This is a genomic window from Burkholderia sp. IO2 (assembly GCF_029522185.1).
In the GTDB taxonomy this organism is placed as follows: domain Bacteria; phylum Pseudomonadota; class Gammaproteobacteria; order Burkholderiales; family Burkholderiaceae; genus Burkholderia; species Burkholderia cenocepacia.
The window spans coordinates 54,888-110,328 of record NZ_JAKWFH010000002.1 but is presented as its reverse complement, the minus strand read 5'-3'; the positions used below and the strand labels follow the sequence as shown (position 1 = coordinate 110,328).

At 68.4% G+C, this 55,441-nt stretch carries 52 protein-coding genes (1 of these 52 running past the window's edge); 28 read left to right on the top strand and 24 right to left on the bottom strand.

Going from position 1 to position 55,441, the window contains the following annotated elements; all coding sequences use genetic code 11:
• Positions 1-705: the 5' portion of an ABC transporter ATP-binding protein gene (locus MMB92_RS01760; protein ID WP_006485925.1), read on the bottom strand. It extends 378 nt beyond the left edge of the window; 705 of the gene's 1,083 nt are visible here — the first part of the coding sequence; the start codon lies at positions 703-705; its stop codon lies beyond the left edge, outside the window.
• A 293-nt stretch (positions 706-998) separates the two neighbouring features.
• Here MMB92_RS01760 and MMB92_RS01755 point away from each other — a divergent pair, with 293 nt between their 5' ends.
• From MMB92_RS01755 to MMB92_RS01740, 4 genes are all read left to right on the top strand, one after another.
• Positions 999-1,904 carry an IclR family transcriptional regulator gene (locus MMB92_RS01755; protein WP_277562475.1) on the top strand — a complete coding sequence of 302 codons (906 nt, stop codon included), beginning with the start codon at positions 999-1,001 and terminating at the stop codon, positions 1,902-1,904.
• Positions 1,905-2,202: 298 nt separating this feature from the next.
• The gene (locus tag MMB92_RS01750; RefSeq protein WP_006485909.1) at positions 2,203-2,949 is read left to right on the top strand and encodes an SDR family oxidoreductase; all 747 of its coding nucleotides are present in this window, start codon (positions 2,203-2,205) and stop codon (positions 2,947-2,949) included.
• 152 nt (positions 2,950-3,101) lie between these two features.
• Positions 3,102-3,956 carry a DJ-1/PfpI family protein gene (locus tag MMB92_RS01745; protein WP_006485911.1) on the top strand — a complete coding sequence of 285 codons (855 nt, stop codon included), beginning with the start codon at positions 3,102-3,104 and terminating at the stop codon, positions 3,954-3,956.
• A 68-nt stretch (positions 3,957-4,024) separates the two neighbouring features.
• Entirely contained in the window at positions 4,025-4,498 is a 474-nt protein-coding gene (locus MMB92_RS01740; RefSeq protein ID WP_006495616.1) for a nuclear transport factor 2 family protein, read from the top strand.
• 100 nt (positions 4,499-4,598) lie between these two features.
• On the opposite strand, the gene MMB92_RS01735 is transcribed toward MMB92_RS01740, so the two are convergent.
• Positions 4,599-5,546, bottom strand: coding sequence for a helix-turn-helix domain-containing protein (locus tag MMB92_RS01735; RefSeq protein WP_277562490.1), 948 nt, complete (start codon positions 5,544-5,546; stop codon positions 4,599-4,601).
• Between the two features lie 160 nt (positions 5,547-5,706).
• Positions 5,707-6,570, bottom strand: coding sequence for a GNAT family N-acetyltransferase (locus MMB92_RS01730; protein ID WP_277562474.1), 864 nt, complete (start codon positions 6,568-6,570; stop codon positions 5,707-5,709).
• Positions 6,571-6,588: 18 nt separating this feature from the next.
• Here MMB92_RS01730 and MMB92_RS01725 point away from each other — a divergent pair, with 18 nt between their 5' ends.
• On the top strand, positions 6,589-6,972 hold the full coding sequence (locus MMB92_RS01725) for a hypothetical protein (protein WP_006493487.1): 384 nt from the start codon (positions 6,589-6,591) through the stop codon (positions 6,970-6,972).
• A gap of 167 nt (positions 6,973-7,139) precedes the next feature.
• Here MMB92_RS01725 and MMB92_RS01720 read toward each other — a convergent pair whose 3' ends face one another.
• The gene (locus MMB92_RS01720) at positions 7,140-7,997 is read right to left on the bottom strand and encodes a helix-turn-helix transcriptional regulator (protein ID WP_048988324.1); all 858 of its coding nucleotides are present in this window, start codon (positions 7,995-7,997) and stop codon (positions 7,140-7,142) included.
• 95 nt (positions 7,998-8,092) lie between these two features.
• Between MMB92_RS01720 and MMB92_RS01715 the strand changes: the two genes are divergently transcribed.
• On the top strand, positions 8,093-8,986 hold the full coding sequence (locus MMB92_RS01715; protein ID WP_226245092.1) for an SDR family oxidoreductase: 894 nt from the start codon (positions 8,093-8,095) through the stop codon (positions 8,984-8,986).
• A gap of 45 nt (positions 8,987-9,031) precedes the next feature.
• Here the strand turns inward: MMB92_RS01715 and MMB92_RS01710 are convergent, their stop codons facing one another.
• From MMB92_RS01710 to MMB92_RS01690, 5 genes are all read right to left on the bottom strand, one after another.
• Positions 9,032-10,021, bottom strand: a complete 990-nt coding sequence (locus MMB92_RS01710) for a zinc-dependent alcohol dehydrogenase family protein (protein ID WP_226245093.1) — start codon at positions 10,019-10,021, stop codon at positions 9,032-9,034.
• 123 nt (positions 10,022-10,144) lie between these two features.
• Positions 10,145-11,047: a LysR family transcriptional regulator gene (locus MMB92_RS01705; RefSeq protein WP_226245094.1), complete on the bottom strand. Its 903-nt coding sequence runs from the start codon at positions 11,045-11,047 to the stop codon at positions 10,145-10,147.
• Positions 11,048-11,126: 79 nt separating this feature from the next.
• Positions 11,127-12,506: an FAD-containing oxidoreductase gene (locus tag MMB92_RS01700; protein WP_006485924.1), complete on the bottom strand. Its 1,380-nt coding sequence runs from the start codon at positions 12,504-12,506 to the stop codon at positions 11,127-11,129.
• 170 nt (positions 12,507-12,676) lie between these two features.
• Positions 12,677-13,255, bottom strand: a complete 579-nt coding sequence (locus MMB92_RS01695) for a hypothetical protein (protein ID WP_006485913.1) — start codon at positions 13,253-13,255, stop codon at positions 12,677-12,679.
• Between the two features lie 47 nt (positions 13,256-13,302).
• Positions 13,303-13,767, bottom strand: coding sequence for a GNAT family N-acetyltransferase (locus tag MMB92_RS01690; RefSeq protein ID WP_006495610.1), 465 nt, complete (start codon positions 13,765-13,767; stop codon positions 13,303-13,305).
• 149 nt (positions 13,768-13,916) lie between these two features.
• On the opposite strand from MMB92_RS01690, the gene MMB92_RS01685 reads away from it, so the two are divergent.
• Positions 13,917-14,555 carry a LysE family transporter gene (locus tag MMB92_RS01685; protein ID WP_012493146.1) on the top strand — a complete coding sequence of 213 codons (639 nt, stop codon included), beginning with the start codon at positions 13,917-13,919 and terminating at the stop codon, positions 14,553-14,555.
• A gap of 6 nt (positions 14,556-14,561) precedes the next feature.
• On the opposite strand, the gene MMB92_RS01680 is transcribed toward MMB92_RS01685, so the two are convergent.
• Positions 14,562-14,876, bottom strand: coding sequence for a hypothetical protein (locus tag MMB92_RS01680; RefSeq protein ID WP_124550816.1), 315 nt, complete (start codon positions 14,874-14,876; stop codon positions 14,562-14,564).
• On the opposite strand from MMB92_RS01680, the gene MMB92_RS01675 reads away from it, so the two are divergent.
• From MMB92_RS01675 to MMB92_RS01660, 4 genes are read left to right on the top strand one after another with little or no spacing between them, the layout of a single operon-like run.
• Positions 14,875-15,672 (top strand): DUF3348 domain-containing protein, encoded by a 798-nt coding sequence (locus MMB92_RS01675; RefSeq protein ID WP_006494007.1) that lies wholly within the window; start codon positions 14,875-14,877, stop codon positions 15,670-15,672. The two genes, MMB92_RS01680 and MMB92_RS01675, sit on opposite strands and share 2 nt — an antisense overlap.
• A 10-nt stretch (positions 15,673-15,682) precedes the next feature.
• Positions 15,683-18,730 carry a DUF802 domain-containing protein gene (locus MMB92_RS01670; protein WP_226245095.1) on the top strand — a complete coding sequence of 1,016 codons (3,048 nt, stop codon included), beginning with the start codon at positions 15,683-15,685 and terminating at the stop codon, positions 18,728-18,730.
• Between the two features lie 3 nt (positions 18,731-18,733).
• Positions 18,734-19,378 (top strand): OmpA family protein, encoded by a 645-nt coding sequence (locus MMB92_RS01665; RefSeq protein ID WP_006495606.1) that lies wholly within the window; start codon positions 18,734-18,736, stop codon positions 19,376-19,378.
• Positions 19,375-20,004, top strand: coding sequence for a DUF2894 domain-containing protein (locus MMB92_RS01660; protein ID WP_006495605.1), 630 nt, complete (start codon positions 19,375-19,377; stop codon positions 20,002-20,004). Before MMB92_RS01665 ends, MMB92_RS01660 begins: the two co-directional genes overlap by 4 nt.
• 33 nt (positions 20,005-20,037) lie before the next feature.
• Here MMB92_RS01660 and MMB92_RS01655 read toward each other — a convergent pair whose 3' ends face one another.
• The 4 genes from MMB92_RS01655 to MMB92_RS01640 form a co-directional block, all read right to left on the bottom strand.
• Positions 20,038-20,610: an NADPH-dependent FMN reductase gene (locus tag MMB92_RS01655; protein WP_034202711.1), complete on the bottom strand. Its 573-nt coding sequence runs from the start codon at positions 20,608-20,610 to the stop codon at positions 20,038-20,040.
• A 54-nt stretch (positions 20,611-20,664) separates the two neighbouring features.
• A complete protein-coding gene (locus MMB92_RS01650; RefSeq protein WP_006485515.1) occupies positions 20,665-21,255 on the bottom strand; it encodes a hypothetical protein in 591 nt (196 codons plus the stop codon).
• Between the two features lie 575 nt (positions 21,256-21,830).
• Entirely contained in the window at positions 21,831-23,114 is a 1,284-nt protein-coding gene (locus tag MMB92_RS01645) for an isoprenylcysteine carboxylmethyltransferase family protein (RefSeq protein WP_006495601.1), read from the bottom strand.
• A gap of 127 nt (positions 23,115-23,241) precedes the next feature.
• On the bottom strand, positions 23,242-25,437 hold the full coding sequence (locus MMB92_RS01640; protein ID WP_277562473.1) for a collagen-like triple helix repeat-containing protein: 2,196 nt from the start codon (positions 25,435-25,437) through the stop codon (positions 23,242-23,244).
• Between the two features lie 362 nt (positions 25,438-25,799).
• Between MMB92_RS01640 and MMB92_RS01635 the strand changes: the two genes are divergently transcribed.
• Entirely contained in the window at positions 25,800-26,198 is a 399-nt protein-coding gene (locus MMB92_RS01635) for a carboxymuconolactone decarboxylase family protein (RefSeq protein ID WP_006486153.1), read from the top strand.
• Positions 26,199-26,270: 72 nt separating this feature from the next.
• Here MMB92_RS01635 and MMB92_RS01630 read toward each other — a convergent pair whose 3' ends face one another.
• Genes MMB92_RS01630 through MMB92_RS01620 form a run of 3 tightly spaced genes read right to left on the bottom strand, consistent with a single transcriptional unit; the run spans position 26,271 to position 29,744 of the window.
• Positions 26,271-27,254 carry an alpha/beta hydrolase gene (locus MMB92_RS01630; protein WP_006486152.1) on the bottom strand — a complete coding sequence of 328 codons (984 nt, stop codon included), beginning with the start codon at positions 27,252-27,254 and terminating at the stop codon, positions 26,271-26,273.
• 7 nt (positions 27,255-27,261) lie between these two features.
• Positions 27,262-28,845 carry an NAD(P)/FAD-dependent oxidoreductase gene (locus MMB92_RS01625; RefSeq protein WP_058902784.1) on the bottom strand — a complete coding sequence of 528 codons (1,584 nt, stop codon included), beginning with the start codon at positions 28,843-28,845 and terminating at the stop codon, positions 27,262-27,264.
• Complete coding sequence (locus MMB92_RS01620) at positions 28,842-29,744, bottom strand: SDR family NAD(P)-dependent oxidoreductase (RefSeq protein WP_006496098.1); 903 nt, start codon at positions 29,742-29,744, stop codon at positions 28,842-28,844. The genes MMB92_RS01625 and MMB92_RS01620 overlap by 4 nt, the downstream gene beginning before the upstream one ends.
• Positions 29,745-29,832: 88 nt before the next feature.
• On the opposite strand from MMB92_RS01620, the gene MMB92_RS01615 reads away from it, so the two are divergent.
• Positions 29,833-30,486 carry a TetR/AcrR family transcriptional regulator gene (locus tag MMB92_RS01615; RefSeq protein WP_034178474.1) on the top strand — a complete coding sequence of 218 codons (654 nt, stop codon included), beginning with the start codon at positions 29,833-29,835 and terminating at the stop codon, positions 30,484-30,486.
• Between the two features lie 45 nt (positions 30,487-30,531).
• Complete coding sequence (locus tag MMB92_RS01610; RefSeq protein ID WP_006496097.1) at positions 30,532-31,017, top strand: hypothetical protein; 486 nt, start codon at positions 30,532-30,534, stop codon at positions 31,015-31,017.
• Positions 31,018-31,032: 15 nt separating this feature from the next.
• Here the strand turns inward: MMB92_RS01610 and MMB92_RS01605 are convergent, their stop codons facing one another.
• A complete protein-coding gene (locus MMB92_RS01605; RefSeq protein WP_006486155.1) occupies positions 31,033-31,986 on the bottom strand; it encodes a LysR family transcriptional regulator in 954 nt (317 codons plus the stop codon).
• A gap of 126 nt (positions 31,987-32,112) precedes the next feature.
• On the opposite strand from MMB92_RS01605, the gene MMB92_RS01600 reads away from it, so the two are divergent.
• The 6 genes from MMB92_RS01600 to MMB92_RS01575 all read left to right on the top strand — a co-directional run bounded on the left by MMB92_RS01600 (position 32,113) and on the right by MMB92_RS01575 (position 39,942).
• The gene (locus tag MMB92_RS01600; RefSeq protein WP_006496096.1) at positions 32,113-32,757 is read left to right on the top strand and encodes a glutathione S-transferase; all 645 of its coding nucleotides are present in this window, start codon (positions 32,113-32,115) and stop codon (positions 32,755-32,757) included.
• 34 nt (positions 32,758-32,791) lie between these two features.
• Complete coding sequence (locus MMB92_RS01595; protein WP_205670670.1) at positions 32,792-34,855, top strand: pyridoxamine 5'-phosphate oxidase family protein; 2,064 nt, start codon at positions 32,792-32,794, stop codon at positions 34,853-34,855.
• 120 nt (positions 34,856-34,975) lie between these two features.
• On the top strand, positions 34,976-35,179 hold the full coding sequence (locus tag MMB92_RS01590; protein ID WP_006486164.1) for a DUF2970 domain-containing protein: 204 nt from the start codon (positions 34,976-34,978) through the stop codon (positions 35,177-35,179).
• Positions 35,180-35,791: 612 nt separating this feature from the next.
• Complete coding sequence (locus MMB92_RS01585) at positions 35,792-38,023, top strand: TonB-dependent siderophore receptor (protein WP_060212705.1); 2,232 nt, start codon at positions 35,792-35,794, stop codon at positions 38,021-38,023.
• A gap of 59 nt (positions 38,024-38,082) precedes the next feature.
• Complete coding sequence (pnuC, locus tag MMB92_RS01580; RefSeq protein WP_006496092.1) at positions 38,083-38,715, top strand: nicotinamide riboside transporter PnuC; 633 nt, start codon at positions 38,083-38,085, stop codon at positions 38,713-38,715.
• Positions 38,716-38,751: 36 nt separating this feature from the next.
• Positions 38,752-39,942 carry a phosphotransferase gene (locus tag MMB92_RS01575; RefSeq protein WP_205670671.1) on the top strand — a complete coding sequence of 397 codons (1,191 nt, stop codon included), beginning with the start codon at positions 38,752-38,754 and terminating at the stop codon, positions 39,940-39,942.
• A 163-nt stretch (positions 39,943-40,105) separates the two neighbouring features.
• On the opposite strand, the gene MMB92_RS01570 is transcribed toward MMB92_RS01575, so the two are convergent.
• Positions 40,106-40,555 carry an OmpA family protein gene (locus MMB92_RS01570; RefSeq protein ID WP_012493149.1) on the bottom strand — a complete coding sequence of 150 codons (450 nt, stop codon included), beginning with the start codon at positions 40,553-40,555 and terminating at the stop codon, positions 40,106-40,108.
• Between the two features lie 15 nt (positions 40,556-40,570).
• Positions 40,571-41,287 carry a M35 family metallo-endopeptidase gene (locus tag MMB92_RS01565; protein ID WP_226245097.1) on the bottom strand — a complete coding sequence of 239 codons (717 nt, stop codon included), beginning with the start codon at positions 41,285-41,287 and terminating at the stop codon, positions 40,571-40,573.
• Positions 41,288-41,588: 301 nt separating this feature from the next.
• On the opposite strand from MMB92_RS01565, the gene MMB92_RS01560 reads away from it, so the two are divergent.
• The 5 genes from MMB92_RS01560 (at position 41,589) to MMB92_RS01540 (ending at position 49,840) form a co-directional block, all read left to right on the top strand.
• Positions 41,589-42,899, top strand: coding sequence for a TolC family protein (locus MMB92_RS01560; RefSeq protein WP_062885336.1), 1,311 nt, complete (start codon positions 41,589-41,591; stop codon positions 42,897-42,899).
• Positions 42,900-42,925: 26 nt separating this feature from the next.
• Positions 42,926-44,395 (top strand): efflux RND transporter periplasmic adaptor subunit, encoded by a 1,470-nt coding sequence (locus MMB92_RS01555; RefSeq protein ID WP_077020895.1) that lies wholly within the window; start codon positions 42,926-42,928, stop codon positions 44,393-44,395.
• Positions 44,396-44,523: 128 nt separating this feature from the next.
• A complete protein-coding gene (locus MMB92_RS01550; RefSeq protein ID WP_226245099.1) occupies positions 44,524-47,736 on the top strand; it encodes a CusA/CzcA family heavy metal efflux RND transporter in 3,213 nt (1,070 codons plus the stop codon).
• Positions 47,736-48,419: a heavy metal response regulator transcription factor IrlR gene (irlR, locus tag MMB92_RS01545; RefSeq protein ID WP_006490455.1), complete on the top strand. Its 684-nt coding sequence runs from the start codon at positions 47,736-47,738 to the stop codon at positions 48,417-48,419. Before MMB92_RS01550 ends, irlR begins: the two co-directional genes overlap by 1 nt.
• Positions 48,416-49,840: a heavy metal sensor histidine kinase gene (locus MMB92_RS01540; protein WP_006490474.1), complete on the top strand. Its 1,425-nt coding sequence runs from the start codon at positions 48,416-48,418 to the stop codon at positions 49,838-49,840. The genes irlR and MMB92_RS01540 overlap by 4 nt, the downstream gene beginning before the upstream one ends.
• Positions 49,841-49,919: 79 nt before the next feature.
• Here the strand turns inward: MMB92_RS01540 and MMB92_RS01535 are convergent, their stop codons facing one another.
• Positions 49,920-50,207 (bottom strand): DUF4148 domain-containing protein, encoded by a 288-nt coding sequence (locus MMB92_RS01535; protein ID WP_006490475.1) that lies wholly within the window; start codon positions 50,205-50,207, stop codon positions 49,920-49,922.
• 92 nt (positions 50,208-50,299) lie between these two features.
• On the opposite strand from MMB92_RS01535, the gene MMB92_RS01530 reads away from it, so the two are divergent.
• Positions 50,300-50,743 (top strand): hypothetical protein, encoded by a 444-nt coding sequence (locus MMB92_RS01530; protein ID WP_226245100.1) that lies wholly within the window; start codon positions 50,300-50,302, stop codon positions 50,741-50,743.
• 200 nt (positions 50,744-50,943) lie between these two features.
• Here MMB92_RS01530 and MMB92_RS01525 read toward each other — a convergent pair whose 3' ends face one another.
• Complete coding sequence (locus MMB92_RS01525) at positions 50,944-52,104, bottom strand: porin (RefSeq protein ID WP_060267739.1); 1,161 nt, start codon at positions 52,102-52,104, stop codon at positions 50,944-50,946.
• 315 nt (positions 52,105-52,419) lie between these two features.
• Between MMB92_RS01525 and MMB92_RS01520 the strand changes: the two genes are divergently transcribed.
• Entirely contained in the window at positions 52,420-52,695 is a 276-nt protein-coding gene (locus tag MMB92_RS01520; RefSeq protein WP_069353016.1) for a DUF4148 domain-containing protein, read from the top strand.
• 27 nt (positions 52,696-52,722) lie between these two features.
• Positions 52,723-53,226 (top strand): hypothetical protein, encoded by a 504-nt coding sequence (locus MMB92_RS01515; RefSeq protein WP_060212990.1) that lies wholly within the window; start codon positions 52,723-52,725, stop codon positions 53,224-53,226.
• A 25-nt stretch (positions 53,227-53,251) separates the two neighbouring features.
• Here the strand turns inward: MMB92_RS01515 and MMB92_RS01510 are convergent, their stop codons facing one another.
• Entirely contained in the window at positions 53,252-53,974 is a 723-nt protein-coding gene (locus MMB92_RS01510; RefSeq protein WP_062885339.1) for a hypothetical protein, read from the bottom strand.
• A 164-nt stretch (positions 53,975-54,138) separates the two neighbouring features.
• On the bottom strand, positions 54,139-55,434 hold the full coding sequence (locus tag MMB92_RS01505) for an aminotransferase class I/II-fold pyridoxal phosphate-dependent enzyme (RefSeq protein ID WP_006496081.1): 1,296 nt from the start codon (positions 55,432-55,434) through the stop codon (positions 54,139-54,141).
• Between the last annotated feature and the right edge of the window lie 7 nt (positions 55,435-55,441).

Genomic DNA, 55,441 nt, shown 5'->3' with positions numbered 1-55,441 from the left:
GCCGATGAACTGCGACACGAAGCGGTTTTCCGGGCGCTCGTACGCGCGGTACGGCGTATCGGTCTGCGTGATGCGGCCGGCTTCCATCACGACCACGCGGTCGCTGATCGACAGCGCTTCGGACTGATCGTGCGTGACCATGATCGTCGTCGTGCCGATCTTGCGCTGGATCGCGCGCAGCTCGAACTGCATCTCCTCGCGCAGCTTCGCGTCGAGGTTCGACATCGGTTCGTCGAGCAGCAGCACGGGCGGCTCGATCACGACCGCGCGCGCGATCGCCACGCGCTGCCGCTGGCCGCCCGACAATTCGCGCGGAAAGCGGTGCGCGAGCGCGTCGAGCCGTACGAGCGCCAGCGCCGCGCGGATGCGCTCCGCGCGCTCGGCCTTGTCGACGCCGCGCATGTCGAGGCCGAAGCCGACGTTCTCAGCGACGCTCATGTGCGGAAACAGCGCATAGCTCTGGAACACGATGCCGAGCCCGCGGCGGTTCGGCTTCAGGTGCGTGATGTCCTGCCCGTCGAGCGCGATGCGGCCGCGCGTGACGTCGACGAAGCCGGCGATCATCTGCAGCGTGGTGGTCTTGCCGCAACCGGACGGCCCGAGCAGCGACACGAATTCGCCCTGTTCGACCGACAGGTTGACGTCCGCGACGGCGGTGAGCGCGCCGAAGGTTTTCGTCAGATCCGTAAGCGTGAGAAACGACATGGAGAGCTCCGGTTCGCACACCGCGTGGCCGGTGCGCCGATGACGCGGACTCTAGCCAGCCATATTTCGGCGCGTCAATTTCGAATTCTGCTCAACGGGATGAATTTCGAAAAAATTCCGTTGAACGGAACGAACCGGCCGATCGCAGGCGAATCGTTCCGATGGATGAAGGGCGCCCGAGCCGCGAAACGCACGCGTCAATCCCGTGCACACCCGGATGTCAGCGGAATTTCGACCGGACGACAATGGCGGCTACCCTATTCCGTTCAATGAAATCGTCGAGGAGAGCCGGCATGCAGGAACCCCATTCGCCCGGAACGTCGCCGGCCGCGCGCACGCCGCGCCCGGACGAGGGCGTCGTCGACGCGGCAGATGCGGTCGAGCCGGCCGGCGCGCCCGGTACCGGCATGCTGCAGCGTGCGTTCGCGATCCTGCGCGCGCTGGCCGGCATGCAGCAGGACGGCGTGCGCGTCACGCATCTTGCGAAGGCCGTCGGCCTCACGCAGGGCACCGCGCACCGGATCCTGCAATCGCTGATCGCCGAAGGGATGGTCGAACAGGACGAGCAGTCGAAGCTGTACCGGCTGAGCGTCGACTTCTTCGCGCTCGCCGCGCAGGCCGGCAACCCGAGCAGCATGCGCACGCTGTGCCGTCCAGCGTTGCTGCGGCTGTGCGCGAGCCTCGGCGAGACGATCTTCCTGCTCGTGAAGAGCGGCTTCGACGCCGTGTGTCTCGACCTGTGCGAAGGGCCGTTTCCGATCCGCTCGTTTACCGGCGACATCGGCGGGCGCATCGCGCTCGGTGTGGGACAGGGCAGCCTCGCGATCCTCGCGTTCCTGCCCGAAGCCGAACGCGAGGAGGTGATCCGCTTCAACGTGCCGCGCATTCGCGGCTACGGCGTGCTCGACGAGGTGTATCTGCGCACCGAGATCGAACGCGTGCGGCAACTCGGCTACGCGGGCCGCAATAGCGGCGTGCTCGACGGGATGGCCGGCGTCGCGGTGCCGATCCTCGACCGCACCGGTTATCCGGTCGGCGCGCTGAGCGTCGGCACGCTCGCGTCGCGGCTCGGCGACGACCGGATGCCGATGGTCGTCGAACTGCTGCGACGCCAGGCCGACGCGATCGGCCCGCGCACCAATCCGTTCGACGCCGCGTTGCGGTGGCCGATGCACGGGCTATCGGGGAAAACCGTCTAGCGAGCGTCGCGCGTTGCCGTTTCATCGGCTTGCTTGCGCAAGCCATGCACGTCCGATCAAGGCGCGCAGGGTCCGGCGGACTCGCGCGCTTTCGTTTTTCTTGCGGGCTTGCGCGTGTGGCGCCGCGAGCGCGCGATACGTTCGGATCGAATGGCGTTTTTCGAGGGTTATACGACCTTTGAGCCATATACGTCCCGTTCCATACTTCACATGAACGAGCAAGCCGGAGTCCGCACACAAACGCAATGACGCGTCGCATATCCGGCCTGATCAATCACGACATGAAAAGGAACGGAAGATGCGACTCAAGAGCAAATCGGCATTGATCACGGGCGGCACCAGCGGCATTGGTCTGGCCACCGCGAAGCTGTTCATTTCAGAAGGCGCGCGCGTCGCGGTGACGGGGCGCGACGAGGCCGTATTCGAGCGGGTGAAGGCAGAGCTTGGCGAGCATGCGATCGTGCTCAAGGGCGACGTACGGTCGCTCGACGACATGCGCGCGATTGCAGCGGAGGTCAACGACACGTTCGGCGGCCTCGATGTCGTTTTCGGCAACGCGGGCTGGGCGTTCCCGTCCGCCGTCGACGACATCGACGACACGCTCTACAACGACATCATGGACGTCAACGTCAAGGGCGTGGTGTTCACGCTTCAGGCGGCGCTGCCGTACTTGCGCGAAGGTTCGTCGGTGATCCTCAATACCTCCTTCGTCGCGCAGACCGGCAAGCATGGCATCTCGTTGACCGCCGCAGCGAAGGCCGCCGTGCGATCGCTGGCTCGCAGCTGGTCGTACGAATTTCTCGACCGGAAGATCCGCTTCAACGCGATCGCGCCCGGCGCGATCGACACACCGCTGCTCTCGAAATGGGGCAAGCCCGCCGAATGGGTGCGCGCCCGCAAGGCCGAATTCGCCGAAGCGATTCCGGTGGGCCGCATGGGCACGGCGGACGACATCGCCTGCGCCGCGCTCTATCTCGCCAGCGACGAATCGTCGTTCGTCGTCGGCACCGAGCTGGTCGTCGATGGCGGCGCGTCGCAGCTTTAAGCCCGCGCGTCACGTTTCCCGAGCCCGGTACGTCGTCCCGGCGCGTTCCCCTCCCGATTTCACGTCCGCCGCGCGGTTCGCCGTGGCGGTTATTTGATCCGGCCCGGCGGGGTCGCGCTCGCCCATGGGCCGAAGTGCAAGGAGCAATCATCTTGACCGACAGTAGCGACAACCATGCGCCCACCGGGCCACTCACACGGGCAGGCCGTTCCCGCCGCGATGTCCTGAAGTTCGGCAGCGCCGCCACCCTCGGCGCCGTGCTGGGCGGCAGCGCGTTGCTCGGGCACGCCGCGCCTGCGCCGACACCGACAGGCAGCGCAGGGCTGCTTGCGCCGAACGAGCCGCTCGACATCCTGATCGTCAATTACGACGGCGGCACGCTGCTCGACTTCGCGGGCCCCAGCGAAATCTTTCACCGGCTGCCGAATACGAACGTTCGCTACGCGAGCCTCGATGGCGGCAACGTGACGCTCGAATTCGGCGTCGTGTACGGGAAGACCGAGCGATTGGCGGATATCGACAAGACCGACGTGATCCTCGTGCCCGGCGGGTCCGATTTGTCGGCGCCGATGCGGCCGGCGTATCAGGCGCAGATCCGGCGTCTGGCGGAAAGGGCGAAACACGTGACGTCGGTGTGCAACGGCTCGCTCGTGCTCGCCGCGACGGGCGTGCTCGAGGGCAAGCGCAGCGCGTGCCATTGGGCGTTCGTCAACAAGCTGGCCGAATACGGCGCGATTCCCGTTCCCGACCGCTTCGTCGAAGACGACAACGGCCGCTTCATGAGCGGTGGCGGCGTGACGGCGGGCATCGACTTCGCGCTGCGCGTGGCGGCGAAGCTGCGCGGCCAGCCGGCCGCCGAATACACGCAACTCGTGATCGAATACGATCCCGCTCCGCCGTTCCACTCCGGTCATCCGAGCGATGCACGGCCCGAACTCGTCGCGATGGTCGACAAGAAGCTGCCGGGCGCATCGAAGGGCCTCGCACGCATCCCCGGCGTTCGCTGACACGTTTGCCGGCAACCCGTGCAGGGTTGCCTGCCTCTTCAATTCAAACCCTATTCGGAAATCACTCGATGCGACAGATCCATCCGTGTACGGCTGCGCTTGCAGCCTGCGTGTCCTTTTTCGCACTCGCGACGCCGGCGCTCGCCGCAGGTTCGCAACGCCCGCCCGAAGCGGCCATCAAGGCCGAAAACGCGCGATGGGCGGATGCCTTCGCGCGAGGGGATTACGACGCGATCGGCCGCCTCTACACCGACGACGGCGCGCTTTTGCCGCCGGGAGGCGATAAAGTCACGGGCCGCCGCGCGATCACCGAGTACTTCACCAACGGGTATGCCGGATCGAAACCCGGCACCGTATCGTTCAGCCATTACGAGTTCTACGGCAATGAGCGGGTCGTGACGGAGGTGTCGGATGCGGAGGTTCGCGACGGTGATGGAAAGCTGAAGGTCCGCGCCAAGCAGACGCTCGTCTTTCTGAAGCAGGGCGGCGTGTGGAAGCTGCATCGCGACATGTGGAACGCTTACCCGCCGGTCAAGGATTGACGATCGTCGACGTCCGGCGAAACGACGCTCGACGTGCCCACGCGCCCATCGCCGGTTAGCGGGAAGCGGACCACGCAGCGCGCTGATCGGCAGGGCTCGATCAGCGCGCTGCGTTCGTTCTGCTTTCGCGTCGAATCGCTTGCGGCGGATGCCCGTGCAGCTTGATGAACGCTCGGCGCATCCGTTCGGGATCGGTGAATCCCACTGCCAGCGCAATCTGTTCGATCGGTTCGCTGCCGCCCTGCAGGCGCAGCCTTGCGGCTTCGACGCGCAAACGCTCGACGGCCCGCGCCGGCGTTTCACCGGTTTCCCGGCGAAACGCGCGGCCGAACTGTCGCACGCTCAGGCTGGCGGCATCGGCGAGCCGTTCGACCGGCAACGCTTCGGCCAGATGTTCGCGGGCGAAATTCAGCGCAATGCGGATGCGATCCGATTCCGGCTCCATCTGCGACATCGCGGAGAATTGCGACTGCCCGCCGGGCCGCCGATACGGAACGACCAGCCGCCGCGAAACCTCGCGCGCGATCTCCGCGCTGATGTCCCGTTCGATCATGCCGAGCGCCAGGTCGATGCCGGAGGCAATACCCGCCGACGTCCAGACGCGGCCATCGACGACATAGATGCTGTCGCCGTCGACCCGCGTGCGAGGGAAACGCGACTGCAATTGCGCCGCGTATCGCCAGTGCGTCGCGGCTCTCAAACCGTCCAGCGAGCCGGTTTCGGCAAGCAGGAACGCGCCCGTGCACACGCTTGCCACCCGCGACGCCTTGGCGGCCAGTTTTTTGGCCGCGGCGATATTGTCCGAGGTCTGCATCGGCGCGATATCGCCGCCGACGAACACGACGGTGTCGAACGCGCGTCTTCCGATCGGCTTCGTGTCGATCGAAAGGCCAGTATTGCCGGGAATCGGGCCGCCGGTTGGCGAGATGACGTGAAGCGCGTAGGGCGTATGGCCGGCGGCCGTGGCCACCTGATTGAAGGCCGACAGCGGGCCGCCAAGATCGAGCGCGTCGTAGCCACGGCAAACGAAAAATCCAATGCGATGCATCACGAAGCCATTGATCGAGAACCCCGGAATGGCGAATTCTACCGGGAACCCTCGAATTGTGTCGTTTGACTCGAAACGAGGGAAAACCGTCGTTTACGTCGCCGTCGATCAACTGTATTCGTTTGCGCCGTGCTGATGCGATGCCGACGGAAAGCGATGCTCAGCGACGGTAGATGAACTCGAGATCGGTCGATGCGCCGACCTTGAAATCGTACGTACCGACCCGCTTGAAGGCCGCCTTCTCGTAGAACGCGATGGCCTTCGCATTGCCTGACCACACGCCGAGCCATACCGGGCCGGGGCGCGTCGCGGCGAGATACGCGAGCGCGGTGTCGAACAACGCGCGTCCGGCGCCGGTTCCCTGCGTGCCGCGTCGAAGATAGATCTGATGGATCTCGCCCGAGCCGTCCGCCACTTCCGGGTGCGGAAGCTTGCACGGCCCCGCGTGCGCATATCCGACCAGCGTGCCGTCGTCGCCTTCCGCGACCCACGTCCGGCACTGCGGGTCGCCGAGCTGTTCGGTGATCGCTGCCACCGAGTAAGTCCGGGCCTCGTACTCGGCCAGATCGTTCGGCGGATAGTCGATGCCGAAGCCGTCCTGCAGAAAGGTTTCGCGAAACGTATCGCGTTTCAGTTCGGCAAGCGGTATGGCATCGGCCAGGGTCGCAACGCGGATCAACATGGCGCTTCTCTCGGTTCGGTATCGGGCCGACAGTTTATCCCGGGTGATGTCGAGCAGCCGCTTCGTCGCCTGCCCACCGGCGACCGCCGCACTCGGACGCACGGCGGCCTCGTTCACGTCGACATCGGCAGGCCGCGCAACATCGCTTCCGGTCGGGCAGCGATGTTGCGCGCGGTCGTGCAGGCGGCTTCCCGATGCGGAAAAAAGCGCCGATTTTGCAGCGCAGCGAAAGGCGCCGACGCTCGGCTGGCCCGGCCCCCGTAACCCACGGAAACCGCCGGCACGGTCATCATGCGGATGCCGATGGTTGACCGCCGGCGGACATGCTAGGATTTCCGTCAAACAACTCCGGAGACTGCGATGCCGTTCATCTGCGAAAACGTTGAATGTCGTGCCGTGCTGGCTCGCGGGCAGGTCAGGCACCATCAGGAGGGCGCCGGCTGGTGCTTCTACTGCCCGGACTGCAACACCAGAAACGAGTTGATGAATATCGGCACGCTCAGCGGCCCTGTCGAGCTGGTTCAGCCGGAGCGGGCCAGCCCGCCGCACAAGGTCGTCGCGACGGCCCGGCCGCTGGATGACGGCCGATACGCAGCGCAGTTGAGCGTCCAGCGGGCGCTCGCCGTGAAAGGCACCTATGCGGCCGAAGAGCACTGGGATGAACTCGGCGTATTCGGCGACGCGCAGGAAGCCGTCGCGCACGCGAAGTCGTTCGCCACGGACCTGCTGCAGCGCGCCGCGTAGCCGGCGCTTTTCCGTGAACGAACAAAGGGGCGTCGCGCATTCGTGCGCGACGCCCCTTTGCGTTTTTCGCCCGCGTTCGTCAGTGGTGGATATCGAATGACGAGGTCTGCCTCGTGATCCGCCGATACGTGTCGTCCTGAATCAGGCTCTCGGGAAAGCGAGTGAGGTCACGCAGCCGGCGCCGGCGTTGCGCGGGCCCGTTCGCGCACCGCGACGAGTTCCCTGATCCGCGCGCGGTCGGCCGGCGTCGCCGGCGTGAAGATCACGAGGCTCAGGTCCGGGCGGCCGGTAACCGAGAACGTCGAATGTTCGAGCGCGATCCGGCCGGCTCGAGGATGGCGGATCTCCTTCGTGGCTTCTTCGTGCGTACGGATATCGTGGTCGCGCCACATCGCGTCGAATTCGGCGCTGGTCGCGCGCATCTCGTCGACGAACGCCTGCACGGCCTGCGTCGCGCCGCTGCGCGCGACGTCCGCACGAAACCCGCCAACCGCGAACCGCGCGACGCGCTCCCAGTCCGACTGGGCATGGCGCACGCCCGCGTCGACGAAGATCAGCCGCAGGATGTTGCGCGCGGCCGGCGGGAGCGTCGCATAGTCGGTGAGCGTCGCGGCCGCCGCGTCGTTCCACGCGGCGACGTCCCACGTCGCGGTGCGGATGATCGCGGGGCTCGCGTCGAGCGAATCAAGCACGTGCTGCAGGCGTGGCGTCACGCCTGCCGGCGCGTGATAGCGTACCTCGGGCGGGTGGCCGAGGCCGATCAGGAACAGGTGCTCGCGTTCGGCCTCGTTGAGCATCAGCGCGCGGGCGAGCCGGTCGAGCACGTCGGCCGACGGCGCGCCGCCGCGCCCCTGTTCGAGCCACGTGTACCACGCGACGCTCACGTGCGCGCGCTGCGCGACTTCCTCGCGCCGCAGGCCCGGCGTGCGGCGGCGCGTCGCCGGCAGCCCGAGCGCGGCCGGGTCGAGTTTTTCGCGGCGGTCCCGCAGGTACGCGCCGAGCAGGTTGTCGGGGGCGTCAGCCATATCCTGTTAGTTCGTTTACCAGTAAACCGTCACGACTTCACCGCGAGCGGCGCTCGACAGATAGTAAGCCTCCATTTCATCCGGAGGTGCTGAACATGCGTGTCTTTGTTACGGGAGCATCGGGCTTCGTCGGCTCGGCCGTCGTGGCCGAACTCGTGGCCGCCGGCCACTCGGTGCTGGGGCTCGCGCGCTCCGACGCGGCCGCGGCGTCGGTTGCCGCGGCCGGCGCCGACGTCCATCGCGGGTCGCTGGAGGATCTCGCCAGCCTGACGCGCGGCGCCGAAGCCGCCGATGCGGTGATCCACACGGGATTCAATCACGACTTCTCGCGTTTTGCGCAGAACTGCGAACTCGACCGCCGCGCGATCGAGACGATCGGTGCGGCGCTCGTCGGTTCGGCGCGGCCGCTGATCGTCACGTCGGGCCTTGCGCTCGTCGCGCCCGGCCGCGCGGCGACGGAGGACGATTCGCACGTGCCGGTGTCGGAAAATTATCCGCGTGCGTCCGAAGCGACGGCGGTCGCGCTCGAAGCGCGCGGCGTGCACGCGTCGGTCGTGCGGCTGCCGCCGTCCGTGCACGGCGACGGCGATCACGCGTTCGTGCCGCACCTGATTGCGTTCGCGAGGGAGAAGGGCGTGTCGGCGTACATCGGCGACGGCGCGAACCGCTGGCCGGCCGTGCACCGGCTCGACGCGGCGCGCGTGTATCGGCTCGCGATCGAGCGCGGCGCAGCCGGCGCGCGCTATCACGCGGTCGACGATACGGGCGTGCCGTTCCGCGAGATCGCCGAGGTGATCGGGCGGCGGCTGAACGTGCCGGTCGTCGCGAAGTCGGCGGCGGAAGCCGGTGAGCACTTCGGCTGGTTCGCGAGATTTGCGGGGATGGATGCGCCCGCAACCAGCGAGCGCACGCGGGCATCGCTCGGCTGGGCGCCGACGCAGCCGAAGTTGCTGGCCGATATCGACCGGCCGCGGTATTTCGAAAGCTGACGAGCGGCGCGCGCCGCTCGCCATGGGGGCGGCTCGGACAACGGCTCACACCGTGACGACGATCTTCCCGACCTGCGCACCGGCTTCCATGTAGCGGTGCGCGTCCACGATGTCGTCGAACGCGAACGTGCGATCGATCCGCGGCTTCAGCGTGCCGGCCGCGAGCCCGTCGACGATGAAGCGCTTCGCGCGTTCGAGCCGCCGCGCATCGCCGGTGATCTCGAACAGCTCGTAGCCGCGCAGCGTCAGGTGGCGCGCGAGCAGGTCCATCACCGGCACCGGGATGTCGCGCGTATCGAGCGCGCCGTACTGGAAGAACGTGCCGTGGGTGGCCAGCGCGCGCAGCAGGTTCGCCGCGTCGGGGCCGCCGACCGGATCGAACGCGAGGCGCGCGCCGACGCCGCCCGTGATTTCCGCCACCTGCCGCGGCAGGTCGGCGGGGCTGCCGACGATCACGTGCCGCGCGCCGGCGTCGAGCAGCGCCTGGCGCTTCGATTCGCCGCGCGTCAGCGCGATCGGCACCGCGCCGACCTGGTTCGCGACCTGGATCGCGGCCTGCCCGACGCTGCTCGACGCGGCGCCGATCAGCACCGCGTCGCCGCGCTCGAGCCCGCCGAGTTCGGTCAGCGCGCCGTAGGCCGTCACGAACATCATCCACGTCGCGGCCGCCTCCTCGAACGATAGGCTGTCCGGATGCTTGACGACCGCATGCGCGGGCACGTTGACCACCTCGCCGTACATCCCGTAGTCGGCGAACGAGAACGCCGGCACGACGCTCACCGCGTCGCCTTCCGCGAATGCCGTCACGTTGCGGCCGACCGCCGCGACGATACCCGACGCCTCGTAGCCGAGCGATGCCGGAAAGCGCGGCATGAACGTGTATTCGCCGCTGCGGAACATGACTTCCGCGCGATTGACGCCGATCGCCTTCACGCGCAGCTGGATGTCGTCGGGGCCCGGCGCGGGCACGTCGACGGTGTCGATCTGCAGGACTTCGGGGCCGCCGATGCGGTGGAAACGGACGATGCGGGTCATGGAGCGCTCCTTCGATGAACGGGTGTCGATGAAGCCGCATCGTAGGCGGGCGCCCGCGCCGGATAAACGCGCGGCCGGATCATTGATTGTTATTTGACGAATAACAATCGACGCGAACCCGTGCTACGCCGGATAGCGCCGCGCGAACAGCTCGGTCAGCCAGTCGATGAACGCGCGCACCTTGTCGGGCAGATGCGCGCGGTTCGGGTACAGCACCGACACCGGCTTCGGCACGGCCGGCACGCCGGGCAGCAGCTCGATCAACTGGCCCGAGTCGATGCTCGGCTGCAACGCGGGCCGCAACGCGTGCACGATGCCGAGGCCCGCGAGCCCGCACGACAGCAGCGCTTCCGAGTTGTCGGTGAGCAGGCTGCTCGCGAGCTTCACCGAGACGGTTTCGCCGTGCGGGCGGAACGTCCATTCGAGCACGCGGCGGTTGCGGCCGGTGAAGAAGTTGACCGCGCGATGCATCCGCAGATCGTCGAGCGTACGCGGCAAGCCGTGGCGCGCGATATAGGCCGGCGACGCGCATGTGGCCATCGGCACAGCGCCGACGGTGCGCGCGACCATGCTCGAATCCTTCAGCGTCCCGACCCGCACCACGCAGTCGATGCCTTCGCCGATCAGGTCGGCCGGCTGGTCGCTCGCGCCGAGCACGAGCTCGATCTGCGGATAGCGCTGCTGGAAGTCGGGCAGCGCCGGAATCACGACCGTCTTCGCAAGCGCGAGGGCAACGTCGATCCGCAGCCGGCCCTTCGGCACCGCGCGTTGCTTCGGGAACGACGCGAACGCATCGTCGATGCTGCCGAGCAACTGCACGCAGCGCGCATGGAATGCCTCGCCTTCGGCCGTCACGCTGACGCGGCGCGTGCTGCGGTTCAGCAGCCGCACGCCGAGCTCCTGTTCGAGCTGCTGCACGGCTTTGGTGACGGCCGGCCGATGCAGCTGCAGCGCGTCGGCGGCCTGCGTGAAGTTGCCGCGTTCGACGATCTGTACGTAGATCTGCATCGTTTGCAGGCGGTCCATGGCGTTCCCGGATGGCGTGGCGAGCGGCCATCTTCGCACACCGATGGAACCGGATGCGCGGCCGCCCGCCTGCCGTGCGTCATTCGACCGGATGCAGATCCTGCAGCAGCGTCGGCACCAGCTCCGACACGGTCGGGTGGATATGCATCGCGCGGCTGATCGTCGTGTACGGCGCGCCGGCGGTCATCACGTCGAGGATCCCGTGCACGACTTCGTCGCCGGTCACGCCGAGGATCGACGCGCCGAGGATCGCATGGCTGTCCGCGTCGACGATCACCTTCATGAAGCCCTGGCTTTCGCCCTTCTCGACCGCCCGGCCGACACGCGTCATCGGGCGTGTGCCGACCAGCAGCCGGCGGCCCGTCTGCTTCGCTTCCGCGAGCGTCATCCCGACGCGGCCGAGCGGCGGGTCGATGTACATCGCGTAGGCCATGATCCGGTCGGACACCTTGCGCGGATCGTCGTCGAGCAGGTTGGCCGCGACGATCTCGTAGTCGTTGTACGAAGTGTGCGTGAACGCGCCGCGCCCGTTGCAGTCGCCGAGCGCCCAGATGCCGGGCACGTTGGTGCGCAACTGGTCGTCGACGGTGATGTAGCCGCGCGCGTCGGTGTCGACGCCCGCGCGGTCGAGCCCGAGATCGTCGGTGTTCGGCACGCGCCCGACCGCGAGCAGCAGGTGCGAGCCCGCGACCTCGCGGCCGCCGCCCGCGCAGTCGAGGCCGACCACGATGCCGTCGCCGTCGCGGCGCGCGCTCAGGCAGTTCGCGTCGAGCTGCACGTCGATCCCTTCCTTTTCGAGGATCTCGCGCACGGCCTGCGAGACGTCTTCGTCCTCGCGGCGGATCAGGCGTGAGCCTTTCTCGATGATCGTGACCCTGGAGCCGAAGCGCCGGTACATCTGGCCGAATTCGAGCCCGACGTAGCTGCCGCCGACGATCACCAGATGATCGGGCAGGAAGTCGACGTCCATCATCGTCGAGTTGGTCAGGTACGGCACCGAGTCGAGGCCCGGCATCGCGGGCACCTGCGCGCGTCCGCCGACGTTGATGAAGATGCGTTCGGCTTCGAGTACGTCATCGCCCACGCGCACCGCGTTCGGGCGTTCGAACCGGGCATGACCCTGAAAGACGGTCGTGTTGTCGAGGCCGCGTACCCATTGCTCGACGCCGTGGTTTGAGCGGCCGGAAATCTGGTCCTTGCGCGCCTTCACGGCTTTCATGTCGACGGTGACGGGGCCGCCGACCGACACGCCGTACTCGCCGGCGCGCCGTGCGAGCTGCGCGGCGTATGCGCTCGCGATCAGCGTCTTGGTCGGGATGCAGCCGGTGTTTACGCAAGTGCCGCCGAAGCGGCCGCGCTCGACGATCGCGACTTTCATGCCGGCCCCGGCGAGGCGCGCGGCGAGCGGCGGCCCGGCCTGGCCGGTGCCGATGACGATCGCATCGAAGTGTTGCGTCATGACGTCCTCCTGTGCGGGTGCAACGAGGAAAGGGGCGGGCGCAAGCCGCATGCCGTGCCGGCTGGTCGCCCGCGGGCGACGAGCGCCTATGGTAGACCGGTTGGCCGGGGGCCGCGAGCGGCGCCCGGACGACGCGTCGTATTGAAAAACGGCACTGCCGCGGGCGGCGTCTAGTCCTTGCGCGTCCACTGCCCGAACGACACCGGCCGGTGCGCGTCGGCGCGCGTCACGGTGACGTGGTCGGGCTGGTCGTCGAGCGGAAACGATTCGGTGACGATCTGGCTCGAAAAGAGCCAGCCGTGCGTGCGCGGGTCGTAGCGGAACGTGACGTAGTCGGTCCAGTGCTGCCCGCACGCGACGACGTTTTGCACGGTGAAATAGCGGCCCTTCACCGCCAAGCCGTTGTCGCCCGCATCGTCGGGATCGAACGGATCGCATTGGCCGCCGTCGTTGGCGCGCAGCACGGCCTGGTCGTTGCGGGCCGCGAGACGGTACGTGTGGTCGGCTTGTTCCTCGTAGATCAGCAGCGGGCGCGGCGACGGCTGGTCGCGCGTATCGACCGCGCGATGCACGACCACCAGAAAGCTGTGCCGCCCGTTGTCGAGATCGGGGCCGGCGTGCGCGATCAACGGCTGGTAGCCGGCCGGCAGTTGAGCGGCGATCGATTTCGGCAGGCTGTCGGCGCGGGCGCCGAGCGGGAGCGCGGCGAGCAGCGGCAGCAGCAGGGCAGCAAGGCGAAGAGCGCGCATGGCGGGCGGTCCGGTCGAAAGGAGAAAAGGGGAGGAGTCGCGCGGCGTTACAGATCGCGCCCGAGAAAGTCCGTGCCCGGCACCGGATTGAACGCGACGGGCGGCGCGGGCGTGAAGCCGAGCGACGCATACAGTTGCCGGGCGGCGACGAATTCGGGCAGCACGTCGAGGCACATGCGCGCGTAACCGGCCGCCTTCGCGTCGTGCAGCAGCCGTTCGACGAGCTGGCGGCCGACGTTCAGCCCGCGCGCCTCGGGCCGTACGTACACGCGCTTCATCTCGCAGGTCGCCGGGTCGATTTCGCGGAACGCCGCGCAGCCGACCACGCGCTCGCCGCGCCACGCGAGCAGCAGCCGTCCGCGCGGCGCCGCGTATTTCCCGGGCAGCGCGGCAATTTCGGGCTCGTAGTCCTGGAATTCAAGGCTGACGGTCGGGCTCGCGACGTACTCGCGAAAGATCCCTTCGACGGCGGCGGCATCGTCGGGATAGCGGGCGGCGCGGATCTCGATCATGGGTGGCGCGTGATGACGGGAAAGAGGGCCAGCATAGCAGCGCACGGCCGCTTTCGGCGATGCGCGAAGCGTGCCAGAATCAGCGGCTCGACCGTCGGAAACGACACGCAGGCGCCGGCGCAGCGGCGTCGCTGACCAAGGAGACTTCGATGACCGCATCGGCTGCCGTACTCGCCATCCTGGCTGCGCTGTTTCTCGGCGCGATGATTCCGGGCCCGAGCTTCGTGCTGGTGGCCCGCAACTCGATCGGGCTGTCGCGCCGCGACGGGCTGGCCACCGCGCTCGGCATGGGCATCGGCGGCATCGTGTTCGGCGGCGTCGCGCTGGCCGGGCTGTACACGCTGCTGCAGGCCGTCGAATGGCTGTATGTGGGCCTCAAGGTCGCGGGCGGCGCCTACCTGATCTACATGGCGTCGAAGATCTGGCGCGGCGCCGACCGGCCGATCGCGATGGACGATCCGCAGGCGATGGCCGGCGGCAGCGCGCGCAAGTCGTTCCTGACGGGCCTCACGACCCAGCTCAGCAACCCGAAGACGGCGATCTGGTACGGCAGCATCTTCGCGGCGCTGCTCCCGCAGCATCCGCCGCTGTGGTGCTATCTCGTGCTGCCGCCGCTCGTGTTCGCGGTCGAGTTCGGCTGGTACACGCTCGTCGCGCTGTGCTTCTCGACGCGCCGGCCGCGCGAACTCTACCTGCGCGCGAAGAAGTGGGTCGACCGCATCGCGGCCGGCGCGATCACGCTGCTCGGGCTGCGGCTGATCCTGAATGCGCCGAAAGCGGGGATCTGAGCGCTTTCATTGCTGATCCGCGTCGGCGCGCGCGGCGGCGGTCATGGCCGTCGCGGGCCGTCGGCGCGAACCGGCGAGACCGGCCGGGTCGCCCGCCCGAGTACGCGTCGGCGGCCCGCCGACGCATCGCTTCCCGATGGCGCGGCCGCTCGCCGGCCGCCGCCGACCGTGTTTCCCGACCGCCACCATCCCACGCCGAGCCTTGCACGACGGGCGTTCGCGTGTGTCACCCGGCGCGCCGAACCGCGCCGCTTCCCCGATTCTGGCGGTCGACCGGCCGACGACGTGTAAACTGCTGCCTTTTTTGACGGTTTGCAGCATGGTGCAAGCATCTCCGCGCCCGGCGTTGAGCGGTCCGACGCTCGTCCGGCTGCTCGCGCGCCTGGCCGATGCCGACGTCGCGGAATCCCGGCAAACGCTGTCCGACCGGCTGAGCCAGTGGCTCGGCTGGACCGACGCGATCACGCTGTCGTCCGCGCTGAATGCGAGCCCGCCGGGCGTCGCGGCCGGCGTGCGCGGCTACGACGCGGAGCGCGACTGCGCGCGCGTGCGCCACGACCTCGCGCAGGCGATCATGGCCGCCAACCGGCCGCGCACGCGGCGCCGGCCGGGCGACCTGCCGCCGCCGGCGGCCGATACGGCGGATTTCGCGGACTTCCGCCAGCGTTATCTGACCCTGCAGCAGGACATGGAAACGGCGATCGGCCAGTTGCGCGGCCGCCTGCGGGTCGCGCTCGCCGCGCGCTCGTCCGGGATGGCGCGGCTCGCGACGCTCGACACGATCATGGAGCGCGTGCTCGGCGCGCGCGAGCGCAGCCTGCTGTCGGCCGTGCCCGCGCTGCTCGGCACGCGCTTCGCGCGGTTGCGCGACGCGGAGCGGCAGGCGCTGGCCGACGCCGAATCCGCCGCTGCTGCGGCCGCCGGTTCCGATGCGCCCGATGCCGCCACTGCGGCCGATGAAGGCGCGGCGGCGGCCGACACCCCGACCGTCGCGGCGATCGTGCCCGGCGCATGGCTCGATACGTTTCGCGACGAGATGCAAAGCATCCTGCTTGCCGAACTCGAAGTCCGGTTTCAAACGGTAGACGGGCTGCTCGCGGCCCTTCGCACCTGCTAATCAACACGCTATGTCCAGAATTCGCCTTGATCTCGTTGTCTTCGTCGCCGGTCTGCTCGCTGTGGGCTGGATCGGTGCCGGCTATGTCGCGTCGAACCCGCTGGCGGCGGCCGTCACGCTGCTGATCGGCGCGTGCTACGTCGCCGGCGCATGGGAACTGCTGCGCTACCGGCAGGCAACCGCCACGCTGTCGCACGCGGTCGCCGGCCTGACCGAGCCGCCCGCGAAGCTCGACCCGTGGCTCGACACGCTGCATCCGGGCCTGCGCGGCGCGGTGCGCGCCCGGGTCGAAGGCGCGCGCGTCGCGCTGCCGGGCCCGGCGCTCACGCCTTACCTCGTCGGCCTGCTGGTGTTGCTCGGGATGCTCGGCACGCTGCTCGGGATGGTCGTCACGCTGAAGGGCACGGGCGCCGCGCTCGAGAGCGCGACCGATCTCGATGCGATCCGCGCGTCGCTGATCGCGCCGGTGAAGGGGCTCGGGTTCGCGTTCGGCACGTCGATCGCCGGTGTGGCCACCTCGGCGATGCTCGGGCTGCTGTCCGCGCTCGTGCGCCGCGAGCGGATCGATGCGGCCCAGCAGCTCGACGCGAAGATCGCGACGACGCTGCGCGTGCATTCGTCCGCGCACCAGCGCGACGAATCGTTCCGGCTGCTGCAGCGCCAGGCCGACGTGATGCCGGCGCTGGTCGACCGGCTGCAGACGATGATGACGACGCTCGAGGCGCGCAGCGTCGCGCTGCACGATCGCCAGCTCGAAAGCCAGCAGGCGTTTTTCGACCGGACCGAGCGGGCGTACGCGGGCCTGGCGTCGAACGTCGGCGACGCGCTGAAGGAGAGCGCCGCCGAAAGCGCGCGCGTGGCCGGCGCCGCGCTGCAGCCGGTCGTCGCCGCGACGATGACGGGGCTCGCGCAGGAGATGGCCGCGCTGCGCGACACCGTGACGGGCGCGGTACAGCGTCAGCTCGACGGGCTGACGGACGGCTTCGAGAAGACCACCGGCAACGTGACGGCCGTGTGGAATCGCGCGCTCGACGAACAGCGTCGCGCGGGCGACGCCGTCGCGCAGCAGTTGCAGACGACGCTCGGCCAGTTCACCGACACGTTCGCGCAGCGTTCGTCGGATCTGCTCGATGGTGTCGCGACGCGCCTCGAATCGACCGAAGGCCGCCTGTCGGACGCGTGGCGCGACGCGCTGGCGCGCCAGGAGCAGGTCGGCGAGACGCTGGCCGGCCAGCATGCGCGCGCGCTGGGCGAAGCCGCCGCGACGTTCGAGCGCCATTCGGCCGCGACGCTCGCCGCGATGCGCGAGTCGCACGCAGGATTGCAGACGCAACTGGCCGCGCGCGACGAAGCACGCTTGTCCGCATGGAACGATTCGCTGGCCGCGATGGCCGCGAAGCTCGGCGATGAATGGCTGCGTGCGGGCGAGCACAGCGCGGGCCGCCAGCAGGAAATCTGCGACGCGCTCACGCAAACGACGCGCGACCTCGCGGCACAGGCATCGACGTTCGAACAACGCTCGAACGATCTGCTGACGACGATCCGCGAATCGCACACCGGCCTGCAATCGCAACTGGCTGCACGCGACGAAGAACGTCTGTCCGCATGGAACGATTCGCTGGCCACGATGGCCGCGAAGCTGGGCGATGAATGGCAGCGCGCTGGCGTGCACAGCGCCGGCCGTCAGCAGGAAATCTGCGACGCCCTCGCGCAAACGACGCGCGACCTCGCGGCACAGGCATCGACATTCGAACAACGCTCGAACGATCTGCTGACGACGATCCGCGAATCGCACACCGGTCTGCAATCGCAACTGGCTGCACGCGACGAAGAACGTCTGTCCGCATGGAACGATTCGCTGGCCGCGATGGCCGCGAAGCTGGGCGACGAATGGCAGCGTGCAGGCGTGCACAGCGCCGGCCGCCAGCAGGAAATCTGCGACGCGCTCGCGCAAACGACGCGCGACCTCGCCGCGCAGGCGTCGACGTTCGAACAACGCTCGAACGATCTGCTGACGACGATCCGCGATTCGCACACCGGTCTGCAATCGCAACTGGCTGCACGCGACGAAGAACGTCTGTCCGCATGGAACGACTCGCTGGCCGCGATGGCCGCGAAGCTCGGCGATGAATGGCAGCGCGCAGGCATGCACAGCGCCGGCCGCCAGCAGGAAATCTGCGACGCCCTCGCGCAAACGACGCGCGATCTCGCCGCACAGGCGTCGACGTTCGAGCAACGCTCGAACGATCTGCTGACGACGATTCGCGAATCGCACACTGGCCTGCAATCGCAACTGGCCGCGCGCGACGAAGCCCGCCTCGCCGCCTGGAACGATTCGCTCGCCGCGATGGCCGCCGCGCTGCGCGACGAATGGGCGCAGACGAGCGCGCAGGCCGCGGCGCGCCAGCAGGACATCTGCGACACGCTGACCCGCACCGCGAACGACATCACCGCACAGGCGCAGGTTCACGCGAGCGACACGATCAACGAAATCGCGCGGCTCGTGCAGGCCGCGTCGGAAGCGCCGAAGGCCGCGGCCGACGTCGTCGCCGAGCTGCGCCAGCGCCTGTCCGACAGCATGGTGCGCGACACCGCGACGCTCGAGGAACGCAGCCGCCTGCTCGCGACGCTGGAGACGCTGCTCGGCGCGGTCAATCACGCGTCGACCGAACAGCGCGCCGCGATCGACGCGCTCGTCAGCACGTCGGCCGATCTGCTCGATCGCGTCGGCGCGCGCTTCAACGACACCGTCGAGGCCGAAACGCGCAAGCTCGATTCGGTGGCCGCGCAGGTCACGGCCGGCGCCGTCGAAGTGGCGAGCCTCGGCGACGCGTTCGGGATGGCCGTGCAGGTGTTCGGCGAATCGAACGACAAGCTGCTGACCCATCTGCAGCGCATCGAGGCCGCGCTCGAGAAATCGCTCGCGCGCAGCGACGAACAGCTCGAATACTACGTCGCGCAGGCGCGCGAAGTGATCGACCTGAGCGTGATGTCGCAGAAGCAGATCGTCGAAGACCTGCAGCAGCTCGCCGGCCGGCGAGCGCCTGTCGGAGCGTAACGCATGCACGACGAAATCGACGGCGGCGCGCAATCGGCGCCGGTATGGCCCGCGTTCGCCGACCTGATGTCGGTGCTGCTCGGCGCGTTCGTGCTGATCCTCGTCGGCGTGATCGGCATGCAGCTCCAGCTCACGTCGAAGCTCGAGGAAGCGGTGCGCGCGCGCCAGCTCGAGGCGCAGCAGCGCAAGTCGCTCGAACAGGCGCTCGCCGGGCCGCTCGCGGCCGGCCGCGTGACGCTCGTGAACGGGCGCATCGGCATCAGCGGCAACGTGCTGTTCGCGCTGAACTCCGACCAGTTGCAGCCCGCGGGCCGTGATTTGCTGAAGACGCTGGCCGTACCGCTCGCCACCTATCTGAAGACCCGTGACGAGATCCTGATGGTCAGCGGCTTCGCGGACGACCAGCAGGTACATGCCGGCAACCGCCTGTTCGCGGACAACTGGGAACTGTCGGCCAAGCGCGCGTTGACGGTCACGCGCGCGCTGATCGATGCCGGCGTGCCGGCGTCGTCGGTGTTCGCGGCCGCGTTCGGTTCCGAACAGCCGGTCAGCTCGAATGCGGACGATGAAGGCCGCGCGAAGAACCGCCGCGTGGAAATTGCACCGGTGCCGCGCAAGTCGGCGTCGAACGGAGGCAAGGCAAAGTGACGGACGACGCGACGCAGGTGCGCGCGACGCTCGACGCCTGGCGCGAGCAGGGCGCCGACCGGCTCGATCCCGTGCGGTTTCACCGGATCGACGCGCTCGAACGGCGCGCGGCCGTGCTCGACGGCGCGGCACGCGCGCTGCTCGACGCGCGGCTGGCGACGCTGATCGACGGGTTTGCGGCGCTCGTCGCGAGCGCCGACGACGATGCCGAAGTCACGCGCGAGACGGGGCAAGCCGCGACGAGCAGGCCCGCGCGCGGCGCGCTGGCCGCGCTCGTCGAAGGGCTCGCGCGCGATCCGCAAGCGGACCGGCGCGGGCTCGATCCCGAACTGGTCGACTACTTCCGCACGATGTGGTCGAAAGTCCGCACGGAACAGCAATACCGCCAGTCGCTCGACCAGGTGCCGCGCAACGCCGGGCCGCTCAATTCGAACAGCCTCGTGCACCGCTCGCTCGCGACGATGCGCGAGCTGTCGCCGGACTATCTGCAGCAGTTCCTGTCGTACGTCGATGCGCTCGCATGGCTCGAGGATCTCGCCGGCGGCGGCGCGCAGCCCGAGAAGGAAGCGCCGCGTGCGAAGGCGGCCAAACCGGCGAGAAAGACGACGCGCACCAAGGCGCGATAACGCGACGCCCCAGGGTTCAGGCGTGCGGGGTACTTAGCGGCCCGGCGCCGACTCGGCGATCGCCGCGCGCAGCGCGTGCAATGCGTCGACGAGCGCCGATGCGAACGGCGGATGCGCGGCGATGCCCGCCGCGTCGAGCCGGCTTCCGAGGATCGGCAGCGCGATCGAGGCGGGCTCGACGATGCGCGCCGACATCACCGACAACGTTTCGCGCAGCGCCGCGTCCGCATGCGTCGCGCGCGGCGACGCGTTCAATACCGCGACCGGCTTGTACACGACGGCCTCGCATCCCACGACCCAGTCCAGCGCATTCTTCATCACGCCCGATACGCCGTGCGCGTATTCCGGGCTCGCGATCAGCACGCCGTCGGCCGCGTTCAGGCGGTCGATCAGGTCGCGCACCGCGGCGGGCGTCGGGTATTCGGCATCGGGATTGAACAGCGGGAATGCGCCGAGACGATCGAAGCGCGCGATGCGCATGCCGTGCGGGGCAACGAGCGCGGCTGCGTCGAGGAGTGCTGCGTTGTACGACTGCGCGCGCAGGCTGCCGCACAGCGCGACGATGTCGAGCGGACGGCCGACGTCGGTTCGGGGATCGATGGTCATCGCAGGGCGTTTCGATTGGCGGGGCGAGCCGGCGCGTCGCGCGGGCTCGGCGGATTATCGCATCGGCGTTCGGGCCGCGTCGCTCATCCCGGCCGCCTGCGCGAATTCTCCGATGCCCCAGCCGCTCCCGAGCAACAGCCGCCGCGTATGCAGCGCACCGTGCACGTCGTCGGCAACGGTATCGCCGAGATAGCGCAGCGCGCGGCCTTCGACATCGACGAAGCCGTGCCGGTAGTGCTGCGCGAGCGCCGTCCACAACCGCGCGGCGCCGACCGACTGGCGCGCGCCGCTGATCAGGCACAGGCCCGCGTCGAGCCCCCAACGGTACAGCGTCGTCGCGAGGCCCTTGCGTTGCGCCGAGCCGCGCAGCCGCGTGTGCGGCGCGCGCAGGTAGCGGTCCGCGCGGCGCGGGATTTCGGGCAGGCGGTTGAACACCGTGTAGCCGGCGAGCTGGCGCGCGGCGAGATCCTCGACATACAGGAAGTATTCGCCGTCCGCTTCGCGATGGCGGACGACCAGGCCCGAGCGGCCGAGCGCGACGCCCGGCAGGCCGTGCAGGCGATGGCCCGGCTGGTGGAGGCGTTCATAAAGGGTGTCGAGTTCGTCGTCGATGTCGTGCTGGGAATGCTGTACGTCGATACGCATGGCGAAAGGCGCCCGTCTCGGGCGCATCGAGAAAGGAGTGCATGGCAACGGGGAAGCGGAAAGGGAAGCGGCCCCCGGGCTCGGCGAAGCGAGCCGGGGCCGCGCATCAGCTGGGGATGTGCTGGAAACCGGCGGCGATCGCGGCGAGGCCCGCGATGCAGAGTGCGAACAGGATCAGGACTTTGTGGATCACGCCTCTTTCCTCATGAATGCGCGGCGCCGGCGGGCGGCGTCGCGGAGACGGTGAGCGGCGGGCACGGCCCGCACGGCCGTCGTGCGGGACGACGGTCGGGGTCCGGCGACGGATCGTGCGCGGACGGCCAGCACCATACGCGACGCGTCGGGGGCGGGCAATCGGACTGGGGGAGAAAAGCGACGAAAAGCGGAGAATCGCGCTGTTTCGCGACAATTGGCCGCATGGGGGTGCTCAAACGTTCGGGCGATCCACGCGAAAGCGCATCGCCCAGCGCCGGAGAGCATGCGTGCAACAGTGTCGTTGCGGATGCGAAGTCCGCGACCGATCCGACACCCACGCGAGGGACCGGAGCGGCATGGCGGCCGCCCCGGCCGCTCCGTCACACCGCTTGCCGCCCGCCGAACGTCTGCCTGATCCGCGCGAACAAGCCGTGCTGCGCGATCCATTCGGCATACGCGCGATAGTCCGGATCGCGCATCAGGTGACGCTCTTCCGTCTTCGCGCGCGTGTAGTAGATCAGGTTGACCGCGACGAGCCCCGCGCAGTGCATGAGCCCGATCTGCCAGCCGAGCGGCTCGACGAACGGCACCGACACCATCCAGTACGACAGGTTCTTCGTGATGTACGCCGGGTGCTTCGTGAAGCGGTACGGGCCCGACGTGATGATCCCGCGGTTGGTGAGGTTCGAGAACCGCAGCCCGAACGAGATCGTGCACAGCGCGTAGGTCAGCAGCAGCAGGATGATCACCGTGCCCCAGATCACGCGCAGCGTTGGCGCCGACAGCAGCCAGTTGTCCCAGAACACCGACCCTTCGTAGCGGATGTAGTTGTTCGAGATCAGCGACCAGAACGGCTGGTAGCAGATCAGCGCGGCCACCCAGCCGAGCGTCGTCGGCTCGACGGTGCGCACGTGGCTGTCGAGGATGCGGAACGTGCACAGGTAGCCGACGGTGCCGAACATCAGGTCCATCGTGAACGACAGGTCGTACATGAACACGAAGGTCGCGATCGTCATCGGCGCGTGCATCGCGTTCGCGAGCGACGCGCTCAGGTGATCGGCATCCTTCGACAGGTAGACGGTCATCAGCGGCAGGAAGAACGCCTTCACGCCCCAGCCGGCCAGCATCTCGCGCACCGGCTTCCAGCTCGCGGGCTGCTCGCGGCGAAACAGGAAGCGGCCCCACAGCAGGTACGCGTCGTCGGTCTCGCGCTGGTGGCGGTCCATCCACGCGAAGTAGAACGGCGCGGCGACGATCACGTACGGCGCGAGCGAGCGCAGCAGCGACCAGAACGGCAGGTAGAACGCGCCGTGGTATTCGGGCAGCAGCCAGTAGATCGCGCCGATGCCCGCGTAGATCGACGTCAGCGCGCCGAGCCGCGTCGCGACGCGCGCGAGGCCGAGCGGCCGGACGGCCTGCCGCGACAGCCCCGCGCTCGGGCGCAGGTAGACGCGCGAGATGAAGAGTTCGTGCAGCGCGATCGTGCCGATGATCGCGAGGCTCGCGATGACCGCGCGGGTGGCCGCATCGAGGGCCGGGTGGTCGCGCGTGATCCACAGCGCGAAGAGTCCGGCCGTGATGCCGAGCAGGCCGGCGCGGAACGGCGTGGCGGAACGGGGTGGGCGGTCCGGGGCAGCGACGATGCCGTCGAGCGTGGAGTTCATGATCGGATCCTCGTAGGGATGAGGGCCGGCGCCCCCGCATGGCGGGTGACGCCGGCCGTCGGCCGGGCTGTTTATCGATGTGTGCCCGGCCATTGGCCTGTCGTTCTGGTACGTGATGCGTTAAAGCTTACTTCTTGGTGCCGGCGCCCAGCAGACCGCCGAGCAGGTTGGTCACCGGCGACAGCAGGTTGCCGGTGCCGCCTGCGGCGCCGCCGCCCGTGCTGCCGGTCAGGCCGGTCACCACCGAGCCGCTGCCGCCCGGCGTCGTCACGGTGCCGGCTGCGCCGCCGGGGCTGACCGTGCCGGTGGCGCCGGCCGAGCCGGTCGGCGTGCCCAGCGCACCCGTGAGCGTGCCGACCGGGCCGCTCGTCAGCACGCCGCCGAGCGTGCCGGACAGGTTGCCGCCCGGCGTCGTGACGGTGCCGGTGAGGCTTGCACCGAGCGGCGTCAGCGAGTTGACGAGGCCGGTGACCGGTGCGAGCAGACCGCCGAGCCCTGCGCCACCGGTGCCGCTGGTGCCGCCGGTCCCGCTCGTGCCGCCCGTACCGCTGGTGCCGCCCGATCCGAGGCCGCCGAGTGCGCCCGTCACCGTCCCGAGCAGGCCGGTGATCGGCGCGAGCGGGCCGCCGCTGCTGGTGCCGCTCGTGCCGCCCGACCCGCTCGAGCTGCCGCCGCCGAGGCCGCCCGTCAACGTGCCGAGCAGGCCCGTGATCGGGGCGAGCGGGTTGGTGCCGCCCGTGCCGCTGCTGGAGCTGCCCGCGTTGTTGTCGTGGACGAGGCCGCCGGTCGACGTCACCGTATTGCCGAGCTGCGTCACGACGCCACCGAGACCCGTGCCGACCGGGTTGTCGGTCGCGCCGCCGACCTTCGTGCCCGCAAGCGCGAGACCGTTGCCGAGCGTGCTCAACAGGCCGTTGAGCGGGGTGCCGAGCAGCGTCACGCCGCCGAGCGTCTGCGTCGCGCCGGGCGTCGTGACGCCGCCGGTCAGCGTGTTCGTGATCGGGTTGATCACCTTGCCGAGCTGCGTTTCGAGCTGCTGGACCGGCGAGCTGTTCAGCGCCGTATTCAGCGCCGAGGCGGTCGAGTTGACCGCGGTGCCGACCGTGTTGACGAGGCTGCCGACGAGGGTCGTCGCCGGCGCGAGCGGCGACAGCGGACCGGTGCCGAGGCTCGTCACTGCATTGCCGAGGTTGTTGACCGCGCCGCCGGCGCCCGTCAGCAGGCCGGTGGTCGACGTGAGCGTCGGTCCGAGCGGGTTCGCCGACACGCCGATCGAGCCGAGGCCGGCCGCGATGCCGTTGCCGAGCGACTGCACGCCGTTGCCGAGGCTGCCGACCGCGTTGCCGACACTGGTGGCCGTCGTCGGGTTCGTACCGGGGATCTGCACGCCGCCGATCTGGCTGCCACCGTTGACGACCGTCGTGCCGAGCGCCGTCACGAGGTTGCCGGATTTCTGGAGGACGTTGCCGAGCGGGGTGACGCCGGTGCCGGACGTGCCTGAGGTGCCCGACGTGCCCGAGGTACCGGAAGTACCCGACGTGCCGGAAGTGCCCGAGGTGCCGGAGGTGCCCGAGGTACCGGAAGTGCCCGAAGTACCGGAGGTGCCTGAGGTACCGGAGGTGCCCGACGTACCGGAGGTGCCCGACGTACCGGAGGTGCCCGAGGTACCGGAAGTGCCTGAAGTACCGGAGGTGCCGGAGGTGCCCGAAGTACCGGAAGTACCCGACGTACCGGAGGTGCCCGAAGTACCGGAGGTGCCCGAGGTGCCGGAAGTGCCCGAGGTGCCGGAAGTACCCGAGGTACCGGAAGTACCCGACGTACCGGAAGTACCCGACGTACCGGAAGTACCCGAGGTACCGGAAGTACCCGAGGTGCCGGAAGTACCCGAGGTACCGGAAGTACCCGACGTACCGGAAGTGCCCGAGGTGCCGGAAGTACCCGAGGTGCCGGAAGTACCCGACGTACCGGAGGTGCCCGACGTACCGGAAGTGCCCGAGGTGCCGGAAGTACCCGAGGTGCCAGAAGTGCCCGAGGTACCGGAAGTACCCGAGGTGCCGGAAGTACCCGACGTACCGGAGGTGCCCGAAGTACCCGAGGTACCGGAAGTCCCCGACGACCCCGAAGTCCCCGAACTACCGCCACCCGAAGTCCCCGACGAACCGCCGCCCGACGTACCCGAAGTCCCCGACGTGCCGCTCGTCCCGGACGTGCTCGGCTTGATCGTCGGCGGGGTCGTCGGTCCATCGACCGAGCCGCAGCCGTACAGCGCGAGCAGTGACGAGACGGCCATCGTTACCGTCGTCTTCTTGAAGAGATTCTGCATGTTGGCCTCGACATTGGAAGTGTGTCCAGGCCTTCTCTGCAAATTCCGCGCCACGACATGTTTGGCGAAACGGTGTCGCGATTTGTTGCGGAAATCGGGACTATCGACGCGATTTAAACGGAGGAAAGGCGGTTTCGCGCGACAGGCACGTGCGGTGCGCGAACGTCGCGGCTGCGATGTTCCCGTAAGGCGCCGTAACGCGCGGCCGGATGTTACGTAGCGTCCGGCCGCCGGTGACGCGGACCGCCGCGAACCGAGCGCCGCATCTTTGACGAAACGCGCGGTCGCGCTGAACATGGCGCGACATCCCCGGCCGCCGGCAGCGCGACAGCGGCCACGACTCCAACCACCAGGACACCGACATGAGCGAACAGGACAGGGAATACGGCAAGGCGCGGCGGATCGACGTGATGGGCGAGGCGTTCGTCGAGCGCGCGATGCGCGACCTCGACGGATTTTCGCGTCCGCTGCAGAACTGGCTGAACGAACATGCGTGGGGCAGCACGTGGCAGCGGGGCGGGATCGACCTGAAGACGCGCAGCCTGTGCACGTGCGCGATGCTGGCGGCGCTCGGCCGCGGCACGGAGCTGAAGGGGCATATTCGCGGCGCGCTCAACAACGGCGCGAGCCTCGTCGAGATTCGCGAGGTCTTGCTGCACAGCGCGCTGTACGCGGGGGCGCCGGCCGCGGTCGAGGCGTTTCGCAGCGCGCGCGAGGTGCTCTCGGATCTCGGACTGTCGATACCCGACGACGAAGCCTGATTCCGTCGCGGCGCCGGCTGCCCGGCGGCGGGAGCGGGGAAGCAGGATCAGGCGCCGCTTCGCTGCCGCGATCTACGCGATGCGTACCGTCTGCGTGGCCGTGTCGGCCGGCGCGGCGGCGACTTCGAGCAGCCAGTCGGCCGTCGCGTCGGGAATCGTGACCGGCAGCATGTGGCCGCCCTCGACGACCTTCAGCCGCACGCGCGCCGATTTCTTCGCGAGCGCGTCGCCGTGCTCGCGCCAGTTCAGGATCGGATCGGCGCGGCCGTACAGCACGTCGACCGGCAGCGCGAGTTCCGGATAGCGACGCTCCATCGCGGGCAGGTCGACGGGCGCCGACAGCAGGTCCGTCGCCGTCGCGTAGAACACGTGCGGGCGCATCCCGAGCAGGCCGCCGCCCTTGACCGGGAAGTCGCGCGGCACGTCTTCCGGCGCGAACACCTGGCGCACGGCCTGGCGGCCCGTCAGGATCGTCAGCGGGATCGCGAAGGTCCACGACACGAAACGGCGCACGAGCGGCGACGGCAGCATCAGCGGCTTGAACGGCGCGGGCGGCTCGGTCTGCTCGTGCGACAGCGGCGCGATCAGCGCGAGCCGGCTCACGCGGTCCGCATGGTTGAGGCCGACCGCGAGCGCGATCGCGCCGCCGAGCGAGTGACCGACCAGCACGGGCTTGTCGAGCTTCAGCGCGTCGATGAACGCGGCGACCGTACGGGCCTGCGCGAACACGTTCGCCTGCGACGCCGCGCCGCGCAGCGACCGGCCGGCGCCCGGGCGATCGAGCAGGATCACGCGATGCTGCTGGGCGAGCCGCGTGAGCGGCAGGTACGCGAAATTGCGCCATTGCCCCGCGAGCCCGTGGACGAACACGATCGGCGGGCCGTTGCCGTATTCGACGTAGTGGATGCGGTCGCCGCCGATGTCGACGAAGCGGCCTTCGGGCGGAAACGCGCGGGTCACGCGCCGGGCCACGTAAGCGGAAAACAGCGCGAGCGCGGCGAGCACCGCGACGACGCCGAGCAGCACGTTCTGGATCAGATGGAGCGTAGGAGTCATGTCGGCCTCAGCGGGTTTCGAGTGCGGGTTCGGCGGCCGGCGCGGTGGCCGCCGGGCCGGTCGTGGCGCGGCGCTCGAAATGCATCGCGGAATCGGCGAGCGCGCTGAACTTCAGCGACGCGAGATCGAGCACGTAGTTCTGGTGGAATTTCCATGGCTTGCGGTGCCCCTGCTTCGGCAGGATGCCGGCCGCGCGCTGGATGTAGCCCGAGCTCAGGTTGACGGCCGGCACGTCGCCGAGATCGCCCGCGCCGAGCCGCGGCACGCACGTGTCGTACCCGTTCGCGCGCATGTGGTTGAGCAGCCGGCACACGTAGCGCGCGATCAGCTCGGCCTTCAGCGTCCACGACGCATTCGTGTAACCGAACGACGACGCGAGGTTCGGCACGTCGCTGTACATCATGCCCTTGTACGACACCGTCTCCGGCAAGTCGACCACGCGGCCGTCGACCGTCACGCGCGCACCGCCGAGCATCTTCACCTTCAGCCCGGTCGCGGTGACGATCACGTCCGCGTCGAGCTGCTGGCCGCTCTTCAGCTGGAGGCCGGTCGGCGTGAAGCGCTCGATCTCGTCGGTGACGATCGATGCGCGGCCCGCGCGGATCGCCTTGAACAGGTCGCCATTCGGCACGAGGCACACGCGCTGGTCCCACGGCATGTAGCGCGGCGTCAGGTGCTTCGCGACGTCGAAGTCGGGGCCGAGCTGCCTGCTGGCCGCGCGGATGATGAATTGCTTCGTCCGGTCGGGCTTGCGGCGCGACACGTTGTACAGGTACATCGTCAGCAGGACGTTCTTCACGCGTACGAGCCGGTGCGCGAGCCGCGACGGCAGCACGCGGCGCAGCGCGTTCGCGATCTTGTCGCGCGCGGGCAGCGACACGATGTAGGTCGGCGAGCGCTGCAGCATCGTCACGTGCTGCGCGTCGGCCGCCATCGACGGCACGAGCGTGACGGCCGTCGCGCCGCTGCCGATCACGACCACGCGCCGGTTCGCGTACGACAGATCCTTCGGCCAGTGCTGCGGATGCACGAGCTTGCCCTCGAACGTGTCCATGCCGGCCCAGTCGGGCAGGTAGCCGGCGTCGTAGTCGTAGTAGCCGCTGCACATGAACAGGAAGCGGCAGGTGTAGACGAGCGTGTCGGTCGCGCCGTCCTGCGTGCGCTCGATGCGTACCGTCCAGCGCGCCCGGTTCGAATCCCAGTCGGCCGCGACGACCTTCTGGCCGTAGCGGATCGTCTTGTCGATGCCGTAGGTGCGCGCGGTGTCGCGGATGTAGTCGAGGATCGTCTGTCCGTCGGAGATCGCCTTGTCGCTGTGCCACGGGCGGAAGCTGTAGCCGAGCGTGAACATGTCGGAATCCGAACGAATGCCCGGATAGCGGAACAGGTCCCAGGTGCCGCCGATCGCGTCGCGCGCCTCGACGATCGCCACGCTCGCATGCGGGCAGCGCTGCTTCAGGTGATACGCGGCGCCGATGCCGGACAGGCCGGCGCCGACGATCAGCACGTCGAGGTCGCGGTTGTCGCCGCTGTCGCGGCGGGCGCCGGGGGCGGGCGGCGCATCGCGCCGGTCGGTCGTCGTCGAGGTCATGCGGGGTCCTTGGTCGGCGTGATCGGGCGCGCGGCCGGAGCGGGCGCGCGTTCTAGATTGCGTGCGCGTGCGCGGCGCACGTGGCGCAGCACCAGCCACTGGTAACCGGCGCCGAGCAGGCGCGCGATCCGGTCGAGCCGGCGCGCGTCGGCGCCGACCAGCACGCGGCGCGCATTGCGCTCGACGCCCGCGAGGATCTGCCGCGCGGCCTCGTCGGCCGTCGTCGCATTGATCAGGCGGTTCGCCTGGCGGCGATGGGTCGCTTCGTCCTGGCCCGTCAGCGCGTGGATGCTGGTATCGACGCGGCTCGCGTCGACGATGCCCGTCGCGACGCCGCCCGGATGCACGCAGGTCGCGCTCACCGGCGCGCCGTCGAGTTCGAGTTCCATCCGCAGCGCCTCGGTGAAGCCGCGCACCGCGAACTTGGTTGCGTTGTACGCGCTTTGCGTCGGCATCGCGACGAGCCCGAACAGGCTCGACGTGTTGACGACGTGGCCGTCGCCCGACGCGCGCAGATGCGGCAGGAACGCCTGCGTGCCGTGCACGACGCCCCAAAAATTGATGCCGACGATCCATTCGAGATCGGCGAGACGCGCGGTTTCGGCGCTGGCGGCGAGCGACACGCCCGCGTTGTTGAAGATCAGGTTGACCTTGCCGTGCTCGGCGCGAACGAAATCGGCCCACGCGAACACCGCGTCGCGATCGGCGACGTCGAGCCGGCGCTTGCTCACACGCACGCCGTGCTGCGCGCAGAGGGCCGCCGTGCCGGCGAGCCCCGTTTCGCTGACGTCGGCGAGCGCGACCGCGCAGCCGCGCCGCGCCAGTTCGACCGCGAGGCTGCGGCCCATGCCCGAACCGGCGCCCGTGATCGCGGCAACCTTGCCGGAAAATCCCTTCATCCGTCGTTCCTCCCGTTCCGCTTGCGCTGCACCGGCGGCGCGTCTATTGTGGTGTTGTGTGTCACCACTTTAGTTTTCGGGTGTCCTGATGTCAAATAGCGGAATGGAGAAAGCACTCGAAACGGAAAAAAGGGGCCGGTCGTACGGCGGCGTGGCGCCCGAGGTACGGGCCGCCGAGCGGCGCGACGCGTTGATTCGCGCGGCGACGCGCGTGTTCGGCACGGTGGGTTTTCGCAAGGCGACCGTGCGGTCGATCTGCCAGGAAGCGAAGCTGAACGATCGCTACTTCTATGCGGCGTTCGACAGCACCGAGGATCTGTTGCGCTGCACCTACCTGCATCACGCGCAGCAACTGCATGACGCGGTCGCGCAGGCGGTCGCCGCGCGCGGCGGCGAACTGCGCGAGCGCGTCGACGCGGGGCTCGCCGCGTTCTTCGCGTTTCTGCGCGACCCGTGCGCGGCGCGCGTGCTGCTGCTCGAGGTGATGGGCGTGAGCGCGGATACCGACATGACGTATCAGCGCATGCTGATCGACTTCGGCAAGCTGATCATGGCGATCGGCGCGCCGCGCGAGGCCGTGACGCCGGCGGAGCGCACCGAGCAGCGGCTGATCGGGCTCGCGCTGGTGGGCGCGATGACGAACGTCGGCGCGGCGTGGCTGCTGACCGACTATCGCGATCCGGAGGCGCAGATGATCTCCAGTTGCAGGAAGGTGCTGCTGGGGACGTTGCAGGCGGCGTAGATTCGCGGGGACGGGGCCGTTCGCCGCGCACATCAATGGTGGTCGATGAATAACAAGGAAATCATGCAGGCACGCAACCGATGGGGGCGCCGCGTGACGTCGGCGGGGATGGCCGTTTCCGTCCTGATGCTGACGGGCTGCGGCTGCTGGCCGTTTAGCGAGACCACGCGCTATGAAACCGAGTGGAAATCGCAAACGGTCGGGGCGCTGTTCAGGGATGCGGACCGGACAGGCGATGTCTGTCGCGACGCCCTCTATACGCAGCACCTCAAGGACGCGGTATCGGCCTGCAAGGACGGGGCGTATGAAAAAATCCGCAACCGCATCAGCGGCGAGCCCGTCAGGCTGTCGCTCGCGAAGGCGACCTGTGCGGAAGCGCAAGCCCAGCTGGACCAGGGCATCCCCGCCAATATCCAGGACCGGATCTTCAATCTGAACCCGTTCCCCGACGAATTTACTGCCTGCATGAGCGAAAAGGGATTCAAGCGCGAAGAAGTCGAAAAAAAGGCGTGCTACGTGAAGTTCATGTGACGGGCGAGCGACCGGTCAGCCGTTCGCGCGTTTCGGCCGACCGGGGCGTGCGCGCGGCGTTGCAGGCGTCTCCCCGAGCCTCGCCTTCATCGCATCGATGAACGCTCGCACCTTCGGCGAAGGCAGCCGCGTCGACGGATACACCGCGTGAATCCCGGCCGGCGCCGTACGCCAGCCCGGCAACAGCCGCACGAGCCGGCCGGCGGCGACGTCGTCCGCGGTCGAGAAATCCGTCAGCAGCCCGAAGCCGCCGCCCGCGAGCACGATCGCGCGGCACGCGGTCGCGGTGTTCGACACGACCGGCGCGACGCAGCGCACCGATGCGTGGCCGCCGCGCGCATCGTCGAGGTCGAGCGTATGCGGGCGCGGCAGCGACGACAACATCACGAAGGGCAGCGCGGCGAGCGCATCGGGGTCGCGCGGCAGTCCGTGCCGCGCGACGAACGCCGGGCTCGCGACCAGCCATTTCTCGTAGGTGCCGAGCTGCACCGCGCGATAGTTGGAATCGGCAAGCCGCCCGATGCGGACCGCGACGTCGAGGTTGTCCGCGACGAGATCGATCACGCGGTCGTTCGCGACCAGTTCGACATCGAGCCCCGGATGCCGGTCGCGCAGCGCGACGACGGCCGGCGCGACGACCAGCGCGCCGTAGTCGATCGGCACGCTCACGCGCAGCGTGCCGCGCAGTGGCCCGGCGTCGGACGACACCGCGTCGAGCGCGGCTTCGGTGGCACGCACGATGTCGCGGCACGCGTCGTAGAACACGCGTCCGGCATCGGTCACGCTCAGCCGCCGCGTCGTGCGCACCAGCAGGTTCGCGCCGACCTCGGATTCGAGGCGCTGCATGTGCGTGCTGACGACCGTCTTCGCGAGGCCGAGCCGCTCGGCCGCGGCCGTCAGCGAGCCGGCCTCGACCACCGCGACGAAGATCGCCAGCCGGTTCAGGTTCACGTCGCGCAGATCGGCCATCGTCGATTGTCCTATGGAAACGGATAATGTTTCCGCGATTATCCGTCTTCTGGCGACGAACGGCGAGCGCTACGCTGGAGCCGTTCGTCGCCGATCCCCGGCGGCGCGAGATTCCGGAGTGTTTCCATGTCTGCCGCCAGCAAGCCTGCCTCGCCGATCCGTGTCTATTCGTTCCTGTTGTCCGGCCACGCGCACCGCGTCCGGTTGTTCCTGTCGCTGCTCGGGTTGCCGTCGAAGACCATCGACGTCGATCTGGCGGCCGGCGCGCAGCGCGAACCGGCGTTTCTCGCATTGAATCCGCTCGGGCAGGTGCCGGTGATCGACGACGGCGGCACCGTGATCGCCGATTCGAACGCGATCCTCGTGTACCTCGCGAAGCGCTACGGCGATGCGCACTGGCTGCCGGACGACCCGGTCGGCGCGGCCGTCGTGCAGCGCTGGCTGTCGTACGCGGCCGGCCCGATCGCGTCGGGTCCGGCTGCCGCGCGGCTCGTGACCGTGTTCGGCGCGCCGCTCGACCCGGAAGCGGCCAAGCGCACGGCCGCAAAGGTGCTCGACGTGATCGATCGCGAACTGGCCGGCAAGCCGTTCGCGGCCGGCGCGCAACCGACGATCGCGGACATTGCCGCGTACACGTACATCGCGCACGCACCGGAAGGCGGTGTGTCGCTCGAACCGTATCCGCACGTGCGCGCATGGCTCGCCCGAATCGAGGCGTTGCCGGGCTTCGTCGCGATGCCGACGACCCGCGCGGGCCTGCTTGCCGCCTGACGCCTCTGCCACCGCGCCTGTTCAGGAGAATGCGATGAATGCGCCGACCGCCGTCGTCCCGGGTTGGGAACTCGATACCGCGCCGTTTCATGCGGGCGAGCTTGCCGTGCAGCAGCGCGCAGGCGTGACGGACGCGGCGAGCGCGGCCGGCCGGCGCGGGATCCGGCGCTTCATGCCGGACCAGCACCGGACGTTTTTCGCGCAACTGCCGTTCTTCGTGCTCGGCGGCGTCGATGCGCACGGCCAGCCGTGGGCGACGCTGCGAGCCGGCGCGCCGGGGTTCGTCACGTCGCCGGACCCACGCACGCTGCGCATCGCGGCGCGTGCGCTGCCGGGCGATCCGCTGGCCGACGCGTGGCACGTTGGCGCGCCGCTCGGCGGGCTCGGGATCGAATTCGATACACGCCGCCGCAATCGCGTGAACGGCGTCGTGCGCGCGGTCGACGGCGATGCGCTGACGATCGCGGTCGAGCAGAGCTTCGGCAATTGCGCGAAGTACATCCAGGGCCGCAAGCCGATCTTCGTCGCGCGGGACGTCGACGCGTCCGTCGCGCCGGACGTGTCGGATGCGCTGGGCGACGCGGATCGCGCGCTGCTCGCGCAGGCCGATACGTTCTTCGTCGCGAGCGCGAACACGTCCGCGGGGGCGGGCGCGGCGCGTGGCGCGGACGTGTCGCATCGCGGCGGGATGCCGGGCTTCGTGCGCGTCGACGACGCGCGCACGCTGACGACGCCCGATTTCAGCGGCAACCGGTTCTTCAACACGCTCGGCAACCTGCAGCACGATCCGCGCGCGGGGTTGCTGTTCGTCGATTTCGACAGCGGCGATCTGCTGTATGTCGCCGCGCACGCGGAGATCGTGTGGGACGGGCCCGTCGTCGCGTCGTTCGACGGCGCGCAGCGCGTGGTGCGCTTTCATGTGCGGGAAGTGCGGCGCATGCGGGCGGTGCTGCCGTTCCGGTGGTCGGCGGTCGAGCGCGCGCCGCAGTTCGCGGCGATGGCGATGGCGTCGAGCGGGGCGGCGGCAACGGCCGGGGAGGTGCCGTCCGCGGCCGCGCCGGCATCGGCGCCCGCATGGCGGTCGCTGCGGATCGCGAAGATCGTCGACGAAGCGCGTGCGATCCGGTCGTTTCATTTCGAGCCGGCGGACGGCGGCGCATTGCCTGCGTACGAAGCCGGCCAGCATCTGACGTTGCGCATCCCGCTGCCGGACAGCGACGCGCCAGCGATTCGCAGCTACACGCTGTCCGATGCGCCGGGCGGCGCGCATTACCGGATCACCGTGAAGCGCGAAGGGCGCGTATCGGCATGGCTGCACGATCACGCACAGGCCGGCATGACGCTCGACGCGCAGATGCCGCGCGGCCGCTTCACGTTCGATGTCGCGAGTCCGCGGCCGGCCGTGCTCGTGTCGGCCGGCATCGGCATCACGCCGATGGTCGCGATGCTGCGCCGGGCACTGGCCGATGGCACGCCGTCGCGCCGCGTCGTGTTCGTGCATGGCGCACGCGAAGCGGCCGACCGGCCGTTCGCGGCGGAACTGGCGCGCAGCGCGGCCGCCGATGCACGCGTGTCGCTTCACTGGTTCGACAGTCATCCTCACGAAGGCTCGGCCGCGCGGGGCGGCCGGATCGACATCGGGAAACTGAAGCGGCTGTTGTCGTTCGACGACTACGACTTCTACTTGTGCGGGCCGTCGGCGTTCATGCGCGACCTGTACGACGGGCTGCGCGCGCTGAACGTGCCGGACGAACGCATCCGCTTCGAGGCGTTCGGGCCGTCGAGCGTGTCGCGCAGTGCGACCCGCGAGGCTGCCGCGCCCGCGGCGGCAAGCGTGCCGGTCGTGTTCCGGCGCACGGGGCGCGAAGCTGCATGGACGCCCGCCGACGGCACGCTGCTCGAATTCGCGGAAGGGCAGCGCGTGGCCGTGCCGGCCGAATGCCGCTCGGGTTCGTGCGGCACGTGCGCGACGCGCGTGCTGTCCGGCGCGATCGACTACGCGCAAACGCCCGATGCGCCGGTCGAACCGGGCTGCGCGCTGCTGTGCGTCGCGCGGCCCGCGCAAGGCGCGACGGCGCCGCTCGTGCTGGATTGCTGACGCACCTGCGACATGCGGCCGCGGAGGGCCTGCTGCGCAAAAAGCGCGCGCAACTGCTTCTTTTTTCGGATGCCGTCCGGATCGACGATAGCGTCAACCGATTCGATAAAGGAGCCCATCATGAAACTGCTCGGCATGGTCCGCCTGGTCCTGTGGAGTTTCTTCGGCGTGCGCAACAGCAAGGCGCACGCGACCGACCTCGCGAACGCCAACTTCACGCTGCTGCCGTTCGTGGCGATCCTGCTTGCGCTGCTGGTCGGCGCGGTGATTTACGGCGTCGTGCATCTGGTCGTTGATCCGACCGTGACGATGCAGGGTTTCTGAGCGAGCGGCCGGTGAGCCGGTAGCGCGCCGCCATTGCCGCTCCGGTTCGAGGTCGCCTGATCGGCGCACGATCGCGCCGATGTCAGTGGCCGGTACGGCACCACCGGCATCGCGGCCACATCGCGTCCACATCGCGACCACATCGCCACCGTCGTCGCACCGCCCGAACCGCCTGTCCCTGTTCCCGCCTTCCCCGTTTCCCGTTCCGCCCGATTCCGCGGCCCTTCGCCGCGCCCGGGGTAAAATGCGCGCCACGCCGCGATGTCGCGCGCCGGGCAGGCCGCCGTTCCGATGAACGGCCGGCGTGAGTGCCCGCCGCCCGCACCGGGGCGTTCGAAGCGTCCCCCGCATGACACGACCGCGCGAGGCAGCCGGCCGGCCGACAGGCATCCGACGAACCCGTCGGCCGCTGCGTCGGTTCCCGGCGCGTCATCCGAATCCGATGTCCCATCCTGCGTTGTTCCGACCGGTCGGCCCGCCTGCGTGCCGCAAGGTCCGGTTCGTCTGATGAATATCGTGTCGACGCACGTGTCCGGCGGCATTCGCGGGCGCACGCTTCGCAGCTTCGTAACGGGTTTCGACAGATCGAGTGGCGAGTTTCCATCCAGAACAATGACGGTGAATAGAACAACAGCGGCGCCCGCACGGCGGCGGCGCGCGAAGGTCGGGCTCGGTGTCGGTCTCGGCGTCACGCTTTTCGCGGCGCAGGCGGCCGCGGCCCAGGGCGACACGCCCGCGCCGGGCGCCGACGCGGCGGGCAACGCGACGCTGCCCGCGATCACGGTGAGCGGCGAGCGCGGCCACCCGCTGCGCGCGCGCGAAGCGTCGGTCGCGGGGCTCGACGACGCGCCGCTGCGCGACACGCCGGCGTCGGTGAACGTGATCACGCGCGCGCTGATCGACGACCAGCAGGCAAAGCGTCTGAGCGACGTCGTACGCAACGATGCGTCGGTGGTCAACGACTATGCGCCGGTCGGCTATTTCGAAGGCTTCGCGATCCGCGGTTTTCCGGTCGATCTCGCGAGCGCGATCCGGATCGACGGGCTGACGGTGTCCGGCGAGCAGAACGTGCCGCTCGAGAACAAGGAGCGCGTCGAGATCCTGAAGGGCCTCGCGGGCATCGACAGCGGCGTCGTCGCGCCGGGCGGCGTGATCAACTTCGTGACCAAGCGCTCCGCGAACGTGGCGAGCGTGACGGGCGGCGTCGACAGCCGCGGCTCGACGTCGGCGGCCGTCGATCTCGGCCGGCGCTTCGGCCCCGACCATCAGTTCGGGTTCCGGATCAATGCGGCGAAGGAGAACATGCACTCCTATATCGACGGCACGAACGGGCGACGCACGTTCGGCTCGATCGCCGCCGACTGGGACATCAGCCCGCGCGCGAGCCTGCAGCTCAATGCCGAATTCCAGCAATGGATCCAGCGTTCCGCGCCCGGTTACCAGTTGCTCGGCGGCACCGTCGTGCCGTCGGTCAAGACGACGTCGAAGGCGCTCGGCACGCAGCCGTGGGCGAAGCCGGTGACGACCGATGCGCTGAACCTGAATGCGCGTTTCGACTACCAGTTCAACGACGACTGGAAGGCCTATATCGCCGCGGGCCGCAGCCGCACGATGATCGACGACAACAGCGCGTTCGCGTACGGCTGTTCGTATGCGGCAAGCTGCGCGGCCGGCGCGACGTCGCCGTTCTTCTTCGGCGCGAACGGCGACTACGACGTGTACGACTTCCGCAGCCCCGGCGAATACCGGCGCAACGACGATCTGCGCGCGGTCACGACCGGCAAGTTCGCGACGGGGCCGCTGCGGCACGAGCTGACGCTCGGCGTGAGCGTGCAGCGCCGCGTCGTGCACATGGCCGACGCCGTGTACGACTACGTCGGCAGCGAGAACGTCTACGGGCCCGACCTGACCTTTTCGCCGTCGCCGAATTCGCCCGGGCCGTCGTACCCGCGCCTCGACGCGTGGCAGTACGGCGTGTTCGGGCTCGATCGCATCAGCATCGGCGAACACTGGCAGGTGCTCGCGGGCGGCAAGGAAGTGCTGCTGCGGCAGCGCAGCTGGAGCAGCCTCGACGGCGAGACGACGCATACCGACCGGTCGGTGTTCCTGCCGCAGGTCGCGCTCGTCTACAAGCCGGTGAACGTGCTGTCGCTGTATGCGTCGTACAGCAAGGCGCTGTCGCTCGGCGATCAGGCGCCGGTGCGCGCGACCAACGCGTATGCGTTCCTGCCGCCCGTCGAATCGCACCAGTTCGAGGTCGGCGCGAAATACGACTGGCTCGACCGGCTCAGCCTCACGGCCGCCGTGTTCTCGATCAGCAAGCCGTTCCAGTTCGCCGACCCCGACGCGTCGGGCACGTCCTACACGTTCGTGCAGCGCGGCACGCAGCGGCACCAGGGGATCGAACTCGGCGCGGCCGGGCGCGTGACCGAGCGCTTGGGGCTGACGGCCAGCGTCGCGGCGATTCGCGCCCGCGCGGTCGATTCGGGCTCGCCCGCCTACGAAGGGCACCAGATCATCAACGTGCCCGCGCTGCGCGCGTCGCTGTATGCGGACTACGCGGTGCCGGGCGTCGCGGGCCTGAACGTGCTCGGCGGCGTGGAATACAGCGCGGCGCGCAACGCGAACGAGGAAGGCACCGCGCGCGTGCCGTCGTGGTTCGTGTTCAATCTCGGCGCGCGTTATACGACGAAGATCGGCGGCCATCGCACGGTGTTGCGCGTGTCGGTGGACAATCTGTTCAACAAGTTCTACTGGCGCGACGCAGGCGAGCAGCAGGGCGATGCGTACCTGTTCCCGGGTGCGCCGCGCACCGCGCGCGTATCGTTGACCTATGATTTCTGACCGACCGACATCGGCCGCGTGACGCGCGGCCCCGGCAGCCCACCAGGAGAGCACAGACGATGTCCCCACTCGAAATCGCCGGCGTGATCGTCAGCGCGCTCGCGATCTGGCTGACCGCGAAGCGGCGCATGCTGTGCTGGCCGGTCGGCCTCGCGTCGGTCGCGCTGTACGGCTGGATCTTCTTCGACGCGAAGCTGTACTCGGACATGTTGCTGCAGGGTGCGTTCGCGGTGCTGCAGGTGTACGGCTGGCAGCGCTGGCTCGCGCAGCGCGCGAGCGAGGCCGACGGCGAGGCGGCGCCAGCCGGCGATGTCGCGCCCGTCACCGGCGTACGGCCGCTCAGGATGCTGCCCGACCTGGTCGCGGCGGTCATCGGCAGCGCGTTGCTCGGCGGGATGATGGCGCGCTGGACCGATGCGGCGCTGCCGTTCGTCGATGCGTCGCTGACCGCGTTCAGCCTCGTCGCGCAATACTGGACCGCGCGGCGCTACATCGCGTCGTGGGGGCTGTGGATCGTCGTGAACGTCGTCTACGTCGGGATGTTCATGTTCAAGGAGCTGTATCTGACGGCCGGACTCTATGCGCTGTTCATCGGGCTGGCGGTGGTCGGCTGGCGCGACTGGAGCCGCACGGCCGCCGCATTGCGGGCAGCCGCGGGCGGCCCGCGCGCATCGGGCGGCGGCGCCCGCTGATTCACGCACGGATTCAACTACGGAGCAACGTCGGTCATGTCATTCCCCCTCGAGCCGGACGGCCCCCTGTCGCGTGACGTCGCACCGCCGCAATTCGGCGTGGACGGCGAGCAGGCCGAACGCGACTGGCCGCTGATGACGCACGACGAGGTGGCGGCCGTGCTCGCGCGGATCGACGGCGCGGGCGAGCCGGTACGGCTGACGTGGCACAGCCCGCGGCAGTTCGCGGCAGCGGTGCTGGTGCGGATGGCGGACGGGCGCGGGTTGTTCGTCAAGCGTCATCACGCGAGCCTGCGCGATGTCGCGGGGCTGGAGGAAGAGCATCGCTTCATCGCGCATCTGCGCGAGCGCGGGATGCCGGTGGTGGACGTGCTGGCCGATCGCAATGGTGCGACCGCGTTCGCGTCCGGCGAATGGACATACGAGGTGCATGTTCTCGCGCCCGGCGTCGATCCGTATCGCGGCGTGATGTCGTGGCAGCCGTTCACGCATCCTTCGCATGCGTACGCGGCCGGCCGCGCGCTGGCCGAACTGCATCGCGCGTCGGCCGGCTACGATGCGCCCGCACGGCCCGTGCGCACGCTGCTGTCGAGTTTTCGCGTGCTATCGTCCACCGACCTGGCGGGCGCGCTCGAACGCTGGGTCGATGCGCAGCCGCTGCTGGTGCGCGCGCTGGGCGCGCGCGACTGGCGTGGTGACGTGGCCGATGCGATTGGCCCGTATCACGCGCGCCTCGTGCCGCTGCTGCCCGCGTTGCCGCCGCTGTGGACGCACGGCGACTGGCATGCGTCGAACCTGCTGTGGACCGATGCGGGGCCGGGCGCGCAGGTGCGGACCGTGCTCGATTTCGGCCTGTCGGACCGCACCTGCGCGGTGATGGACCTCGCGCTCGCGATCGAGCGCAATACGGTCGACTGGATAGCGCCGGCCGATGCGCGGCGCGTCGAATACGACCAGATCGACGCGCTGCTCGACGGCTACGAATCGCTCGAACCGCTAAACGACGACGCGTATGCGGCGCTGGTCGCGTTGTTGCCGATCGTGCATACGGAGTTCGCGCTGTCGGAAGTCGCGTATTTCGGCTGCATCATCGACGCGCCGGCGATCGTCGACATCGCGTACGACGGCTACCTGATCGGGCACGCGCGCTGGTTCGGCGAACGCGACGGGCGGCAACTGCTCGACTGGCTTGTGCGGCGACGGCGGGGGAAGCAAGGGCGCGTTTGATTCTCGAGAGTGCACGGATAGCTTCCCGGGTTCGCTGATTGACATATCGCTCGAATCGAACATCAAACGCTCGTCCGGATGGGTTCGATGGACCGTTGCACGCGAGCGTTGGAGGTACACGGGTCAACGCGAGCGCGGGGGCAGTGAATGAGCCGACTTCATGTCAATGGCCGGTACAGCAGTTGTCAAGGCAGCCGGGGCTCACTTGAATGGTGACTTCACGTGTTTCCGACGTCGATCCGGCTGTACTGCTGGCGGGGTAAATTTGCGTTTTTATCTGAAGCGGTGCGTTTGTCAGACCATCGTCTATGACGACTTTCGCCGTCGCGGAAGCCCGTTTCGTTGCAAGTCGTACCGGATTGGCCTCAATCTTGGAAGCGCTCCCAATTATAGTGATCCAGTTTTGTATTGGATAATCGGAGTTCATTGCTGAAATCCATTGTCCAATTCGTATTTGCTCGGATTCTGAGATCTCGTGGCTGTTGTGGGGGAAGGCTACGAAAAATTGCCGTGATGGCAGATTTTGTGACTCCTGACATTCCGCCGCAGAGCTTGCCGGGAAAAGGAACGGCGTTGCGATAGTTGCGATTAGTGACGCAATAAAAATTCTCATGATGAATTCGGCTCCTTACTCTGCAAATAATTTTTCGCCGTAAATCACGAATCCTGTGAGTGTATCCGCGTTCCTCAATGCCTGGTCGGGATTGGCCCTTGCCCATGCGGCCGCCGTGGGATCGAGCCCGTAACGAGGGTCGCCGCTACCGAAGGTATCGACGAAGTGAGTGACTTCGTGAATGACCGTGGATAGGCGAGAATCTCCGAACATATTCTGATCGCGTAAGCCGGTACAAAACTTCATCGCAATACTGATAAGCCTGCGTTCCGTGTTGGGCCCGCAAACGTGAGCGGCTTCATTGTCGATATCGACCATGTTCGGAACACAACCTAATATTCTATCGAGATTCGGATCACTTCGAACGAAATGGTGTGGTGTTAGCGTTTTGAGAATGGAGAGATGTCGTGAGAAGCCGTCGAGAAGGTATTGTCGTGTATTTTCATCGCATCGATTGAACCAATAGATCATTCTGTCCTTGGTTGTTTTGTCATATCGCTTCAGATCGGTGATCCTGCGTTCAACCAGAATTATGGACCATTTAAGTAGTCGCGATGCCGTAATTCTAAATTGTCGATTGGTCATGTTGGGGCAGATGGGTGTTGTGTTGATGTAAACGTCAACCATCGATCCCGGGTTTGTGTTGGTGACGGCTCCGGAGTGACCGAGAAACCATTCTTTGTCTTCGTTAGCGTCAAAGTCGTACTTGTTGTGATCGAAGAGGTTTTTCATTGATTCAAAGTCTCGATTCGTAGGTTTTCAAGCGGGTAGCACGACCTTGAGGTCATAGAACAGCATGGTTTTGTTCGTGTTGCCGGGGCCTTGAACAGTCATCTTTTCGAGCGAATACGTCTATAGAACTAATTCTAAATTTCGAAAGATATTTTTTTGCTGCCGTGACCGTCCGAGCAAATATGCACGTCGATTCGGCGAGTACATCGCACCAAACATGACGGAAATATCATCTTCGCCTCATGTTCGCACTGCGGCTGGTCCGTAGCATCGGTCGCAAACCGTTACCGCAGAACCGAACATGCTCAAGCCCTACCTCGCCGTGGCCATCGTTTTCGCGATGGCCGCGACGGCTCATGCGCAGCCATCGCTGTCGCCGGGGCCGGCCCCGGCTGCCGCCGCCGCCGCGCCGATCGGCGCACCGCCGTCCGATGCGCTTCCTGCGTCGTCGTTGACGTTGTCCGACGCGCTCGCGGTCGCGGCCCGGAACAATCCGGCGCTGCGCGGCGCGCGCGCGGATGTCGATGCATCGGCCGGCGCGCTGATGCAGGCCGGCGCGCGGCCGAACCCCGAAGTGTCGTTCCTACAGGAAGGTTTCAGCCGCGCCGAACGCACGTCCACCGCATTGATCAACCAGACCATCGAGCTGGGCGGCAAGCGCCGCGCGCGGCTCGACGTCGCGTCATACGGCCGGGAGGCGGCCAGCGCGTCGCTCGATGACCAGGGCGCCGCCGTGCGCGCCGACGTGATCGCCGCGTTCTACGGGCTGCTCGCCGCCCAGCGCCAGCTTCAGGTGACCGAGGAGTCGGCCGCGATCGCCGCGCGTTCGGCGGACCTCGCGGGGCGCCGCGCGCAGGCCGGCAAGGTGTCGCCGGTCGAGGCGACCAAGGCGCAGGTCGCGGCGGCCGGCGTGCAGATCGAAGTCGTGACCGCGCGCGGCCGTGTCGAGGTCGCGCGCGAGAAGCTGAACGCGGTGATGGGCGAGGCGCGCAACGACCGGCTCGCGGTGCTCGGCGACCTGGAAACCGTGCCGCCGGTCGAGCCGTTGTCCGCGCTGACCGCGCAACTCGACGATGCGCCGCTCGCGCGGGTCGCGCGCGCCGAGATGCTGCGCTCGAACGCGGCCATATCGCTCGAACGCGCGCGGCGCATTCCGGACGTGACGGTCAGCGCCGGCGTGAAGCGCGTGACCACTGGCGGCGTGCCGGACAACCAGGCGGTGGTCGGCGTGTCGATCCCGATTCCGCTGTTCAACACGAACAAGGGCGCGCTGCTCGAGGCGACGCACAAGGCCGAGCGCGCGAATGCCGATCTCGATCGCGAACGCACCCGCCTGCGGCTGGAGTTGACGCAGGCATACGCGAATTTCGAGGCGGCCGAGCAGGAAGCGCAGCGGCTGAAGTCCGACATCCTGCCGGCCGCGCGCCTCGCGCTCGATGCGATGTCGCGCGGCTACGAACTCGGGAAGTTCAGCTTCCTCGACGTGCTCGACGCCCAGCGCACGCTGTTCCAGGGGCAGTCGCAATACGTGCGCGCGCTCGCCGGCGCCCATGCGGCCCGCGCCGATATCGGCCGCCTCGTCGGCACGCCGCTCGCGGCCGTCGCGCGATAAGCGCCCCTCCTACCTGAAGGATCATCATGTCACGCAGCAGAATCTTCGTTATTGCGGCGGCCGTGCTCGGCGGCGCAGGGATCGTGATCGGCGCGCTCGCCGTCACGCGGGGCGGCGGCGGCGCATCGGCGCCGACCGCCGCCGAAGTCGCGCAGCCGGCCGCCGGCGCCGGCGCGCGCGGCGGTGTCGTACTCAAGCGCGGCAAGCTGTCCGTCGAGATCGTGATGACGGAAAAGCCCGGCGACGCGCGGCTTGTCGTCTATCCGTTCGTCGACGGCAAGCCGGTGGACAAGGGCGTGACCGTGTCCGGCACGCTGGTGCGCTACGACCGCACGCACGAACCGTTGCGGTTCGACGCGGCCGGCCCGAAGTTCGTGTCCGCGCAGTCGATCGCGAAGCCGCACGTGTTCGATGCGACGATCGACGTGAAGGCCGGCAACGACGCCGCGTCGTTCCCGTTCGCGCGCGCCGACGGCGCGATCGCGCTGACCGACGCGCAACTGGCGACGTCGAAGATCGCGCTCGCGAAAGCCGGCCCCGCGCAGATCGCGACGCCGTTCCAGCTTCCCGGCGAAATCAGGTTCAACGAGGATCGCACCGCGCACGTGGTGCCGCGCGTGGCCGGCATCGTCGAGCAGGTATCGGTATCGCTCGGGCAGAACGTCGCGAAGGGGCAGGTGCTCGCGGTGATCGCGAGCACCGATCTGGCCGACCGCCGCAGCGAGTTGCTGACGGCCGAGCGCCGGCTGTCGGGGGCGCGCGCAACCTACGAGCGCGAACGCACGCTGTGGCAGGAACGCATTTCGGCCGAGCAGGACTATCAGCAGGCGCAGGTGCAGTTGCGCGAGGCCGAGATCGCCGTGCAGAACGCGCGGCAGAAGCTCGCCGCGCTGAATGCACCGGTCGGCGCGGGCGCGCTGAACCGGTATGAACTGCGCGCGCCGTTCGCGGGCACGATCGTCGAGAAGCATGCGACGCCTGGCGAGGCGATTGCCGCGGACGCGAGCATGTTCGTGATTTCCGATCTGTCGACCGTATGGGCCGAGATGGCGGTGCCCGCGCAGCGGCTCAACGACGTGCGCGTCGGTCGCGACGCAACGGTGATCGCGACCGCGTTCGAATCGCGCTCGAGCGGCCCGATCGCGTACGTGGGTTCGCTGCTCGGCGAGCAGACGCGCACCGCGCCGGCACGCGTCGTGCTGCCGAACCCCGACCGCGTGTGGCGGCCGGGGATGTTCGTGAACGTGTCGGTCGACGCGGGCAAGCAGGGTGTGCCGCTCGCGGTCGCGAGCGACGCGCTGCAGGACGTCGACGGCGCGCCGTCGGTATTCGTGCGCTCGCCGAAGGGCTTCGTCGCGCAGGCCGTCGAAACAGGGCGGCGCGACGAACGCGCGACCGAAGTGCTGAAGGGGCTCAAGCCCGGCCAGGAATACGCGGCATCGAACAGCTTCGTGCTGAAGGCGGAACTCGGCAAGGGGAGCGCGGAACATGAATGAGCAGCAATACGCGTGCGTCGTGGCGCGACTGGCGGCCCGCTATGCGGCCCGCTTTCCGGTCCGCCGGGTGACGGGCCGCGCGGCCCGCCCGGTACGGGCGACCGTGCCTCGTTTCAAGGAATCCCGACATGTTTGAGCGCCTGATCCGCTTCGCGATTGCGCACCGCTGGCTCGTGATGCTGGCGATCGCGGCCGTGGCCGCGCTGGGCGTGTTCAGCTACCAGCGGCTGCCGATCGACGCCGTGCCCGACATCACCAACGTGCAGGTGCAGATCAACACGTCCGCGCCCGGCTACTCGCCGCTCGAGGCCGAGCAGCGCATCACGTATCCGGTCGAGACCGTGATGGCCGGGCTGCCGGGGCTGGAACAGGCGCGCTCGATCTCGCGCTACGGGCTGTCGCAGGTCACCGTGATCTTCAAGGACGGCACCGACATCTACTTCGCGCGGCAACTCGTCAACGAGCGCATCCAGGAAGCGAAGGACAAGCTGCCGGCCGGCATCGCGCCCGCGATGGGGCCGACCTCGACCGGCCTCGGCGAGATCTACCTGTGGACCGTCGAGGCCGACGCCGACGCGCGCAAGCCCGACGGCACGCGCTATACGGCGGCCGACCTGCGCGAGCTGCAGGACTGGGTCGTGCGGCCGCAGTTGCGCAACGTGCGCGGCGTGACCGAGGTGAACTCGATCGGCGGCTACGTGAAGGAATATCGCGTCGCGCCGAATCCGGCGAAGCTGATGTCGTACGGGCTGACGCTCGCCGACGTCGTGCGCGCGCTGGAGCGCAACAACGACAACGTCGGCGCCGGCTACATCGAAAAGCGCGGCGAGCAGTATCTGGTGCGCGTGCCGGGCCAGGCGCGCACCGTCGACGACATCGCGAACATCGTGCTGACCAACGTCGGCGGCGTGCCGGTGCGGATGAAGGACGTCGGCGTGGTCGATATCGGTCGCGAACTGCGCACCGGCGCCGCGACGTCGAACGGCGAGGAAGTCGTGCTCGGCACGGTGTTCATGCTGATGGGCGAGAACAGCCGCACGGTGTCGAAGGCCGTCGCGGCGAAGATGGAGGACGTGAACCGCACGCTGCCGGCCGGCGTGAAGGCGATTCCGGTGTACGACCGCACGGTGCTCGTCGAGAAGGCCGTCGCGACGGTGAAGAAGAACCTGCTCGAAGGCGCGGTGCTCGTGATCGCCGTGCTGTTCCTGTTCCTCGGCAACATCCGCGCGGCGCTGATCACCGCGCTCGTGATTCCGCTGTCGATGCTGATGACCTTCACCGGGATGGTCAACGCGAAGGTGAGCGCGAACCTGATGAGCCTCGGCGCGCTCGACTTCGGGATCATCGTCGACGGCGCGGTGGTGATCGTCGAGAACTGCGTGCGGCGGCTCGCGCATGCGCAGTCGGCGGCCGGGCGGCCGCTCACGCGCGACGAGCGTTTTGCCGAAGTGTTCGGCGCGTCGCAGGAGGCGCGCCGCGCGCTGATCTTCGGGCAACTGATCATCATGGTCGTGTACCTGCCGATCTTCGCGCTGACCGGCGTGGAAGGAAAGATGTTCCATCCGATGGCGACGACCGTCGTGATGGCGCTCGCCGCCGCGATGGTGCTGACCGTCACGTTCATTCCGGCGGCCGTCGCGTTGTTCATCGGCGAGCGGGTCGAGGAGAAGGAGAACCGGCTGATGGGCTGGGCGCGGCGCGCGTACGAACCGGTGCTCGCCGCGTTCATGACGCGCCCGACGCGCGTGATGATCGGCGCGGGCGCGATCGTGCTGGTCACGCTCGGGCTCGCGACGCGGCTCGGCAGCGAATTCATCCCGAGCCTCAACGAGGGCGATCTGGCCGTGTCCGCGCTGCGGATTCCCGGCACGAGCCTGTCGCAGTCGATCGAGATGCAGAAGGCGATCGAGAAGACGCTGAAGGCGCGCTTCCCGGAGATCGAGCGCGTGTTCGCCCGTACCGGCACGGCCGAGATCGCGGCCGACCCGATGCCGCCGAACCTGTCGGACGGCTACATCATGCTGAAGCCGGCCGACCGGTGGCCCGACCCGAAGAAGCCGCGCGACCAGCTCGTGCGCGAGATCGAGGAAGCGCTCGCCGAGCTGCCGGGCAACGCATACGAATTCTCGCAGCCGATCCAGCTGCGCTTCAACGAACTGATCTCCGGCGTGCGCAGCGACGTCGCCGTGAAGATCTTCGGCGACGACATGGCCGTGCTGAACCAGACCGGCGAGCAGATCGCGGCCGCGTTGCAGAAGGTGCCGGGCGCGTCGGAGGTGAAGGTCGAGCAGACCACGGGCCTGCCGGTGTTGACCGTCAACCTCGACCGCGACAAGCTCGCGCGCTACGGCGTGAGCGTGGCCGACCTGCAGGATTCGGTGGCCGCGGCCGTCGGCGGGCAGAAGGCCGGCACGCTGTTCCAGGGCGACCGTCGCTTCGACATCGTCGTGCGGCTGCCCGACGAGCTGCGCTCCGACATCGAGGCGATCAAGCGGCTGCCGATCGCGCTGCCCGCGCCGGCCGCCGGCGCCAGCGCACCGCTCGCGGCGGCGCCGTACGTGCCGCTCGCGGAGCTTGCGACGATCGACGTGGCGCCGGGCCCGAACCAGATCAGCCGCGAGGACGGCAAGCGCCGGGTGGTGGTCAGCGCGAACGTGCGCGGTCGCGACGTCGGCTCGTTCGTCGCCGATGCGCGCGAGCAGTTGCAGCAGGACGTGCGCGTGCCGGCCGGCTACTGGGTGTCGTGGGGCGGCCAGTTCGAGCAGTTGCAGAGCGCGAGCGAGCGCCTGAAGCTCGTCGTGCCGCTCGCGCTGTTCATGGTGTTCGTGCTGCTGTTCGTGATGTTCAACAACGTGAAGGACGGGCTGCTGGTGTTCACCGGCATTCCGTTCGCGCTGAGCGGCGGCGTCGTGTCGCTGTGGCTGCGCGGAATTCCGCTGTCGATCACGGCGGCGGTCGGCTTCATCGCGCTGTCCGGCGTGGCCGTGCTCAACGGTCTCGTGATGATCTCGTTCATCCGCAACCTGCGCGACGAAGGGATGCCGCTCGACGCCGCGGTGCACGACGGCGCGCTCACGCGGCTGCGCCCCGTACTGATGACCGCGCTGGTCGCGTCGCTCGGCTTCCTGCCGATGGCGTTCGCGACCGGCACCGGCGCCGAAGTGCAGCGTCCGCTTGCGACGGTCGTGATCGGCGGTATCCTGTCGTCCACGGCGCTGACGCTGCTGGTGCTGCCGGTGCTGTACCGGGTCAGCCATGCGGTGTCGTGGCGCGCGGCGTTGCGTGGCGGCTTCGGCGCGGGCGTGCTGCGCCGGCTGGGTTTCTTCAAGGGTAATGCGTGATGCGAATTCTGATTGTCGAGGATGAACCGAAGACGGGCGCGTATCTGCGCAAGGGCCTGACCGAGGCCGGCTACGTCGTCGACTGGGTCGAGGACGGCATCACGGGCCAGCACCAGGCCGAAACGGAGGAGTACGACCTGCTCGTGCTCGACGTGATGCTGCCCGGGCAGGACGGCTGGACGCTGCTGCAGAACCTGCGGCGCAGCAAGTCGACGCCCGTGCTGTTCCTCACCGCGCGCGACGACGTCGGCGATCGCGTGAAGGGGCTCGAACTTGGCGCGGACGACTATCTCGCGAAGCCGTTCGACTTCGTCGAGCTGACCGCACGCATCAAGTCGATCCTGCGGCGCGGCCAGCCGCGCGACTCGAACACGCTGCGCGTGGCCGATCTCGAACTCGACCTGACGCGCCGCAAGGCCACGCGGCAGGGCGACACGATCCTGCTGACCGCGAAGGAATTCGCGCTGCTGTGGCTGCTGATGCGCCGCGAAGGCGAGATCCTGCCGCGCGCGACGATCGCGTCGCAGGTGTGGGACATGAATTTCAACAGCGACACGAACGTCGTCGATTCGGCGATCCGCCGGCTGCGCTCGAAGATCGACGACGCGTACGAACCGAAGCTGATCCACACGGTGCGCGGCATGGGCTACGTGCTCGAAGCGCGCGGCGGCGCGGCCGCATGATCGCGCGCCTGCTGCCGCGGACGCTACGCGGCCGCCTGACCGCGCTGATCATCCTGTCGACGTCGGTGATCCTCGCGTCGAGCGGCGTCGCGCTGTACGAGGCGCTGAGCAACCGCGTCGAAACGACGGCGGCCGAGCAGATGGCCGGCATTTCCGCCGCCCTGGGGGCGCACCTGGCCGAGGCGCGCACGACGGCCGACGTCGCGCGCAACACCGATATCTGGATCGACCAGTTGCACGGTCATCCGAACATGGATCTCGCGATCTTCGATGCCGCCGGTACGCGCCTCGTCGGCACGCCCGGCTTTCGTCCGTATGCGCCGCTGATGTCGATGAACGCGGGCCGCGTGCCGGTCGGCGTCGCGCCGCCGGCCGCGCGGCACCAGTATCTGCTGACGACCGTGCCGCTGGCCGGCGCCGGTGCGCCCGTGGTGCGCGTCGCCGTGCAGTACGATCGCAGCGCCGACGTGCTGCTGTTGCGCACGCATGCTTATACGATCGTCGTGATCGAGGTGTTCGGCGTGGTGCTCGCGGCCGTGATCGCCTATGGCATCGCGGCGCTCGGGCTGAGCCCGCTGCGGCGGTTCGCGGCGCGCGCGGAGCAGATGTCGACGAGCCGGCTCGCGCATCCGCTGCCGGAACTCGATACGTCAGGCGAGCTGAAGGAGCTCGAGCACGCGTTCAACGGGATGCTCGCGCGGCTGAACGAATCGTTCACGCGGCTGAGCCAGTTCTCGTCGAACCTCGCGCACGACATGCGCACGCCGCTGACGAACCTGCAGGCGGCCGCGCAAGTCGTGCTGTCGCAGCCGCGCGGCGCGGACGAATACCGGAGCGTGATCGAGTCGAGCATCGACGAATACCAGCGGCTGTCGCGGATGATCGAGGACATGCTGTTTCTCGCGCGTTCGGAGCAGGCCGGCACGTCGATCAGCGTGCGGCGCCTGAATGCAGCGGAGGAGGCGGAGCGCGTGGCCGGCTACTACGAGCCGCTGGCGGAAGACGAGGGCGTGACGGTGAAGGTCGACGGCCACGCGTGGGTCGATGCGGACCTGACGCTGTACCAGCGCGCGTTGAGCAACCTGCTGTCGAATGCGCTGACCTATGCGCCGCGCGGCAGCGTCGTGACGATCGACTGCGTCGAGCAGGGCGGCGCGACGACGATCGCCGTGTCGGATACGGGGCCCGGCATCGCCGCGGAACATGCCGGGCGGATTTTCGAGCGCTTTTATCGCGTCGATCCGTCGCGGCACAATTCGGCGTCGGGCACGGGGCTCGGCCTCGCGATCGTCCGGTCGATCATGGACAATCACGGCGGCGAATGCGGCGTCGACAGCGAGCCGGGCCGCCGCACGACCTTCTGGCTGCGCTTTCCGCGCCGGCCGGCCGAACCGCAACGGCCGGCCGCCATCAGCACCTGACAGCGCGGGCGGCTACGCCCGCGCGTTTGCCGCAAGAGGGCCGCGCGCGGCGCGCTGCCCGCGGCCATGTGGCCGGTCATCATTGCTTCGCGGTCAGGTTGTCGTGATTGTCGGTCTGCGGCTTCTTCTCGCCGCCATGCACCGAAATCCCGTGAAGCTCCTTGTTGCGCGCGACGATCTCGCCGGTCGGCGGGTACTGCGTCTTGCTCGTCGGCACGACGCCGTCGTGCTGCGCCTGCTTCAGTTCGTTGACGACCTGCGCGCGGGACTTGCCTTGCGGTTGCGTCTGGGCGAACGCCGCCTGGGTGGCCATGCCGAGCGACAGCGTGGCGGTGACGAACAGTGCTGCGAGTTTTGCCGTTTTCATCGAGTGCTCTCCTTGATCTGGGCCGCCGGGCGGCGAACCATGGACCCAGTATGCGAAAGCAGCCGTGCGTGATCGTGATCGCGAGATGAAAAATGCGTCAGATTGCGGAGGCAAGAACGCGTCATGCGGTCTCGAACGACATGACGCAACCGTCATGTTCGCGTCATGGGTGCGATGAGCGGGAAGCGGAACATGAAGCCTGCCGCTGGCCGACCGCGCCGGCGGCGTTCGTGCCGGTCGCGCCAGCAGCATCGAGCGCGGACGGCGTCGTTCAGACCTTCATTCCGGACCGAAAATTGCATCGTCCCGCCATTCGCCTCGCCTTGATCGCAGTCCTGATCGTCCCGTTGTTCTCGGGTTGCGCATCGACACGTTCCGGCGCCACGGTCACCCCCCCTGCTGCCGCGCGCAAGCCCGCGCCGGCCGATCTGACGCCGGGCGAGCAAATCGACTATGCCGGGCATCGCTGCGGCAATCCGAACCTGTATGTGAAAACGCATCCGTGCGTGTACCCGCGGCTCAATTCAGCGCCGTGATCGTCGGATCCGCGTAAAAAAGAGCCCGGTACTCGACGAGCCCGGGCCTAATGCGTGATCGTGCCGTGCGGCAGCGACCCGCTGCGTGGACGGAAACGGGCAGGGCCCGCTACCGTTCCGATCGTAGCGATGCGACGCATCGCGAACCTGATCGGAACATGAAATTTTCGTCACGCAGCGCGCAAGGTTGGCTGTCGCAGTCAGAACCGGTGGCGCAACCCGAGATTGAGGATGCCCTGCGTACGCGTGCCGCCGTAGCCGTACGAGCCGATCGACGCCTGGGCCGCCTGCGTGCCGCCGTCGGGCGTACGCTGTTCGCCGTTCGCGCGCTGCCACGCGCCGACCGCATAGAGATCGGTGCGCTTCGACAGCACGTAGTCGGCGCCGGCGGACACCTGATGGTAGGTCGCGCTCGTATCGCCGCGGGCCTTCGTGTAGCTGTAGCCGACGCCGACGAGCAGGCTCGCGGTTGCCTGATAGTTGAAGAACCCGCGCGCGGTGTCGTATTTCTGCGTGCTGCGAAAGGCCGACATCGCATCGGCCTTGTACTGCGCATTGCTGTAGTCGATACCGACCGTGAACGGCGCGAAGGTGTAGCGCAACGCGCCGCGTGCGATGCCGATCGACTTCGCGGAGAGGTAGCCGCCGTTGACCAGCGACCCGTCGAACGTGCCGTCCGACGTGCCGTTCCAGCCGGTCCGGACGCCGTTGGCGAGCGAGGCGCGGTTGGCCGCATAGTAGTAGCCGCCCGCCGCGTCGAACGGGCCATGGTTGTACGACAGGCCGGCCGACCAGGTTTGGCCGGCGCCGCTCTTGCCGGCCACACCGCCGAGCGCGTACATGCCGACGAACTGGAAGCCGCCGACCACGGGCGACGTGTACTTCACCGCGTTGTCGGTGCGCGACGACGTGTCGTAGTTGTCGACGTCGCCGGGTGTCGCGTACACGCTGCCGAAGTAGAAATCGCCGGTGATCGGCCACGCGACATCGGCGAGCGCGTCGTACTGGCGGCCGAGCGTCAGCGTCCCCCAGCGCGCGCTTTCCAGCCCGACGAACGCTTGCCGACCGAACATCCGGTTGCCTTGCCCGAGCGCGCCGGTGTTCGGGTTGAAGCCGTTTTCCAGCGTGAAGATCGCCTTCAGCCCGCCGCCGAGATCCTCCGCGCCTTTCACGCCGAAGCGGTTGCCGAGCAGGTTGCCGTTGCCGAGGCCGACGAGGTTCTTGCCCTGCGCATCGGCGTTCCACACGACCGTCAGCGACGTATCGAACAGGCCGTACAGCGTGACTTCCGTTGCCTGCGCCGCATGCGCGGTCGTCAGCAGCGCCCCTGACATCATGACGAGTCGAACCGGAGTTTTCATGGTGTGTCCCTGAAGTTCAAGATGATCGTTTCGTGCATCGTTCGATGCCGGCGCCGAACCTGTGTCGCGACGGGCCGGAATATCGCGATTGCGGTGGCGATTCTGGAAAGCGTTCGGATCGTGACGGTGAGGGACAAATGAGAAAAATGTCATCGCAATGTCATGCGCGCTGAAACGTGCGGTGAATTTCATTCGCACTGCGATGTGAAAGATGCGTGAACGATGACGAAACCGTCATCAGGCGATCACGGATCCGCACCGCCGCGGGATCAAAGTGAAGGCTCCAGTCACGGCATTCCAGCAAGGAGCCCCAACATGAACATCCCGCGTCCGATGATCGTCATTGCCGCCGCCGCGCTGTCGATTGCAGCGTTCTCCCAAGCCGTGGCCGCGCAGCCGAAGAGCCGTCAGGAAGTGATTCGGGAACTGGTGCGCGCGCGTCACGACGGCGTGATTCCGAGCCCGAATCACGACTATCCGGCGAGTCCGGCCGCCGTCGCGCGCAATCAGGAGATTCATCGCGCGACCGTTCATCGCGGCGAGAAGATGCCGATGGTCGATGCACACGACAACCGCTTCGCGGTGCTTTGAACGTTGATCGACGGAAAGGAGAGCTCGATGCGCAATGTCGCGAAGGGAATCGTGCTGGCGGCATGCCTGATGTCGACGGCCGCGATGGCGGCAGGCTGGCCGGAACGCGCGCTGTCGCACGCGCCGGCGCACGACGCCGGCAGCCGCGCGAACGAGCGGATGCGTTGCGAGTTCGCGGCCGTGCCGGCCGGCGCGTGGACTGCGACGTTCACGCGTGGGCAATGCGAAGTCGCCAACGGCCGGCTGACGTTCGTGCCGGCCGATGCCGGCGACGAGTCGACCGTCGCGGCGAAGGCGATCGTGCTTGGCGACGTTCGCACCGCATCGCATCAGTCACGCAAGCTGAAGGAACAACTGCAACTGACCACGCGCGACGAAGTGGTCGCGCTGAACGTGCTGACCGACGACGGCAGCCGCAAATCGCGCGAACATGCGATCGATCTGTGGACCGCGCTGCGCAACGCGGGTGTCACGCCGGTCAACGGCACGCGGATCGTCGATACCTATCCGACCGGCGCGACGACCTGGTAGCCGTCGCGCCGTCGAGCGCGGCGCGTCAGGCTTTCACCGATCCTTCGATCAGGAAGAACACGATGAAGCCGATGAAGAACGCAGCCGTCGCGAACGGTGTCTCGGGCACTTCGTGCGCTTCGACCAGCAGTTCCTCGGTGACGAGGTACAACAGCGCGACCGTGCCGAGCCCCAGCAGCGCCGCATAGATATTCGCCGGCAGCCCGGCGAACGCCGCATTGCCGGCCACGGCCGCGACGCTCAGCAGCGCCGCGAGCGCGACCGGCACGACGATCGACAGCAAGCGGCCGATGCCGGCCGCGGCCAGCGCCGCGCTGACCGACAGCGCGAGGAACAGCACCTCGAGCGTCAGCGCGACGGTCAGGATGATGCCGCTTTCGTCGCTCGCGGAAAAGGCGATGCCGAGCACCAGGCCGTCGACGACGAGGTCGATCGCGGTGACGATGATCAGGCTCACCGGCAACCGCGCCGTCTCGAAGCGCGTCTCGATCGCGCCCGACAGCGCGCGGATCGCCAGCATCAGCGCAAGGCCCAGCACGAAGCCGACGACGACCGGAAACAGCGCATGTGCGCGGTCCTGCGGCAGCAGTTCGAGCGCGGCGGCCGCGAACACGATGCCGCCGGTGAAATGCTGGATCACGCTCGACGTTTTCGCGCCGGGCGCGCGCCACGCGGCCGCGAGGGCGCCGAAACAGGCCGCCAGCACGGGCGGTAACGTGAGCAGCGCGAGCTTCGCGGTCGGTGTCATGAGGCCTCTCAGCGGTTGGCGTGGCGCAGCGGGCGCTGCGTCGCACGATCGTACACACCGGGCATCGCCCCGGCATCAACCGGGGATTGAACACCTTGAAGCCGCTCCAGAGTCAAGCGGTTTGATGCGGACGCACCGGCAAGCGGCCGGCGCGCCCGTTCCGGTCAAAGCTGCGCGAGTGCCTGGTCGAGATCGGCGAGCAGGTCGTCGATATGCTCGATGCCGATCGACAGCCGCACCGTTTCTTCTTTCACGCCGGCCTTCGCGAGTTCGGTCGGCGACAACTGACGATGCGTGGTCGAGGCCGGGTGCGTCGCGAGCGACTTCGTATCGCCGATGTTGACGAGCCGCGTGAACAGCTTCAGCGCATCCTGGAACTTCGCGCCGCCGTCGCGGCCGCCCTTCACGCCGAACGTCAGGATGCCCGGCGCGCGGCCCGACAGGTAGCGCGCGACGAGCGGATGATCGGGATGATCGGGCAAGCCCGCATAGTTCACCCATTCGACGTGCTCGTGGCGCGCGAGATGCTGCGCGATCTTCAGCGCGTTGTCGCTGATACGTTCGATACGCAGCGCGAGCGTCTCGATTCCCTGCAGGATCTGGAACGCGTTGAACGGCGAAATCGCCGCGCCCATGTTGCGCAGCGGCACCACGCGGGCGCGGCCGATATACGCGGCCGGCCCGAACGCTTCGGTATAGACGACGCCGTGATAGCTGACGTCCGGCTCGTTCAGCCGCTTGAAGCGGTCCGCGTGGTCGGCCCACGGGAACTTGCCCGAATCGACGATCGCGCCGCCGAGGCTCGTGCCGTGCCCGCCGAGATACTTCGTCAGCGAGTGCACGACGATGTCCGCGCCGTGCTCGAACGGGCGCAGCAGGTACGGCGACGGCACCGTGTTGTCGACGATCAGCGGGATGCCGTGGCGATGCGCGACTGCCGCAAGCGCGGCGATGTCGGTGACGTTGCCGAGCGGGTTGCCGACCGATTCCGCGAAGATCGCCTTCGTGCGTGCGTCGATCAGCGGTTCGAACGACGCGGGGTCGCGCGGGTCGGCGAAACGCGTGGCGATCCCGTATTGCGGCAGCGTGTGCGCGAACAGGTTGTAGGTGCCGCCATACAGCGAACTCGCGGACACGATGTTGTCGCCGGCTTCGGCGATCGTCTGGATCGCGTACGTGACGGCGGCTTGCCCCGACGCGAGCGCGAGCGCGCCGATGCCGCCCTCGAGCGCGGCGATCCGCTGCTCGAGCACGTCCGTCGTCGGGTTCATGATCCGCGTGTAGATGTTGCCCTGGACCTTCAGGTCGAACAGGTCGGCGCCGTGCTGCGTGTCGTCGAATGCGTACGCAACGGTCTGGTAGATCGGGACGGCGACCGCGCGCGTGGTCGGGTCGGGACGATAACCGCCGTGCACGGCGATGGTTTCGAGGCGCCAGTTCGGCTTGGCCTGATCGGTCATGGGTGCT

Excerpts from the sequence above, each read along its gene's own strand:
- MMB92_RS01755 (WP_277562475.1), top strand. The coding sequence starts at position 999 with ATGCAGGAACCCCATTCGCCCGGAACGTCGCCGGCCGCGCGCACGCCG.
- MMB92_RS01750 (WP_006485909.1), top strand. The coding sequence starts at position 2,203 with ATGCGACTCAAGAGCAAATCGGCATTGATCACGGGCGGCACCAGCGGC.
- MMB92_RS01740 (WP_006495616.1), top strand. The coding sequence starts at position 4,025 with ATGCGACAGATCCATCCGTGTACGGCTGCGCTTGCAGCCTGCGTGTCC.
- MMB92_RS01735 (WP_277562490.1), bottom strand. The coding sequence starts at position 5,546 with ATGCATCGCATTGGATTTTTCGTTTGCCGTGGCTACGACGCGCTCGAT.
- MMB92_RS01725 (WP_006493487.1), top strand. The coding sequence starts at position 6,589 with ATGCCGTTCATCTGCGAAAACGTTGAATGTCGTGCCGTGCTGGCTCGC.
- MMB92_RS01720 (WP_048988324.1), bottom strand. The coding sequence starts at position 7,997 with ATGGCTGACGCCCCCGACAACCTGCTCGGCGCGTACCTGCGGGACCGC.
- MMB92_RS01715 (WP_226245092.1), top strand. The coding sequence starts at position 8,093 with ATGCGTGTCTTTGTTACGGGAGCATCGGGCTTCGTCGGCTCGGCCGTC.
- MMB92_RS01710 (WP_226245093.1), bottom strand. The coding sequence starts at position 10,021 with ATGACCCGCATCGTCCGTTTCCACCGCATCGGCGGCCCCGAAGTCCTG.
- MMB92_RS01705 (WP_226245094.1), bottom strand. The coding sequence starts at position 11,047 with ATGGACCGCCTGCAAACGATGCAGATCTACGTACAGATCGTCGAACGC.
- MMB92_RS01700 (WP_006485924.1), bottom strand. The coding sequence starts at position 12,506 with ATGACGCAACACTTCGATGCGATCGTCATCGGCACCGGCCAGGCCGGG.
- MMB92_RS01695 (WP_006485913.1), bottom strand. The coding sequence starts at position 13,255 with ATGCGCGCTCTTCGCCTTGCTGCCCTGCTGCTGCCGCTGCTCGCCGCG.
- MMB92_RS01690 (WP_006495610.1), bottom strand. The coding sequence starts at position 13,767 with ATGATCGAGATCCGCGCCGCCCGCTATCCCGACGATGCCGCCGCCGTC.
- MMB92_RS01685 (WP_012493146.1), top strand. The coding sequence starts at position 13,917 with ATGACCGCATCGGCTGCCGTACTCGCCATCCTGGCTGCGCTGTTTCTC.
- MMB92_RS01675 (WP_006494007.1), top strand. The coding sequence starts at position 14,875 with ATGGTGCAAGCATCTCCGCGCCCGGCGTTGAGCGGTCCGACGCTCGTC.
- MMB92_RS01680 (WP_124550816.1), bottom strand. The coding sequence starts at position 14,876 with ATGCTGCAAACCGTCAAAAAAGGCAGCAGTTTACACGTCGTCGGCCGG.
- MMB92_RS01670 (WP_226245095.1), top strand. The coding sequence starts at position 15,683 with ATGTCCAGAATTCGCCTTGATCTCGTTGTCTTCGTCGCCGGTCTGCTC.
- MMB92_RS01665 (WP_006495606.1), top strand. The coding sequence starts at position 18,734 with ATGCACGACGAAATCGACGGCGGCGCGCAATCGGCGCCGGTATGGCCC.
- MMB92_RS01655 (WP_034202711.1), bottom strand. The coding sequence starts at position 20,610 with ATGACCATCGATCCCCGAACCGACGTCGGCCGTCCGCTCGACATCGTC.
- MMB92_RS01650 (WP_006485515.1), bottom strand. The coding sequence starts at position 21,255 with ATGCGTATCGACGTACAGCATTCCCAGCACGACATCGACGACGAACTC.
- MMB92_RS01645 (WP_006495601.1), bottom strand. The coding sequence starts at position 23,114 with ATGAACTCCACGCTCGACGGCATCGTCGCTGCCCCGGACCGCCCACCC.
- MMB92_RS01640 (WP_277562473.1), bottom strand. The coding sequence starts at position 25,437 with ATGCAGAATCTCTTCAAGAAGACGACGGTAACGATGGCCGTCTCGTCA.
- MMB92_RS01635 (WP_006486153.1), top strand. The coding sequence starts at position 25,800 with ATGAGCGAACAGGACAGGGAATACGGCAAGGCGCGGCGGATCGACGTG.
- MMB92_RS01630 (WP_006486152.1), bottom strand. The coding sequence starts at position 27,254 with ATGACTCCTACGCTCCATCTGATCCAGAACGTGCTGCTCGGCGTCGTC.
- MMB92_RS01625 (WP_058902784.1), bottom strand. The coding sequence starts at position 28,845 with ATGACCTCGACGACGACCGACCGGCGCGATGCGCCGCCCGCCCCCGGC.
- MMB92_RS01620 (WP_006496098.1), bottom strand. The coding sequence starts at position 29,744 with ATGAAGGGATTTTCCGGCAAGGTTGCCGCGATCACGGGCGCCGGTTCG.
- MMB92_RS01615 (WP_034178474.1), top strand. The coding sequence starts at position 29,833 with ATGTCAAATAGCGGAATGGAGAAAGCACTCGAAACGGAAAAAAGGGGC.
- MMB92_RS01610 (WP_006496097.1), top strand. The coding sequence starts at position 30,532 with ATGAATAACAAGGAAATCATGCAGGCACGCAACCGATGGGGGCGCCGC.
- MMB92_RS01605 (WP_006486155.1), bottom strand. The coding sequence starts at position 31,986 with ATGGCCGATCTGCGCGACGTGAACCTGAACCGGCTGGCGATCTTCGTC.
- MMB92_RS01600 (WP_006496096.1), top strand. The coding sequence starts at position 32,113 with ATGTCTGCCGCCAGCAAGCCTGCCTCGCCGATCCGTGTCTATTCGTTC.
- MMB92_RS01595 (WP_205670670.1), top strand. The coding sequence starts at position 32,792 with ATGAATGCGCCGACCGCCGTCGTCCCGGGTTGGGAACTCGATACCGCG.
- MMB92_RS01590 (WP_006486164.1), top strand. The coding sequence starts at position 34,976 with ATGAAACTGCTCGGCATGGTCCGCCTGGTCCTGTGGAGTTTCTTCGGC.
- MMB92_RS01585 (WP_060212705.1), top strand. The coding sequence starts at position 35,792 with ATGACGGTGAATAGAACAACAGCGGCGCCCGCACGGCGGCGGCGCGCG.
- pnuC (WP_006496092.1), top strand. The coding sequence starts at position 38,083 with ATGTCCCCACTCGAAATCGCCGGCGTGATCGTCAGCGCGCTCGCGATC.
- MMB92_RS01575 (WP_205670671.1), top strand. The coding sequence starts at position 38,752 with ATGTCATTCCCCCTCGAGCCGGACGGCCCCCTGTCGCGTGACGTCGCA.
- MMB92_RS01570 (WP_012493149.1), bottom strand. The coding sequence starts at position 40,555 with ATGAGAATTTTTATTGCGTCACTAATCGCAACTATCGCAACGCCGTTC.
- MMB92_RS01565 (WP_226245097.1), bottom strand. The coding sequence starts at position 41,287 with ATGAAAAACCTCTTCGATCACAACAAGTACGACTTTGACGCTAACGAA.
- MMB92_RS01560 (WP_062885336.1), top strand. The coding sequence starts at position 41,589 with ATGCTCAAGCCCTACCTCGCCGTGGCCATCGTTTTCGCGATGGCCGCG.
- MMB92_RS01555 (WP_077020895.1), top strand. The coding sequence starts at position 42,926 with ATGTCACGCAGCAGAATCTTCGTTATTGCGGCGGCCGTGCTCGGCGGC.
- MMB92_RS01550 (WP_226245099.1), top strand. The coding sequence starts at position 44,524 with ATGTTTGAGCGCCTGATCCGCTTCGCGATTGCGCACCGCTGGCTCGTG.
- irlR (WP_006490455.1), top strand. The coding sequence starts at position 47,736 with ATGCGAATTCTGATTGTCGAGGATGAACCGAAGACGGGCGCGTATCTG.
- MMB92_RS01540 (WP_006490474.1), top strand. The coding sequence starts at position 48,416 with ATGATCGCGCGCCTGCTGCCGCGGACGCTACGCGGCCGCCTGACCGCG.
- MMB92_RS01535 (WP_006490475.1), bottom strand. The coding sequence starts at position 50,207 with ATGAAAACGGCAAAACTCGCAGCACTGTTCGTCACCGCCACGCTGTCG.
- MMB92_RS01530 (WP_226245100.1), top strand. The coding sequence starts at position 50,300 with ATGCGTCAGATTGCGGAGGCAAGAACGCGTCATGCGGTCTCGAACGAC.
- MMB92_RS01525 (WP_060267739.1), bottom strand. The coding sequence starts at position 52,104 with ATGAAAACTCCGGTTCGACTCGTCATGATGTCAGGGGCGCTGCTGACG.
- MMB92_RS01520 (WP_069353016.1), top strand. The coding sequence starts at position 52,420 with ATGAACATCCCGCGTCCGATGATCGTCATTGCCGCCGCCGCGCTGTCG.
- MMB92_RS01515 (WP_060212990.1), top strand. The coding sequence starts at position 52,723 with ATGCGCAATGTCGCGAAGGGAATCGTGCTGGCGGCATGCCTGATGTCG.
- MMB92_RS01510 (WP_062885339.1), bottom strand. The coding sequence starts at position 53,974 with ATGACACCGACCGCGAAGCTCGCGCTGCTCACGTTACCGCCCGTGCTG.
- MMB92_RS01505 (WP_006496081.1), bottom strand. The coding sequence starts at position 55,434 with ATGACCGATCAGGCCAAGCCGAACTGGCGCCTCGAAACCATCGCCGTG.